Genomic DNA, 57671 nt, shown 5'->3' with positions numbered 1-57671 from the left:
GAAAGGGCGGAGGTCACCGGACCCGGGACCGCCATCACAGGTCGGCCGAGGGCATCGGCCTGCGCCAGGACGGCCCGGGCGCCGCTGCGGAGGGCGGCCTCCACGAGCACGCATCCGCCGGTCATCGCCGCCAGGTAGGCCCCGTTGACGGCGATGCGGCTTCGGTACGGTGCGCTGCCGGGCGGCCAGGCGCTGATGAGAAAGACCCGCTCGAACAGCGCTGAATTGCCCTGCGGGTGGGGACGGTCGAGTCCAGCGGGATTGATCGCGACGGCCAGGTGGCCAGCCGTCAGTGCGCCGCGAAGCGCTGCGGCGTCGACGCCGTACCCACCGGTGTTGAGGATGGTCCACCCGTTCTCGGCGAGGCCGTGGCCGAGTTCTGCGGCGACATGCTGCCCGTAGCTGGTGGCCGCGCGGGCTCCGATTACCGCAACAGACTGGTGCAGCGTTTCTACGAGGGGCTGTGCGCCGCGAACCCACAGGCACGGCGGTGGGGCGGGCAGCCGGACATCGTCGTCGGTGGCGTCGCGATGCTGGTTCAGGTCCTCCAGCGCCGTGGGCCACTCCGCGTCCTGCGGGATGACGATCCGCGCACCGATCCGTTCGGTGTCGACAACGATCCTGGTGGCGACCTGCCGCAGACCGGCTGCACCCAACTGTTCGGCAGCTGCGGAACGTGCCTCAGCCTGCGGCAGGTGGCCGGTGATCAACCGGTGGAGGACCGCTTCCGGGCCCTCATCGTGAATCATCGTGTAGACGAGTCGGTCACCGACAATGGTCAGCCGGGCCAGGACAGCGCGGGCGATTCTTGGGTCGTCGATGGTGCTCATGTCAGCTTCTGTCTCCTTCCGGGTCACGGGATGCAGGGCTGGCGGCGCCAGACCATCCGTCCCCTGGGAAGTTGTTGGGCCTGGGCGCGGCACGTCGCCGCGCCCAGGCGCAGTCATCTCGGGATTGCCGGGGGTACGGCCGGCGGAGGTCTGGGTCGAGGGGCGCAGCATCGTCAGAGGCGGCAGGCGAATCAGCGCGAGCTCAACCTACGGAAGCGGGTGCCCTTCGAGGGCGCTCGGTCGCGGGAGTGTCGCGGCGACGCCCCTATACGGCTATCGGCGCGAGTGGCACGGTCGCCCTGCGCGAACTGGTCGGCGTCAGTGGCCCCCGAGCGAGCCGAGACCGGTCGCGGAGATGACGACCAGGGCAACGACGTGGAGGCTGACCAGGGCAAGGACGTGGACCGCGGGATGCAATCCACGGCGCAGACAACGCCGCAGGAAGCCGCTCTTGGTCTCGGGGGCGACGTGCTTGGGCATCAGCAGATTCCTCTCAGCTGGCCGCGCTTGCGGGCGAAACGCGACTGGGAAGGTCGGGGTCACGGACACCTGCGTCCGCAGCGGGACGGTCCGTAGTTCGGTTCGTTGACGGGCGGGCGGCGATCCAGCTCCGGAGCTGGCTCCCGTGGCACTCGGAGACACGGGAGGGCCCGGCTCTCCTGTCCGTTCACGAGTGCTCGCTGGCGGCGTCGACGGCCGCTGATATGCGCCGAGCCAGTCCCGCGTACTTGGCCATCTCCGCTTCCGCGACAGCAGCCGTACGGTCGAGTCCTTCGGCGGTGGGTGTGACGTCGATCGTCTCGACCGGTGCAGTGGATGCCGCGGAATCGCTCGGCTCGGCCTGAAGCACGGCCGCCCACCGGTCGTAGGCGAGCCAGAGGGCGTCCGCGATGGTGGCCACCTCGTCCAGCGAACAGACCAGCCTCGTCGTCGGGGCAGTGCCGTCGGTCGCCCGGGCAGTCGTGTCGCGGTCGGGCTCGACATCCCGGCGGCGCACCCGAGGTCGGGTGCCGTCGAGCTCCGGCACGCCGTCACGGTCGGCGTTGTAGATGAGCGTCTGGTTGCCCGCGCGCTTGGCGGTGAACATGGCAGCGTCGGCCTGGGCTAGGGCGTACCGGGCGTTACCACCGCCGCTAAGGGCGATGCCGACGCTGACCCGAAGTTGCATCCGCCGTCCTGCGACGATCGCTGGTCTAACGAGGGCCACGCGGATCGCGTCGCGCAGGGCCGTGGCGTCCGCGCGAGGCACGAGGATCATGAATTCATCGCCTCCGGTACGAGCAACCTGCGCCCCAGCGCTGACGGAGGCGGCGGCGTGGAGCAGGCGGACAGCGATGGCCTTCAGGTATTGATCGCCTGCGGCGTGTCCGCCATCGGCGTTGACTGCGTGGAGGCCGTCGGCGTCGGCGAAGGCGATGGTCAGCGGTGCAGCCACCGCGCTGGCGGCGGCAATGGCCCGCTCAGCGAGGGTCCGGTTGGGTAGTCCAGTGAGCGGGTCTGTTTGGGCCGCCAGGCGTTCTCGCCGCAGCTGCTCCTCAAGAGCGGCGCCAGCGGCAACTCGACGATCCAGTTCTTCCTCGCGGGCATGGGCCGCAGCGAGTCTCCGTTGTTGTCGGAGGAGCCGGGTCGTCGCGATGATGCCAACCGGAATCCAGCTCTGCATGGCGATGACGGCGATGAGCACCGCCACCGCGAGATGGCCGTACGCCGCCAGGAAGGCAACTGGCGCGGTCGCGAGGATCGCGACGATGGTGATCGTGGCCGTCGTGCGAAGCAGATCACCTCTGTCGGTGGATCGCGCATCGGATTTAGACATGGATGGGCTCCTTCATGGAGGAGCTCCGAGGGCGGGCCGCTGTCATAGGCGAGGCCCGCCCCCGGGCCTTGGGGTGGGTACCGGCCCTTGGTGGGCCTCGCCTGAGGAAGGCCAGCTCAGAAGAGCCGCCGCTCAGGGTGCCGCGCGGCGTGCCCGCACCTGCGGCCGCTGCTGCAGGTGCGAGAGCATTGGGCAGTCTCGTGACCGGATGTCGGCCACCGCTGTCAGTCGAGGTCGTCGAGGTCGATGTCCTCGTCGCTGACTTGGGCACCTTCGCGGCGCAGGTCGTACTCGTCGAAGTCCAGGTCCCCGCCACACAGGTTGGCGCGCAGTTCGTCCTCAGCGCGGTCGTAGGCGTCCTCCTCGTCGGTCGCGCGTACCCGGACGGTGACCGGGACGAGTAGCTCGACGCTGTATTCCACGGGAAGGGTGGTGATCCCCAGCCGTTCCAGGGCGTAGTTCGTGCCCGACAGGCAGATCTCACGGTTGTTGACGGCACGGGCCGCCCTGCGACGTACGTCATTGCTGAACTCGTCGCGAGCGTGTTGCCTGGCGATGGCCTCAGCCGCGGCGGCCTCGGCAGTCGTCCTGGCGGTAGCGACTGCCGCGGTGAGTAGGTGGTGGGCCGTCTCGTCGGTGGGCGTGGCGGGCATCGGCCCGTAGCCGGCGGCGAGGAGGGTCGCGACCCTGCTCAGCCACGCCGGTGTGTCGCCAGATCCATTCGTTGCCTGCCAGGCCGCAGCAAGCATCTCCTCGACGACGGCGGTGTGGATCATCAGGTCGGTGGCGGCCGGTCCGCTCTCCGGATCTGCAGCAGCCGAGGGTGCCGGGTTCTGGGCGTCGAGCAGCTCGACGGTGTCGGTCATGATCGTGTTACCTCCTCTGGCTGAGACAAAGAACGCCGCCCCTGTTGGGACGGCGACGAATCGTTCGGTTGGTCGGGGACGGCGATCGCGGTCACTCGTTGGTAACGGAGACGACCTCCACCTCGTCAGCGCTGAAGAGTGGCCGGCGGGGCAGCCGGGGCAACTCCTCGCTGAGTTCGCTGACGGCCAAGCGGACTGCCTCGTCGTCGTCGACCGCAGAGATGCAGAAGGTGATCGGCACGCGAAGGGTGACCACGTGGTCCGAGGGGATCGGCGGCAGGCCCCAATCGGCCAACGCCTCGCTGAGGCTCTCCTCGAAGTCGGGGTTCTCGCCGAGAGTGCCGAGCCCGGCTGTGCGTACGCCGAGTTGCAGCCGGCGCAGGCCGGTGCGGTGCTCGGCGGCCTCGTGGCGTGCGCGGTTGGCCCGTGCTCGGGCCTGAAGCAGATCCTCGATCAACCGGGCGTGACAGATGCTGCGGTCATCGCCGTTGGTGTGGTCGTGTTCGCAAGCGGCGACGGATCCGTCGCTGGCAGGGCTGCTGGCTGCGGCGAGGAAGGCGGTCAGCAGGTTATCGGGCATCGACTCGCCGGTAACCTCCCGCCAGGCCTGGGCGGCCGTGCAGCTGAGCCGCCCGATGTCCCCGGAGAACGCTTCGGTCATGGGTGCCTTCCCTTCGTCGACGCCCACGCTGGCGTACGGGCAGGAATGGAGGTAGAGGTCGGTGTCTCCGGCCAGGACGGCACCGGACGACGGAACACGGCGACAGCCTGGCCACCGGCTGCATTGGTAGTAGCGACCGCATGGACGTCGTTGTCGAACAGGTCCCGCTCCAGGGCTGCGAGATCGATGTAGCGCCGGGGCATTCCGAGGCGTTCCAGCGCCGCGGCCCAGCCGCGCTCGGCCAGGTGCTTCTCGGCGTAGTCCGAGCGGTTGGGGAAGAGGCCAACGAGGTCGGCAGTGAAAATCGCCGGCAGCTCATCGGCGGGTACGTCTGCATCGACGCCGCCACTCGCCGCGAGCCAGTCGCCGACCGCAGCCAATGGCAGCTGATGGGTTGAGGCGACCCGACGCATCGCGCACAGCACCGGCAGCGGCAGTCGGTGTGAGTCGCGGCCGTACCGGCCAAAGCCGTGCGCGTCGATGACCACCACCTCCGCTGCGGCCCTGACCGGAAGCACCCTTGCGATGCTCGTCTGGGCTGCGGCGAGGTCGCCGTCGAGGAGGACGGCTGCGGACGAGGTCAAGTCGTCGGCAGGCGCGATACGTACGGCCCCCTCCTGGCTCATCACCGACTGGACGACCGTGTCCTCGATCTCCGCCCGGGCATCGGCGAGCGCGACGAGCACCCATCGGGCAAGGTTGGACATGGCCTGCACCGCCATCCGCTGGTGCCGGGCCGACGCTCCGTCGAGTACGAGATCAGGGGTGACCACGGTGGCGCGGACCGTGCACCAGGCCACCGGAAGTTCGCCGGAATAGACCAGGTACGCGGGGGTTTTCTCGTCGATTACCCCAGCGGTCCGAGCCTCTATCGAGGCACCCAGCACCGCAGCCTGCGCCGGCGGCAGTGTGTCGACCTTCAGTGGTGGTGAGGTGCGGTACCGGTCCGCCAGGGCGACCCCGACCAGACTTCCGGCGTTGACGCTACGCAGTCGTTGGAATGCTCGGACAGCGTCCGCGACGGTGCTTCGCCTCATGCTCTCCCCCGGTAAAGCAAGGTGCCGAGGCGGCTGCCGGCAGCCAGCCTGACGCCAGGTCGTGGTGAGAGATCGCTGGACCGACGCGCAGTGAGCTCGTCGATGAGCGCCGTCGTCGGCCTCATCACCACAGCTCCGTTGCGGCGTGGGCGTCCACGAGCAGCGAGAACTGCCGGTCGGTGAGTCCGACCGGTTCCGCGTGACGACCGGCGCCGGTGAAGATGACCGGCCCGCACAGGTAGGGCGCGTCCCACGGGCCGAGGTATGGACGTCCGGTGGTCTCAAGGGCCATCTCAGTGGCCGTCCAGTTGGGGATGCCCCTGCCCTGCTGGTCGTCCTCGAGCCACATGACGGTGCATTCATCGAGCTGGACTCGGTAGGCGGCGCCGGTGGTGATGCGTGGGCCGAGCGGCAGCCCGCCGCCATCGGCAGGGGCCTCCAGGACGGTAAGCCGTCCGGACGGGCCGACCATCAGGTAGGTGGCCTCTTGTGCCGGGGCGGGCGCCGACTTACGGATGTCGAGTGGCGGCCGCATCGCGGTGATGGTCATCTTCTTTCTCCTCTGCTGTCGTGGGGTCGGTGACCCCGGGGCACGAAAACGGCCGGTCAGGCGAGTGCCCGGTCCGGCCGGGAGGTACGGCGGTTGGCAAGTCAGCCGGACCGATTGGCTGGGCGAGGGTCTCCCGTCGCTGTACCGGTCCGAGTCGCTTGCGGCTTGTCGTTGGTTCTGCTGGGATGCCAGGCCCGGGAGGTTGCGCCGCAGGCTGGACGGTTGCTAGGCGAGGGGCCAGGCGGCCATGGCGACAAGTTGCTCGTTCGGGCGCAGCCGGTCGACGTGGTCGTTGGCAGCGTGCAGATAGTCGAGCTGGTCGGTTAGCCGACCCGATCTGGGCGTGAGCCAGTTGGCGTCGGCGGCCAGGGCATCACCGGGCACGGCGGAGAGCGCCGCGAGGGTGCGGTAAGTGTTGAGGCCGGCCTGGAGGGCCTCGATGTCCGAGGTGGGAATCGGTTGCTGCCGGTAGGCGGCGTTGTAGGTGGTCATCGCGAGCACCCGAGGTTGGGCGAGGTAGGCCTGTTGGGCCCGGCTGAGCGGCCAGTGGGCCGGGGCGTCGCGGTGACGGTCGACGAAGACCGAGAACGGTTGGGCGTCGCGTGTGCCGTCGACGACGTCTCGCCATCGGTGCCACAGCCAGACAGCACTGGTGGCGGCGCGGGCACGCATGCCGGCCAGGTCAAGGAGACGGACCGGGCCGCCGGCGGCGTGGCCCTGGTAGCGGTGCAGGAGTTGGCGGGTCAGTCGGTGACGGGCGGCGAAGTGGCCAACAGGGCCGGCGGGATGGAGCTGTTGTGCAACGAGGTGGGTCGCCGCGAGGTCGGGCATGGACTGGGGTGTGGCGTTGGTGGGCAGGCAGACCACGATGGTGCGCACGACAGGGTGTGCGGGCATGGGCTCTTCCAGGCAGGGTACGGGGACACGGCCGAGGTGCGATCGCGTGAGAGCGCGCGGGAAGGCGACAGCGTCGACGGACAGGGAGGTGGGGTGCGGGGATCGCGGGGCTGGCGCCGGTTGAAGCTGCGGCGGGCGGGGATCCCGAGCGTGATGACGCGAGCGCGTCGAGGCGATACTGCCTGTACGGCAGGGCTGGCGCGGTGGTGCCTGTGTGGTGCGGGTGGGCGTGGGCGCCAGGGAGGAGGTGTCGCGGCCGACCGGCCAAAATGGCGGGTGGGCGGGTGCGGCTCCTGCCGTGACGAGCCAAGGCCCGAGGTGGTGCAGTGATGGGGGGTTCTATAGAAGAGAGTTCACGATATCCTGCCGACCCAACAGCAAATGATCATTGTTGGATCGCCTCAATGGTCAACTGTTGAGCACAAGTGTTGGGCCCTTCGATGACCGGCATCCATGGGATAGTCAATGGCGTTGGGCACCGCCCAACGCGTGGCCCTCGGTTGGGACCTACGCATGTTGAAGCCGACTGAACGAGGACTAAGTCGATCCCGCCGTTTTCCAGGTCCAGCGCGTAGTAAAGGGTCACGCCATAAACCTCGTCGGCAATCACCCACCCGAACGGTACACCCCCATCCATGACGGCGGCGATCATCTGCCGGGCCGGGGCCGGCTTCGTCGCGAACCCGACCTCGTCCGGCACGCTGGCAGCAAAGAGGTGGTCGGGCTGCTCGAACCAGGCCGTGTGCGGAAGGTAGAGCCGACGGTCGATCAGCGCCCGCCCGCGTGGACCTGGCCGTTCACCACCCGTCCCGCAATGCAGGTGTACTGCCGCTGAACCCCGACCGAGCACACGGCTTTCTTCAGAGCCCCCGGCTCGTCGGTGACCAGCACCGCCTGGGAATGGCCGAGCTGCTTGATCAGCCAGTCGCGTATACCGTCGCGGGCGCCGTCGGCGTCCCACACCGCTGTGCGCAGCAGCCGCTGCATCGCCTGCGGATCACCGTGGCCTGCCCGCTCCGCCAAGGACGAGCACATCTTGCGCCCGCCCGTCGAAACAGTCACCCGACGAAACCCATCGCGGTCGCAAGTGGTTACCCACGAACGAACCTGTCAGCTAGACACACCACCACTTCGTCCAGGATGGCCCGCCACCCAGAGGTCGACGTGTGGCACGCGGCCACCGCAAGACCTTTGGCCGTCCTCACAAACCATCGATGATCAAAGCGGTGGCCGTCTTCGTACCCGCGCCATATTTAAGAAGCCAAGTGACGTAGGAGTATTAGGCACTGCCCTTCTTGTTTCTTTTGAGGATTTTGTCCCACCAGAGCACCCGGTCGCCGGAGTTCTGGGGCACGAGGATCTGAGCGAGGGCCACGACGGTGGTGCACAACGCCGCGAACAAAGTGTAGGCGAGCAGCGCCTGCCAGGGAACGCCGACCAACCCGCCAAGCAGGGTACCGAGGGCCGTCAAACCGGCCATGCCGAGGATTCTCATAGGCACGACGATGGGCGAGGAGCAGTGCGCGAATGATGCATGCGGCCGATGCAAGTCGATGCGTTTCCGAGACTCCCACGCACATTCGGCCGAGGGGTCGAGTGCACGTTGATCTGCTATGTTCCGGCTATGTCACGTGTCGGCGAAAGCTACGCGGATCTGTCGGTGGCGATGACGTTGGTCACCGGCGGTAAGCCGGACGACCCCAAGGCCATCTTGCCGGCCTTGTCCGGATCACGGCGTTTCGCTATCGTACGGGATGCTCTTTCCGGGCTCGACCAGCTCACCCCCGCCGATGTCGACACGGCCGTGGTTCGCCTCCGGCGGGAGCTGCGCAAGCGGTTGCCCGCCTCGGCCGCCGACATTCCGGAAACGCTGGGCATCAAGTTTGAGCACGCACGGGTGCTCTTCTGCGTTCTTGGCAACATGACGATCAGCGAGGCGGTCAACGAGCTCCAACTGGGGATCGCCAAGAGCACCGCCAGCCGTTGGATGCAAGACGCCGCCTCGGCCCTAGTCGCGTGGATCAGTCGCTACGACGGACACCTTGCGCAGATCTCCGACCAGGCCGAGCTAGTTGGCTATTTGCAGCGGCTTCGTGACTACTGCTCCGAGCTGCCACCCTGGTTCCCGGACGACCTACGGTTCGCCGACATCCTGCAAGAAGTCACGGTCATCCCGCCTCTCGCCGACAACGCCCCTGATGGCCCAACGGCGAACCCCGGGCTGTCCGGGCTGGACCGTGAGACGACCGTCAATGGACCTCGTCGTTTAGCCTGGACGGCCGTTCTACAAGAGTTCCAACGCTTGGTCCTGGTCGGCGAGGCCGGCTCGGGCAAGAGCTGGGCGGTGAAGGGACGCGCCCTCGCTCTCGCCGAGGCCCGGCTTTCCGGCGAGACGGGGACGGCAATTCCGATATTGGTCCAGGCGGCGCAGCTTGAGGAGCTGCTGGAGCAGAGCCTGCCGCCGGGCGATAGCGACTCGCTGGCCGAGCGGATCGCCGCCGCCGTCCCGGGCGAGATCCTCGCCGACTCGGCCTACGTCCCGATGCTTGTCGAGCTACTTCGCGCGCAGGTGGCGATCGAAATCCTGGTCGATGGGTACGACGAGATCCGCCACGAACGCCCGCGACTTGCCCGCAACCTCGAGGAAATCATCCGACTGCTGCACCCTCGCCAGGGTCGGCTTGTACTGACCTCTCGCCCGGCTACGCTGCCACAGCATCAGTTCGCCAAACTCGCTGCGGTCTGCGAACTTCAGCCCTTCGCCGAACGCGAGCAGCGACAGTTCATCCGCTGCTGGTTCTCGACCCAGTCGGAGAAGGGCAGCGAGGTACTACGCTGGGTGACCGGTCACAATCCGGAGATTCTTCGAAAGCCGCTGTTGATCGCGCTCTTCTGCGCGGTGGCCGGCACCGAGGAACGGCCGCTGCCGCAGAGCGAGCACGACCTGTGGTCCCGGGCGCTGCGCCGACTTGCCAGCGAGGAGGACCGTTACGCCGAACTGCATCAGAGCAGCGAGATCGTCCGGCTAAGGCTACGCGCGCTGGAGGCAGCCGCGGGATTGTTCCGCACGGATGCCGGCCTGCTCGACAACCTGCGGGTTAGCCAGGTAACAGATGGACTGCGATCGCTTGCCGAGTGGGCGGATCTTGAACGCATCACCGCACACCACACCGTGATAGATGACCTGGTAGCGACGGGGATCGTTCGCCGGGTCGCCGGCCGGCACGAGGATGAGCTGTCGTTCCTGCACAGCTCGATTCGCGACTACCTGCTGGCTCACGAACTCGTCCGGGCCGGCAACTGGCAACAATACGTCCGGTTCCTTTGGTCACAACCCGAGTGGGCACCGGTCATCAGCCACATCGGCGCGCTATCTGATCGACCCGACGACGTCATCCTCGACCTCGAGACGTTCTTCCACGACGACCCGCTGAACGCCGCCCGATTCACCGCAGGCCAGATCGTCGTTGCCGCCGGCGATCGTGTGGGCACAATTCGCCGCGGCGCTGTTCGGGACGAGCTGCTGATCCTGCTCGGATCCGGCGATCCGATCGACCGCACCCGCAGCGTCCAACTACTGGCCGCGCTTCAAGACGACGAGACGTCGGCGATGGTGCGCCGGCTGGTCGACCCGGCGGTACCGACGCACGTGGTCACAGCGGCGCTGCGGACCATAGCCGGTGGCACGTCTGCCGCGTCTCGGGCCACACTGCTGGAATGCATCGGGTCCGACGAGTTCACCATCCCTGAACGCAAGGCCGCGGTGGACGCGCTGGCCGACACGGGTACGTCCGAGGCGCTGCGCGACCTGACGGCCCTAGCCGAGGACGAGGACGCCAATCCGTCCATCCGCGCGGCCGCCGCTTACTCCGCGCTCCGGCTATTTGACTCGACCGACGCCGCCCGCAGCCTGCTGGCCAGCACCGACGAGGCGTCGGAGGCGGCGCGCCGGCTGCTCGCCGAGCGGCTGGCCCAGGCGGAGCGAGCCGGGTCGTTTCCGCCAGGGCGGTTCGAGCAACTGTTTCCGGTCCAGGATCCTTACTGCAGAGCGATCCTGTTGAAATCGTCCTCGATGCAGACTTTGGCGCCGGCACTGATGGCAGCATTGCCGGCCAACCCGCGAGCCGAATGGCTCGCGGAGATGATCGAGGTGATCCGGCGCCGCCTCGGCGCCGACCCGCTGCTGGCCACCTGCGCGCGCTTCATGCTCGATCCGGCCCAATCACCCAGGAGTAGATTCCGCTTGGCAGTACTCGTTGAGAAAGCCCCGGAGAACTCGGCATCCGCGCTCTGGCACGCACTGACCAGTCAGGTCAGCACCGAGGACGAGATCGAGATCGCGCTATTCCTGCATCGCGAGCTTCGCGTGCTCCCAGAAGAAATCTGCGTCGAACTCCATCGGGCTATCGACGCCGACGAGCTGAGCCCGACCATTCGAAAGAAGATCCAAGACCTCGTAAACCCGACCGCCACGGCCAAGGCGTTGCCGGAAAGGACCGCGTTGCCGGCGACGGACGATGCGGATCCGCAGCTAGGAATCGACGAAGCCCTCCGGATCGAGGCTCCCTTGATCAGCATATATGCATACGTCCGATTCCTACGCCGGACCATTCCCGACGAGGGGTCTATCCGGGCCGAAGTGGCCTCGTTGACCCACGCGGTCTCCTGCCAGGTCGCCACCAGCTGGATTGACGCACAGCCGGCCGTAGCGCCACGGGTCGACGACCGCCTCTCCGCGTCTTCCCATCCGGAAGCCCGCGTCGAGCTGGCGCGGCTTCGCTCGCGCTGGCCGGGACGGCACGGGGAGGTCGCCTACAGTGCGCACACCTTTAGCCCTCAAGTGCTGGATGCCCGAGCCGAGGCGGCCCTGCTGACCGACGAACTCGACGAGGCGGCGACGCTCGCACTGGCCTCCGTCGGCGCGCGAGTGTCCGAACAGCTCGCGCCGACTCCGCTCGCCGGCACGGTGCTATTCGCCGCCGGCGCCGGACTCGGTCGTACGTACAGCACACTTAAGCAGGTTCAGGGTTATCTTCCCCGAGGACAGGACACTGCGGCTGACATCGCCGTCCTCCGAGCTTGGCTCCATGCGGCCACGCTGAACCTCAGGTCTGTGGCCCAGACGATCGAAGCTCTGCCGAGGCATGTAATCCGTACCGACGCCGAGATCGCCGGATTGCGGATGGCCACCGGGCTGGCCGGTCCAGAGGCATATGCGCACGTCATCTCGTGGTCGGGTTGCCTGCGATCAGCCGCGCTGCTAGCCGCTGTCGGCAAATTCCTCCCGCCACCGGGCCAGGACGAGAGAACCGGGACCGGGCCGCTCCGAGAACGACTCAAGGCCGCAGGAGATGTCGCCACCCTTCGCGCAGAGAACCTGGCTCGTGATTGGCCGGAAATCTTCGCCGCCTCACCGGCCCGGCTCGGAACTCCGAAGTGGACGGAAGTGCTGTTGAATGCGGCCCTCAAGGAGCTGAATGGCGGGCGCCCCGAAGTCGCTGCGGCGATCTACGAAGCAATAGTGGGAGAACGGCCGAGCAATCCTGCCCTCGTGAATAACCTGGGATTCTGCCAGGTACAACTGGACACGCAGACCGCGCTGTCAACTTTGGAACGAGCGGCGGGTCTCTTTATGCAGCCGTACGGGGTCAATGTCGCCAATCGCATGCTGTTACACCTGATGCACGGCAATCCCCTTGAAGCCGATCGCATCGGCGACGATTACTGGCGGAACGGAAAGATGGATGTCGTAACGGGCTACCTCTGGAACATCGACGAACCGTCTCGACTTGAGCGCAACGTCGACATCAAGCTCTACATCGCCGAGCTCGGTCGCCGGTCAGCGCTACAGCTGCACGACTACGATAAGGTTGACGTCTGGGCGAGCCGGATCACGCTGCACAGCAAGTCTACAGAGCAGGACGTGGACGACGTTGACTGACAACCTGCTGCCATCCCCCGCCGAGGTCCGATGCCGGATCTCACTGGATCTGGCGATGCAGATCCGCATGCTGGCCGCCGACGCCGGCGCCGTCAACCTCGACGAGGCGAAGCTGGCCGAGCAGGCCAGCCAGGTCCGCGATCAAGATGTCGTCGGCCGGTTGCACGAGGTGCTACCGCGGGCAGAGATCGACCGTGATTCCAGCGACCACGGCATTGCCATCGAGAGTCTGACGGCGCGGCTACCGTTCGTGTTCGCGATCTGGGTCTACCAGTCGGCACTTACCGCCGACGCGCTCCGTCCGATGATCATCCGTTTCGCCGAGGGTCAGCGCCCCCGTCAAGAGAGTACGGGGTAGGGCCGATCCGGCAAGAGGTCTAGCGGCACCTCCGCTCTCGCAAGCATCCGGTACACCGAATCCCGCCGGTCACCGGTCAGCCGTTGCACGTACTCCAGCCCATCGAGGTGGTCCAGCTCGTGCTGGACCACGCGAGCCAGCATCTCGTCGGCCTCGATCACCGTGCGGGTGCCATCCAGCAGATCCGCCCGTACGGTGATCTGCTTCGGACGATCCACCTCGACCCGACTGCCCGGCACCTGCAACGACAGACAGCCCTCCATTCGGCTGTCCCATCCAGCGGACGCCAGCACGACCGGGTTCAGAAGGACCTGCGGGGCCGAGTCTCGAAGGTTGTGCACGAAGAGCCGGATCGGCGCACCCACCTGATTTGCCGCCAGGCCGATGCCGTTCGCAACCACCATCGTCCGAATCATCCGATCGGCCAGCGGCCTGAGAAGGTCTCCATCCCCGTCGTACCGCATTGCTGGAGCGTGCAGCACGGGGGTACCGACGGGAACGACACCCATCTTGCCGAGGCTGGATGTAGCGTCCTCGGGCCAGAGTTCCGTGGGCGGCATGGTGGTCTCTGCCAGCGGCGCCGACGCCGGACGATGGAGCAGTTCACGCCCGTGGCCCTGCCTGGAGCTACGGGAGTGAAAGCGCCGGCCACAGGCGCAAGTCTCCGCGTATTCCAGCAGTTGAGCCGTCCCCGAAAAGATCCAGTATCGGTTGACCGGCCGGCAGGGCTGGCGCCCTGACAGCTCCGGACAGATCGCGTGGGATCGCTGGGACGGTGATGTCTGTCGTCTCGGACGAGCCATACCTCAAAGGTTATCCGTTCGCTCGTCCGCGCAGTTCGTAGAGCGGATCCTCGGACGGGCGTGGTGGGCCGGGATTGAGTGGGCCAGGTTCGTCCTCGATGGTGGGTAGGTAGGCCAGGCTCAGCCGGTGTCCCCCATTGCCCACGAGCCGCCATACCGGTCCGGCCGGGCTGTGTCCGTTGATCCGGTCCCGGGCGCAGGTGGCGATGGTGAGTGTGGCCAAGGCGTCGGCGACACGGTGATCGTGACGGGCGGCGTCGGCGAGCTTGGTGTGGAAGTTGCGCTCGCGTTCCCTACTCGGCAGGGAGAACAGCAGAATGTGGCCGGGTCCGCCGTCCATCCGTAGGCGCCGGTACGGGTCCAGCTTCTCGCGTAGGCGTGGGTGGTCTTCGGTGGCACGGTCGTACTCGAGCCAGAAGCCGACGCTGCTGCGGCCGTTGGTCCAGACACCGTGTGCGTCGGGGCGTACCCGTTGGCCGAAGACGGCGGCTGTCTGCTGCTCGGACCACCAGCGGGTCAGCCGTACCTCGGGATGACCGCGCCCGTGGGCAAGGAGGTCGATGAAGAACTGGTTGGTCTCGATGGTGTGTTGCCGGATCCGGTTGGACAGCACCGAGTCCGCGGCGAGTGCGACGGCTTTCGGGGTGGGCGGGGTGTCACCGCGGGCGAGGGCCACGAAGCGGGCGGAGAGCCGGCCGGGCACCCAGTACACCTGAGCAGGTTGGCCGGGGTGGGAGCGCAGGACACGGTCGATGAAGTCGAGCCGTCGCAGGGTGTAGAGGCGATGGGCGCAGGTGACCGGCGAGTCGAACAGGACTGAGGTGATCTGGTCGGTGGTGAGGGAGGTGTGGTCGGAGAGCAGGAAGGCGATCACCCGATCGCGAGGGCGGAGGCGGGCCGAGACGTCGGAGAGCGTGGTCGTGGAGCGACGGAGGGTGGATCGGGATCGGGGGGTCACGGCGCACCCCCCGATTGAAGGATGTCCCCCCGGTGGGACTGTCGGGACGGCTGATCATGACTCATGTACGTCTCCTAGCTGCGCTGTTGGGTCAGCAGCGACGGATTGCGGGCTGTTCGCAGCGACCATGTCCGGGCCGGACCGCCGACCAGGGTGCGAACCCACTCCGGTGTATGGAGCGGAATGTTCCGGCGTCAGTCGCTGCGACGGGATGTCTTGCCTCGATCGCTGCCGGCGAGGCGCTTGGCGAGCTGCTCGATGGCGGTCGGGTCTGTCGCGTTGCCGCTGGCAGCGGCACAGGCTGCCCGGATGTGTGTGGCGGCGCCGACCACGGGGCGGGGTGCCCGGGTGTGCAGGGTGAACGCTGCGGTCTCCCGATTGCCGATGACCAGCCGCGCGGCGGCCTGGTAGGCGTCCAGATGGCTCAGATCGTGTTCGGACAGTTCGGGGAACATGTGCCGGGCCATCTGGTGCGCATCCTCGGGCGCCACGTTGAAGGTGATCTTGTTGCGGGCGTTCGCGCTCAGGGCGAGCTGGGTGGGTCGTGGCAGTTGAGCGAGGTCCTGGTGGGCCAGCACCAGGCTCATGCGGTAGCCGCGGGCTTCGGCGAGCATGTCGTCCACCGAGCCGGGCAGATTCAGGAAGTTGTGGCACTCGTCGACGAATACGGTGCAGTCGCGTCGTTTGTCTTCCGGCAGGCTCGCGCGGGCGGTGGCGGCCTGCCAGGCGCGAGCCAACACGAAGGAGCCCATCAACCGCGAGGTGTCCTCGCCGAGTTGCCCCTTGGGGAGGCGGGCGAGCAGGATGCCGCCGTTGTCGAGCAGTTCCCCCATGTCGAATGACGAGCGGGGCGTGCCAAGGGTGCGGCGTGGGAAGTCCCGCAGCAGGAACGCTCTCAGCCGGGCCATGACAGGTCCGATGACCTGCGCTCGCACCGGCGGCGGCATGGACTCGTACCAACTCCAGTAGCCGAGCAGGCCTTCTGGATCGTCGAGGCCGTCGGTGAAGGCCATCCGGAACTGACGGTCGTTGAGCAGCGGTGGCACTAGCGCGAGCGTGGCGTGTGCCTTGCGCATCAGGGTGAGGCAGGCGACTCGCAGGGTGTCGTCGATGCGAGGTCCCCAGTGTCTTTGGAAGATCTTGCTGAAGATGGAGACGACGTTGTCGACGGCGAGGTCGTGGTCGTCTCCCGAGAGCGGGTTGAAGTAGCCGCCCTGGTCCTGTTCGGGATCGATGAGGACGACCCGGTCGGAGACATTCTCCGGCAGCCGGTCCAGGACGTCGGTGACGAGGTCTCCCTTGGGATCGATGACCACGACACCGCGGTGGGCGGCCACGTCGTCGAGGATCATGTTGACCAGGAAGGTCGACTTGCCGACGCCGGTGGAGCCGAGGACGTGTAGGTGCTGGCGGGCGTCGACGACGGGCAGCCCTACGGCGTGACCGCCGATCTCGGCGTGTCCGAGTTGTTTGACACCGCGTCCGCCGGCGGGGACCTCGACCGGCGCTGGCATGGGCTTCGCGCGAGCGCGTCGGAGGCCGGGTACGGCCAGGTCGGTAGGTAGGGCCGCGAGGGCGGCGAGTTCACCGGCTCCGAGCAGGTACCCGGAACGCAGTGGTCGAGCGGACAGCACTGCGGCGGGCTGCGTGAGCCGGACGCGGCGCAGTCGTTGGCGGGCGGTGTAGACGCCGTAGGCGGAGGCGACGCCGTGGGCGAGGGTCTTCAGTCGGGCTCGCAGATTCTCTTCTGCCACCTTCCGGGGGTTGGTGTGGGCGACGCCGTAGCGGATCGAGGTCTCCCACAGCTGCCCAACTGCGAGTTTGTCCACTGCGGCGCGGGCGTCGCGATCGCGTTCCGGATCTGTCGGTACCGACCGGGTGGCGGCGACCCGAGTGGCCGCGGAGGCCCGCCCGGGCCCGGGCACGATCAGTTCGAGCAGTCCGCAGATCCAGGCTGTGGGGTCGAGTAGCCCTCGTGCGGGCTGGCCGGTGCGGAGCGCCCCGGTACCGGCGCGGAGCCGACGGATCTGCCGGGGTGTGGCTGGGCGGGTGAGTACCTGCACGCAGGCGTACTCGGGATCCTGCAGCCCGGACAGCGCGGAGATCAGTGGTCGCAGGGGGTCGCTGTCGTGGTCGGTGACGATCGGGTACCAGGCGGCGAGGGTGGGGACCAAGGCGCCGCCTTCGTCGAGAGTCGCAAGGGGTATCGGTGCGGTGGCGTCATTGACGGCGGCGGTGGCGCCCGGCCAGGCGCCGGTGACGGCGGCGAGGACCGGTCCGGTGGGCACTGTGCCGGGCAACCAGATGTTGATGGTCAACTGCCGGCCGGCCCATCGGTATTCGAAAGCGACGTGTGGGGTGCCGTGGATCAGGCGTCGCCATCCGGCGGGGCGGAGGATCTCTGCGCAGGTCGCCCACCAGCGTGCGGCGCTGTCTGGATCGACTTCCGGTGGTGGGGTGATGACGACCTGGTGGGCGTGACGCAGTAGCCGCCGGTGCCGCCACACGTGCAGTTGCCCTCGGGCGATCAGAACGACGAGCCCGAGGACGGCGGCGACGATGGCGAGCCACGGACGGTCGGTCACCCACCGGAGTACGTTCACGATGGCGTCCGCGATCGGGGTGGACGGCACCGGCGGAGGCACGAAGGGCGACGGCGGCGGTGTGGATGGGGCGAGCGCTGTCACGGTGTCTGCCTGTCGAAGTCGCCCGTGACGCAGAGTTCGTGTTCGCGTTCGGAGGACACGGCGTGGGCGCCTACCCGGTTGGCACCTGCCAGGAGGAGGCTCTCCCCGCGTTGCGCTGACAGCAGCATCCGCGCCTCTCCCCCGGTCAGGTTGAAGCTGTCGGCGACGGCGGCGATGGCCTGCGGGGCTTGGCGCATGAGGAGCTGGGTCGCGGAGTTCGCGACGACGGCCTGTCCGAGTTCGGAACCCAGCAGGTCTGCGGCGTCCTGTGTCACCACGGACACCCCGGCCCGCCGTTTGCGGGCGGCCTTTGCCAGCCGGTTGAGGAATCGGACGCCTTCGCCGTCGCGCAGCAGGGTCCAGGCCTCGTCGACGATGACGAGGCGGCGTGGGTCGGCGGTCGGACCGTCGGCGGTTGGGGCGTCGACTGTGCGCCAGATCGCGTCGAGGGCGAGGAGCATCCCGGGTGCGCGGAGTTCGTCGGCGAGCTGTCGGGTGGACCAGACCACCAGGTGCCCGGTGGGGCCGGTGGTGGTGGGTCCGTCGAAGAGGTGGTTGAAGCTGCCGGTGGTCCAGGGTGAGAGGCGGGCGGAAAGGGTGAGCGCCGGTGGTGTGGCGTCGGCCTCCAGTGCCGCGGCGACGTCGCGTAGCAGCGGAGCCGGGCGAGCCCAGGTGGTCGGGTCGTTGGTGATGCCGGCGGCAAGGTACGCGGTGTTGACTGCCCGGTCGAGGGCGCCCCGCTCGGTGGGTGCCATCGCGCTGTCGTGGCCGCTGGCACCGAGTAGGACGTTGATCAGTGTGTGCACGAACAGGGCTCGCCGGTTGCGGGCGTCGGGTCGGTTGTCGTCGACGGCGATGTCCAACGGGTTGAGCCGGAAGTCGGGTGCGCCGAGTTGGATGACGGTGCCGCCGACCGCTTCGGCGAGCCGCAGGTATTCGTCTTCGGGGTCGATGACGTTGACCTGCACTCCGTCGTAGAGCGAGCGCAGGGTTTCGAGCTTGATGAAGTACGACTTACCGGCGCCTGATCGGGCGAGTACGACGCTGTTGTGGTTGTCGGCGGCCCAGCGGTCGTGCCAGATGATGCCGTTGGTGGCGGTGTTGACCCCGTAGAGCACCCCGGAGGCGCTGGGCGGGTCGCCGGGCAACGGGGCGGGCAGATCCGCGGAGGCCAGGGGCATCGCTGCGGCGAGGGCGTCGGTGTCGAAGACCCGCCGCATGCCGATGCTGTCTACGCCCACCGGCAGGGTCGACGTCCAGGCCGGTAGTTGCCGCCAGGTGGCTGGGACGGTGTCGAGCATGACCGAGGCGGCGGTGGCCCGTACGTGGGCGACGGACTCGGTCAACTCGTCCAGGTTGAGGGCGTGCACGGTGACGTAGTGGCCGACCCGGAACAGGCGGCTCGCGCCGCGGGCGACCCGGTCTGCCAGCTCGGCGGCGTCTGCGGCGGCAGCCTCGGTGCTGGGGTCGTCGAGGCGTCCGTGTTGGGCGTCGGCGCGCCGGGAGGATTCCAGTCGGGCGCGTTGGCGGCGCAGCCGGGATGCGGCGACCTGCGGGGCGAGCGGTTCGATGTGGATGACGACGTCGGCACGGCCGGGCCAGCCGGTCAGTGGGAGCAGCCAGCCGGCGCCGACCTCCGCCGGGTAGCCGTTGACGATCAACGTCGAGGCGTACCCCTCGCCGATCTTGAGGTATCGGGGGGTGACTTCCACGCTGGCCGGGCCGATCAGGGTGGCGAGGGTGTCGGCCTCCGCCGACGGGGGGATCGCCGGGCGGGCAGGCCGACGAGGATGAAGCAGTCGCAGCAGGTTCACGACGGCTCCTCGGTGGTGATGGGCTCGTCAGGTAGTGCCCGTTCGCCGGGCACGGGCAGGGTGTAGGGGTCGACGGCTGCGGCCAGCACCGCGCAGACGGCCGGGCCATCCAGTACGCGGGTGGTGGCGCCCAGGCTCTGCAAGGCGCCAGCGGTGTGCTCGGCGGCGCGCAATACGTCCTGGTCGCGGCGGGCGCCGGTTGCGGTATGGACGATGGTGACGGTGCGCCACAGTGGCTGCCGCTCGTCTTCCAGATCGAGGAGGAATTCGGCGTAGTCCGCTGCGGCGTCGGCGAGCGCGGCGTTGGGCAGCAGGTCCGCGGCGTCGGCGATGCGCTGCGCGTGCCCGGCCAGGTCGACGCGTTGGGTGGAGACCACGATCTGCACCGGGGCTGTCAGGCTGTTGAGCCACCGCGCGTAGGCGCCGACCAGGGCGGCCTGCTCCGCTGGGGTGCGGAGTCCGAGGTTGACGGTGCTGACGGCGACCAGCGCGGCGCTGGTACCGCCGAGGTCGACCACTCCGTTGGTGGCGATCGACCGCGCCGGTAGGCGCAGTGGCGTCGGCGGGGTCAGCTCCCCCTCTGCGCTGCTGGGGACCGGCGCCCACCGCGGCGTCTTGAGCACCCCGCCGGGTGCGGGAACCTGCCGTCGTGGGGTGCGGGAGCCGCGAACCGCGGCGAGCAGCCAGGCGTCCAGGCTCAATCCGTCGCGGCGGCCCAACGCGAGGACGGTTGCGGTGCCGAGTAATGGGACGAGACCGCCGAGCAGGACCGGCATCGGCAGAACATCGAGCAGAGTCCGAAACAGCAGGTAGGCGATGGCCACGGCGGTGGCCAGGATGGCGACCTGCCGGGTGGTCAGGTTGAACAGCAGGCGATCGGGGGTTTCGACGTCGGCGGGGATCCTGGCACGAAGATCGACATCAGACATGGGGTCTCCTCAGGCAATGGGTTGGGTCTGGGGCGTGGGGTGTCAGGCAGGCAAGCCGTTACCGGTGCTGTTGCGTCGGGCCGACGGTCGGGAGGATGGAGTCGGCGGCAGAGGGCTGGTGGCTTGCGATCGCGCTGCCGCTGACGCGCGGGCGGTGCGCGGGCCGTATGCCGTCGTCGACGGCCAGCCCGTACCGCTCGGGGTGTGTGCTGACGCCGGACCTGGCCCGATCGATGACGGCGTTGCTCCGGACCCGTGCGGTGGCCGACTCGTCCCGCGCATGCCCTGGTCCGGCGAGTCCGTCGGCCAGCCGGTGCCGGAGTCGGTGTAGGCCCACCACCGACGCCAGCGGGGCATGCGTTGGGGCATCGCGGTGGCCGGGGTCCGCCCGGACGGAACCTGCGGTAGAGCACGCTCCGCAGGGGCCGGTGCCGCCGTCGGCGCGGTTCTGCGCGGAACCGGTCCCGGCCGTGGTCCGCCGCCAGTCGGTCTCGGCAACGATGGGCTGGTCCCCGGTCCCCCGGGGCCAGTCTGGCGGGCGGCCACCCGCCCCGCCGACAGGCTGGCCTGTCGACCACCGCGCCACAGGCCCCCGGTCAGGGCCCGACTGACCTGCTGGACGATCGCGACGCGGATGAACGCGCCGACGACGTTGTTGGACTGACCCCCGGTGACATAGCGGCGCATCAGGGCGGGGATCTTCACCACTGCCAACAGCAGGCAGCAGATGATGAACAGGTTGAACGTGCCGGTTGGGTCGTTGGGCAGGCCGAGGGCGGGCAGGTTCGCCGTCGGACTGAGGAAGACGGTCAGCGCGGTGTGCAGGGCGAGGGCTTGGGCGATGACGGTGGCCAGGGCACCGATGAAGGCCCGCCACCACAGCTTCGCCGCGGGTTCCGTCCACGGTGTGGCGTGACAGGCCAATGCCACCGGTGCGATGCCGACGAGGATCACCAGCAGGCCGAGTCGCAGGATCCAGCCAACCATGATCATTGCGACGAGAGTGGCGATGGCGATCCCGATGATCAGTGTGAGAAGCGCGTTGGCGGGGTTGGTGAGGGCGTCAACGACGGTGCGTTTCATCTGGGCGAGGGAGCCGTCGGTGGCCACGGAGTCACTGGTGAGCGCCTGGGTGAGCGCGTTGCCCAGTTCGATGAGCCCCTTCGACAGCGGCGTCGCGAAGTTGGCTGCGATGAAGCCGATGACCAGGCGCGGCGCCAGCTCACCGACGCCGTAGCGTGCCTGCACGCTGTCTCGACCCATGATCACGATGCCGCAGGCGATGATCGCCAGCACGAAGCAGGTGTTCACGATCATCAGGGCTCGGGCGCTGATCGTCTGGACCTGCGGCAGCCCAGTGACGTCGGGTACGACGAGGAACGCCGAGGACAGCAACGACCACAGGGCGTCGATGATGTCCGCGACCCGCTGTGCCAGCCAGGTGAGGATCTCGTCCAGCAGGGTTCCGACTCCGACGATGTCCCAGAACATCGGGGTCAGGTTCCCAGGATGCCGCGAAGGATGGTCAGCAGCACCGGGGCCAGCACGGCGAGCGCGTAGCCCGTCGCTGCGCCCTTGAGTGCGCCCTTGGCCTTCTCCACCTGCCCGGGGTCGCCGCCGGCCATCAGGTACAGCGCCCCACCGTAGGTGAGGAACAGGGTGGCGACGCCGACGAGGATGCCGACGATCCAGACGACCAGGTTGTTGATGACGGTCGGGAGGTTGTTGACGGCGAGCAGGTCCGGCGCTCCGGCGATGGCCTGCGCGGTCAGGCCGAGCAGGACACTGGCGTTGGTCGTAGTGGATAGGGACAGTCGGTTCAGGATGCGGCGCATCGGTGGTCACCTCCCGCCCCACCTCTCGGTGGGGCGTGCTCGAAAGCGGTTGGGAGGCGCCGCCCGTACGAGCGGGGACCGTGGAAGCACTGCTCCTTCCACACCGGGTTCGGTTTCGTGGTGAGCACGGACCTGGAGCCGGACCGAGTCACCACCCGTACCGGGCGGCGCCCGAGACCGCTCGCGCACCCCGGCTGGCGTGTCGGAGGGGTGATCGGTCTCGTGACCGCCAAGAGCCCGTGTTGGGCCCGATTTCCCGGGGCTGACCGGCCAACGCTGGCCAACCGTCGCCCAACGGATCGCCTGGTCACTGGCCGGGCCACGCCCGCAGGGACGTGCGGCGAACCGGCTTGGCCGGACGGGTACGCAGCCTGACGTGGGCCAGTTCCCCGGCGCGGATGGCGTCGACCAGCCTCGACTCAGCCCGGTCGCGCCAGTGCGAGGCCAACTGTCCCGCGATGCCCCACCGGGCCGCCGCCGCTTGCACCGATGCGCCTTCCAGCCGCGTCTCGGCGATGATGTTGGCGTCGTCGGCGTCGATCACCCCGATCGCCACCGCGCGGGCCAGAACGAACTCCGGGTGATCCCACGGCTGCAGTGGAGTACGCGGCCCCGGCGGCTCACTGTCGAAGGGTTCGGTGGTGACGTCGGCGTATCGCACTTTCAGGCCCGCCCGCCCGGCAGCGTCGAGCATGCGCGGGAGGATCCGCGGCTGGTCGACGTCCACCCTGCGCATCAGGCGGTCCCAGAAGGTCCCCAGAATCTCCGCGTCGATATCGTCGCTGTCGCCCCGGTAACCCCGCGCCAGCCCGCCGGCCAAGGCCCGCAGGCCGGGCATCGCGAGGCCGACCGACCCCAACCCCCAGCCGGGGCCGTCTTGGCGCGACCGGACGACCAGTTCCCGCCAAATCAGGTCGCGGACCCCTCGCGAGGTATCCCGGTCGAGGAGGAACCGCTTCAACTCGTTCAGAGACATCGGGCGGTCCGGGCAGCCGGCGAACCGGCAGCCGTCGAACTGGAGAGTCGTAGGCGGGTGGACGAGCAGGTCGAAAGCGCGCTGGGCGGAGTCCAGCGGAGACTCGGGCCACTCGGAGAAGGAAGGCATCGCAATACTCCCGGTGTGTGGCGGGCTGCCGCCGGCGGCGGTAGCTCTCGATGCACATCCACACACGCGCACCCAACGCGACCTGGAGTTCGCCGATGCGCCACGGCTTCAGAAATCGGCGCCCGCACGCTTGTTGTCCGCAGGCCAGAACGCCGGGACGCCTGTTGGCCAACAGGACGTCGTACTTCGCGGGACCCCCTACGGAGATCACCAACAGGTCCTGTTTCGGCAGTTCAATAGTGCTGTTGGCTGGCGTTGGGTAGAAACTTTGCCAACGGGGTGCGTCCGGCTTTTCGTCTGCCCGTCCGCCGCGAGGTGGCACCGTACGGACCGAGTTGGCACCGTCCGGCTCGAGGCGGTCCAGTGTCGTAGGCGAGTATCGGATCTGTGGAGATCGTGGAGCAGTTCGTGCTGGGCAAGTCCGGCGATCCGCAAGTCTGCGAGGACTCAATCGTGGTGACCGCCGAGCATGTGGCGGTCATTGACGGCGCTACGGATGTGAGTGGCCGGCGCTACGGGAGCGCGGCGGGTGGATGGTGGGCTATGGCGGCTTGCCGGGACGTCCTGCAGCAGCTGCCGCACGACGTTGACTCGCATCGGGCGGTTGCGGCCATGACCTCGGAACTGGCGACCCGCCTCGACTCTGGGCTGACAGCAGCCGAGCGGCCGAGCGCGGCGGTCACCGTCTTTTCGCGAGCGCGTCGGGAGATCTGGCAGATCGGTGACGTCGGATTCTCCTATCGCGGACTCCCCGCGTCGGTCGGGCAGCCACGCAAACGTGTCGACCGCGTCGCTGCGTCGTTCCGGGCTGCGGTTCTCGCTGCGGAGGCCGCTGCCGGGACAATCAGCATGGATCGGGTGGTGGAAGCGGACCCAGGGCGGCTCGCGGCGCGAGCTCTGACCGGGCGGCAGGGTGCCATGCGCAACACCGTCGGGCCATATGGGTACGCCGCGATCGATGGGCGGCCCGTTCCTCCGTCGTTGGTGGTAGTGCATCCGGTGCCCGACGGCATCGACGAACTGGTGATTGCCAGCGACGGATATCCGGTCATCGGCGAGACACTGGCCACGTCCGAGTCAGAGCTTGCCTTGCTCCTGGCGAAAGACCCCTGGTGCGTAGCGGAGCTCGCCGGTACCAAGGCGATCTTGCCGGGACAAGTGAGCTTCGATGACCGGGCCTACCTACGTATTCGCCTCTGATCCAGCCGGGATCAGGTCGAACAACGGCAACCAGACCCGTCGCCGAAAGTGCCGCTTAGACCCGGACAAGCAACCTCGATCTTGTCCGGGCGCACCTGGAACGACCGCAGCTCAGCGCTCACCACCAGATGCCACCTCTCTACCCGGACGGGACACCACCACTGAGATCGGCGCGGCCCCCGCAGACTCTCTGCCGCGACAATCTCCTCGCCGTGGCGAGACGTCCAGTCCAGCGCCCGGGGTCCCACGGATCTTGGTCATTCACGTACCGTGGTCCTACCTCGCCGTGGCGGGCGAATTACGGAAAGCGTTGACGAGCAGGAGGCCGGGGGCGGATGCAGCACGGCAGCAGGCGTGAACGCCCCGAACTGGCAAGTCTGGACTTCCTGGGCGACGATTCCGTCCTGCGCGAGCAGGCCGATCGTGCGCTGCGCGAGACGGGACGTGAGCTGCGAGCCGCGGACTGCTCCGCGGCGGACCACTCCGGCTCCGTCCGCGTGGTGGTCGACGCCCAACGAGAGGTCTCGGCTGTCACGATCGCTCGGGACTGGCGCAGCCGGCTCGGCCCCAGCGGGTTCGCCGATGCGCTCTTCGAGGCGTACGCCGCCGCCGTGCAGGCTGCCCTAGAAGCGGCGGCGCTCCTTCATCTGCAGACGCAGGAGAGAGATCCTGCAGCGTCGGATCAGGAGCCGCTCGACAGGAGCCCCGATCGGGACGTCGACGAGTACACGTGGCTGCGCGACACCTGGCGAACACTGTCCGACCTCGACGCGGATTTGGACGCTGCGGCGCGGCGGACGACGCGGACGGACGAGTCGGGCATGTCGAGCCCAAACGGCTGCCTGAGATTGCGCATCCGCGGAGGCGGCATCATCGGCATCACCGGCGACGTCAGGCGGATCGCACGGGCAGACGCGGGTCAGTTGCAGTTCGAGGCCCGTTCCCTCTTCCGCGCGTTCGAGCTGGCCCGCGCCGGACGGACTGGATCGTGAGGTAGTGAGATGGCTGACCTGAACGTCATCACCGATTCGCTACGCGATGAGGGAGGTAAGTGGCTGACGCTGTCGGACCGTGTCGCTGCCATCAAGGTCGCTGCGGAGCAGCTGCATCTCGACCCGTCGGCCTTCTTCATCGGTGACGCGAACGTCCTCGTCCACTCGCTGGCGTACAAGGACTTCCACACCTTCATGGTCGCCATCTTGAGTGGAGCGGTGACCGAATTCGAACAGGTCGGCGAGGCCCTGCGTCGCATCGCCGACGAGTACGACCGGGCCGACGAGGTCATCTCACTGGACCTCAACGAAATCTTCAGGGCCTAGCGGCCCACCGCGCGACGTTCGGAGAGGGCACGGAGCACCCCATGCAGCCAGGCACCACTGATCTCGAGTACGGGGAACCGTTCAACAAGGCGTTCGACCACATCCGCTCCGGCGTCGACGAGGCGATCGCCAGGTTCAATGAGATCGTCGAGCAGGTACAGCAGTGGAGGTGGCTCCTCGGACCCGCAGCACTCTTGTGGATCAAGCACAGCCTGGACAGCACCAAGACGGCACTGAACGTCGTCCTCGACCGCGTCGAGCAGGCCCTGGAGCATCAACTGCCGGTGCTCTCGCTGATCGAGGTCAGCTTCCGCTGGGTCAACGACGTGAAGACCCCGGTCTCCGAGCTTTCGTCCGCCACCACCGACCCGGCGAACGAGAACCTGCCCAAGTGGACCGGCGACGCCGCGAGTGCTTACAACGCGAAGGCGCTCAAGCAGAAGGCCGCGGTCGACGAGTCCGTCGTCAAGTCGGAGTTCATCAGCCAGTGGTTGTTCACGATCGCCAAGGCGAATGTCGACTACGCCGTCGAACTCGCGAAGATCGTGACGGGGCTGGTCGGCAAGCTGGCGCAGGCGGCGTCCGAGGGGGTGACCGTCATCGACCTACCGTGGGCCATCTCCACCCTCGCCGAGTCGGTCGGGGACCTGGTCGCCGCTGGCTTGGACGTTCTGCTCACCATCGGCCAGCGTTTCGTCGACGCGTTGGGCAACGTCCGGGACATCGCGACGCAGGTCGGCGATCATTCGAAGCTGCCCGGGGGGCGGTGGCCGGAGGCCGTCCGGGGATGACCGACGGGGGCATCACACCGTGGGTACGGCCGCCTGGGTCGCCTTAAGCAACGTCAGCGCCTTCGGCGCAAGCGTCTCGGTGGCGGCGTAAGAAGTACCGCCGACGGCCAACCAGACCTTCACCACCAGGTTGCCCGTGCGCGCGCGGACCATGTACTCGGCATACTTGAAGCCGGGCTCGGAGCGCCTGGTGAAGGCTTCCGCTTCGTCGCCCACACCGGTGATGACGCCGGCGGGAGTCATCACCGTCACCTGCGCCGTGGCCCGGTAGAGCAGCCGAGCCTCCTGCTCGCTGGCTGGCGTGGACGCCTCCACCCGCAGATTCGCCTGATGCCCGTCCTCCGTTCGCATCTCGAACAGACACGACGCACCCGGCTGCCCCAGCGGCGGCTTCGGATCGGTGCGGGCTACCGTCAGGGACAGCTCCGCCAACGGCCGAAGATCAGTACGCTTGCACAGCTCCAGATCCTGAGCGCGATAGGTGGGGCCGGCCGAGGCGGTGGGCGCGGTGGAGGCAACGCTGCTCGTGGCCGGCCCGGCCGTCGGCGCACCCGCAGGAGCCGAGGCACCGTCACAGGCGGCAGCGGCGAGCACCGCAACGAGCGCCACGACAAGACGAGAAACACTGGCCGGCACAGACACGTCTCGAACATACCGGCTGCGCAGGTGGCAGACTGCCCGAGCGACGAGCCACTATGGTGCCGGGTATGCCCGCAGCAGAGACCCCGGAGCACATCGCCCGGACCCGCATAGTCACCGCCCGGGCGGTCCTGCAGGGCCAAGCTGATCTTCGGACGTACCCTTATCGTCTCTTGGCCGTGGTCTCCCACCACGGCGTCAGCGGCGACAAGGTCAGCGAAGCGGTCGCTGCCGCCGAGGTCCTCGGCCAGTTCGGCTGGGACCTCGTCAACATCTCGGAATTCGCCTCCAACAAGATCGTCTACGCCTTCCTGCGGCGACGGTGACGATGAGGCGGACGCTACCCCTGCGGACGGCCGTTGATCCGCTCGACGGGCGGGAGCCGCCGCACGGGTTCGTCACCGATGGAGTAGACCTCCAGGCAGCACAGATAGCCCTCACCATCGACGAGTAGCACGATGCCGGCGGAGAACTCGTCGTCGCTGATGTCAGCCGAGACCGGTGCACCGGACAACACCCTGGCCGGCGCTGCGACGCGGTCCACAGCAAGGTTGACGGTCACACAGCCGCACCCGCACCGACCCTCGACTGCGGCGAACGGCAACTGCGCACGCAACTCGTCGCGCCCAGGGAACGGCACGGACAACAGCCGCGCGATGACGTCCCGCTCGATGTCGCTGAGCGAGCGAGGCATGTCATTGCCGGTCATAGCGCCGCCTGATGGGGCAGGCCGGCATGGAACCGCAGCAGCCGGACCTTGTCCTCGCCCAGGATCGGACGAGCACGCTCGATCAGCGTGTCGAGTTCGGCGGCACGATCGCGGGATGGACCGTGATAGGTCGTGGCGGCCTGCCGATTGAGCCACGCGGTGAGGTCCGCCCGCGCGCTGCCGCGCAACCGGTCGTCGGAATCGTCGATCAGCCGTAGGTTGGTGACCAGCCGCTGCCAGGCGTTCCCCGCGACCAGTAACCGGTAGCCCGCGAACCGGATATGCGGCGCGTTGCCCGGCCTGAGTAGGGCCTCGAGCATCTCCGGGTCCAGGGCGGGGAGGTCGTGGCGCAGGGCCGCCACCACCTGGCGGGTCACTGCGCCAGAGTCGTCGCGCAGCAGCGGCACCAGTTCGGCCGACCGGGTCACGCCGAGGCGACGCAGCGCCCGGACCGCCTCGACCCGACCACGCGAACGTGGATGCGCCAGCCACCGTCGAACCAGGCCCGCATCCTCGACGCCGCCGGTCTCGCCCAGCCCGGCGATCACCCCCGGCGCCGGCGCCTCCCGCCGAGCACGCAGGCGATAGAACTCTGCCGGATCCGCACCGCCGCGGCGGAGCGCGGCCTGAGCGATCGCCCGCACCAACGGATGCCGATCAGGCAACGCCGCCTCAGCAGCGCCCAGATCACCGACCGCAGTCACAGCCTGCAGCGCCTCAGCCCGAACCAGCGCAGTACGGCTAACCAGCAACCCCCGCAATTCAGCCGGGCCCGACGCGGCCTGAACGGCACCACGGGCGCACAGAGACCGGATCGGCAGGTCGTCGTCCTTCATCGCCGCCGTGATCAACCGGCGCACACTCAACAGACCACCGGCCGTCGCTGCCCGGTACGCCGCCCGCCGGGTCCGACGATCCCGCGCCGCCAGCAACGGCTCCAAACCGTCCAGTGGCAGGTCCCGCAGGACACCGTCGACGCGCTCGGCCAACCAGGCACCCTCAGCGCGACCCCGCAGGGCGAACGCCATCTCCGTGAGCTGGGTCAACGACCCCCGCGATGACACCAGCCAACCATCCACCGCCGCCCTTGCCCGCTGGCGCACCTCGGCCACCCAGTCCGCGCTGCGAAGCGCCAGCACCGCCACCGCAGCCGGGTGCGCGTGACCAGCCAGGTGAACGACCGCCGCTTCGCGCATCCGCCCGTCACGGTGGCAGCCGGCTACGACCAGGCGCAGTAACTCCACCTCACCGTCAGCCAGGTCCGCCGCGAGTCTCCGCGACCAGCGCGGCGCCGACCACCACCGCTCCCGCAGCGCTTCATCCACCGGCAACCACCACCGCGAATCAGCGGAACCGAGCGCATCCAGAGTCGCGTCCTGCAGGCCGGGCTCCCCGTCGCGGGCCACCGTCAGCAACACGGCAGAGAACTCTGCAGGGCTGACGCTTCGATCGGCGCCGCCGGCCGCAGCCCGCAGCCACTCGGTGGCCGGCAGGTCAGGCAGGTAGTCACGTTCAGGCAACTCGCTCGAGCCGGCAGACAAGGCTCGCAGCCACCGCCGCAGCACTGTGCCCAGCGACATCGCGCCCCCGTCCCCTACCGCCGACCACCATGATCGCAGCCATTCTGTCGCCCATGAGCCGACAGGGCGAGCGCATTCACCCGCAGCCTCGCGGCGACTCCGCAGCGGGTGGCGACCAACCGTCAGACATCGCCCAGACCAACTAAATGATCTTCGCGGTACGGAGAAGGCGGCCAGCCGCCGTTGGACCGAAACTCGTCGTCGTTGGGTGACGGCGCCCCCGCTGTTGGGCTGACCTGGCGGCACGTCGCTATCCCTGTTCTCCGGATGAGTCTGCCGCGATCATTTGTCGGGCACGACCCCAGGGACGACCGCTGCCGTCAACGTGCGGAGCGCTGGTCGATGGCGAGCCTCAGCGCAACACGCCGTCCGTGCCGTCGTCGTCCGCGCCCCATACGTCGTCGTCTTCCCTGAGCCAGGTGCCGTGTTGGGACTCTTCGTTGCCGTCGTCAGCCCCGCCGTTCGTCCCAGTCAGGCCGCCCCGGACGCCACCGCCGGCAGCACGCGCGCCCGAGCTGCCGGACCCACCCCGGCCACCCGCGCCGACCATGCCAGGCGCCATCGCCGCACCGCCCCTGCTGGACGGACCATTGGCACCGCGTCCGGCCCCACCGGTACCAGCCGCGCCACCCATCATCGGGGGCATGCCGAGGCTGACCGGGCGGCCCAGGGAACCACCGCCCGGAATGGGGACGCCGGCCCCGCCCAGGCCTGCCGTGCCACCAAGACCACCGCCCCCAGCGCCCAGGCCAGTCGCGCTGGGCACGCCACCGCCGGCACCGAACCCGGAGTTCACGCCGGTGAGGGTCCCCCCTGCGCCTGCCCCGGCCAAGCCGCTGCTGTACTCGCCGGCCAGAACGCCGTCACCGAGGTCGTTACCGACGCCCGAGGACGCGCCGCTGCCGGTTGGGGTGTTGGCGTCGTAGCCGCCGGTGCCGGAGGAGAGATCCGGGTGGCTGGCCGAGCCGAAGCCTGCCCCGCCGGAGCTGACGTGGCCGGTTCCCAGAGAAGGTTCACTGCCGAGACCGCCGGTTGAAGGCCCTCCACCGAGGCTGGCCGCCTGGCCGGCACCGCCGGTGCCCGTCGGACCTTCCAGGTCCACCCCGCTCGGGCCGCTGCCTGTGCGCTTCTCCGACAGAGCACCTCCGGGGGTCTCCCGCTCCCGGGCTGCGTAGTCGTTGCTGACCTGGTCGTAGGCTTTGCGCGCGTCCTCGGTGTTGTTGTTGAAGAATTCGCCGATCCGGTCGTTGAGCTGGCCGAGCTTCTCCATCGGCCAACTACCCGCGAAGTCGGCCCGGATGCTCGCCTCGAACAGCCCTGTCTCGATGACGATGGCACCATTGCGGGCCGCCGCCAGGTCGCCCACGCACCCCTGTGGGACCGGCATCGCGTTCTGCGCACGCTCCAGATCCTGCGCCGCGGTTTGCAGGACGGTCACGATGCTGTGCTGACCGCTGCCCGACTCCCGGGCGCCGTCCACAATCGTTTCGGCCTGCTTGATCAGCCCTTCCATGTGCGTGCGGAACGCGTCATACGCCGGGCCCTTCCAGCTCTCGCCGAGATCGTGGACGTCGGCGTCCACCAGCCGCTTCACCTCCTCGACGTTGCCCAGCAGCGCCTGCCAGCCCAATGCAGCGCTGGTGATATCGGCCGGCCGGCCTGCGACCAGCACCTGCCGCGCCATGTCCTCCCAGCTCAGAGCGCTCACGTCAGACCCCTTCCGCGCTGGCGCCCGCACTGGGGCCGCCGGCCTTTAAGGCCCGCTGCATCTCCTGCGCTGACATCTTGTTCGCGTATTCGGCGGTGTCGTACTTGCGCTTGACCTCGCGCAGCGCATCGGCCGCCCGGTACATGTCGTCGGAGAGCTTCGTCAGCGACTCCGAGGTCGTCCGGTGCAGAGCATTGTGCGCCGCGGCCAGGCTCAGCCCTTTGGGAAAGCCGCCCAGCGCGCCGCCCGGGCTGGCCAGCGCCGCTTCGCCGCCGAGCAGGTCCTTGATCTCCTCCATGTCGACGGCGAGCCGGCGCAAGTAGCTTGCATGCCGCTCGATGTTGTCGGCGGCCGCTTCCAGACGGTCCGCCTCCCACTCGGTAACGTCGCGCTGACCGGGCCCACCCACGAGCTGCGACGGCGCCGATCCTGCGCCGGCGCGGACGTCATCCTGGCGGAACCCAACGGACGGCCCGTGCGCAGCCACCGTGGCAATAGGCCGCAACGGGCTGCCCGCCGGCATCGCATCAGCGACGCCGGGCGGCACCCGCATCCAGGCCTCCACCTGCGGTGGGCTGTTGCCCTCGTCGCTCATCTCCGTCCTCCCCGTTGATCGGTCAGTGATGTATCAGCGCTGGTGCGGGCCGCCCAAGCCCTGGGGCGGTGCGGTCCCGGGCTGCCCCGATCCACCGGGCTGACCCGGTAGCGCCGCGGGCGGAGGGAATGGGGGTACGGGCTGCGGCCTTGGCTGATGTGGATGAGGATGCTGCGCATCCGACCGCGGGGGCGGCGGGACGGCCGGGTGGCCGTACCCGGGCGGCGGGAACTCCGGACCACCCACCAGCGCTCTGCCCGGTCCGGGTCCGACCGGCGGCGCGGTGCGACGGCGCCGACGGCGGGCGACGACTACGGCCAGCACCACCGCGCCGATGACGACGGTCAGGCACAGCACGCCCGCGACCATGATGCCGGTCTTGTTCTTAACCTTGATGGCGACAGCCGGCCCTTCAGTCTGCCCGCCTGTGGGGGAGGCCGTCGCTCCGTCCGGCTGCGCGCCGGCAGCCAGCAGCGGGTTGACGTCTACGGCTGACACCGGCCGCTGCAGCGCCGCAAGCACGTCCACCGCGCCGAAGCCGAACTCCGGATCCCGACCCGGCACCCCCACGTCCCGGGCCGTACGGATCAGGCGATTGATCACGTTCGCCGCGTCCAGGTCCGGGTAGCGTGATCGCACCAGGGCGACCACCCCGGCCGTGATGGCGGTCGCCTGACTAGTGCCCGAGGCAACGGCGTAACCGTTGCCCTCGACCACCGTCGGCACGGGAGCGATGATGTCGTCACCCGGGGCGGCGAGGGCCACCTCGGAGCCGCCGACCGAGTAGCGGGAGAGGTCGCCCGACCTGGTTGTCGCATTGACCGCAATCACGCCGGGCGCGTTCGCCGGAGAGTTGACCGTCCGCCCGCCCTCACCGGTTGCGGCGACCAGCACGACGTTCTTGGTCAGGGCGTACTGGACCGCCTCGACGATCCGGATGCTGGCGGGCTGCTCGAAGCCGATGGACAGGCTGATCACGTCGGCTCCGGCATCGGTGGCCCAGCGGATGCCCCGCGCCACCTCAGCGTCGTTGCCGTCGCCCTCGCTGCCACTCAGCGCGATCGGCAGGACCTTCGCCTCCGGTGCGATCCCCAGCTGCCGGTTCCGGTCGCCGCCCCGCCCGACGATCAGGCCAGCCATCGACGTGCCGTGTCCCGCCTCCTTATCCCGGTCGATCTGGCCTTGCGGAGATCCCGCTGGGGCGGCACCGGGGCGGCCGGTCAGTTGGCCGGCGAGCGCCGGGTGCGTCGCGTCGACACCGCTGTCGATGACAGCGATCGTCACCCCACGTCCCTTGGTGATCTCGTGGGCCTGCGGAATCTGCAGCGCGTCGATATACCACTGCAGACCGCGCACCGTGTCGGCCGCCGACGCTGGGGTTGGCACGCCCACCACCCCGGACCCGACCACCGCGCCGACCATAGACACGGCGACCGCGAACTTCAGCCCCGATCGACGACCCTTACCCGTACGCACGGCACTCCCCGAACCTCGTCGACTAGCTACGCGTTGCGGCTCCGGTCCGGCTCGAGCCGGACCGGAGCCGCACGTCTGATGTTCTCAGCCTCGCACCTTGGTTGGCCTTGCTCATCTCGGTGGAGACGTCGTTGCGCGGCCAGCACCGACGGCGCCGCCGATCTCATTCAAAATTTTGCCAACGTCCCGGACGGCGGGGCAGTCGCTGCTTCGATCTCAGACACCAGTTCATGCCCTTCCGTCTCTTGTGGCGCTGGATCCGCGAGGCGGCGCTCCTCCACCGCATGGCCGCCAACCAAACGGCCGCGTTGCAGGTGAGACGCTAGCGCAACGCGTCAAGATCCCGCCACCCTGTGTTACCAGCTGAGCCGGCGCGACACCTCGTGCAGGTGATCCGACGGTCGCCATCCACGCCAGACTCGTCGGCAACCCGCCGCACAGTCCGACACCACCGCCGGACCGGAGGTTGGCCAACCGTTGGCCAACGGTTGGGTAGCCAACGCGCTGCTCCCCCAGCAAAACCCACCGTCACGACCGCTCTTGGTGGTTGTGAGCACGGGCCAGCCGGTGTGGAAGCCACCCACCGATGACCAGATCCTCCGCGACACCCGAGAATCCCAGCGGGCCGGACCCATCGTCCCGAGACGGCAGACCTGACCCATACGCCGACAGCTCCACCTTCGGCCACCACCGCGACTTCCTTCACGTCGACGTCATCGTCGGTGGCTCGCCGATCTGGATCTCGGTGTGGCGCAGCGGCGCCCTTGGCGAGATCAGCGAGTCCACGTTTCGCCGCCTGCTGGCGCGTCGGATCATCGCCGTCTACAGCCGGCGCGGCGCGACCGTGGTCGACTTCGATGGCGACCCGACCGTGGGCGACGAGTGCATTGCCGCGGGCCGCGCCTACCGCCCGGTCACCCATGCTGCGGGCCTGGCCGGTCTCGACACCGTGGAGCAGGTCGGCCTGGTCGTACTGCGCTGGCCGCGACCTCAGCCGCTCGCGCGACCCAGGCCGGTCGACAGTGTGGTGGCCGACCTCTTCCAGGCCCTCCGGCCGGTCATCACCCCGGACGGCTTCGCGGTCCTCATCGTCGAGCAGCGTCCGACCCAACCGGCGCCCACCGAGGTCGTGCACCTGGCCGGGCGTGTCCCCGGGGCTCACGCGGGTGGGATGAACTACCTCCAGCACGTCCTCGCGATAACCTCACCGGTAGGCCTCACGGCAGACAACGCAGACTCCGAACCGTCGGCGCCCAGTCGGCACGGCTCGCCGACTGCCCTGCACCTGCTGGCCTTCGTCGTACGAGCAGGCCGCCGTGACTGACCAGCCGGAGACTGCCGCCCACCACCGCCCGTCGCGTCGCCGCCCAGCCCGTCCGCGGGTACGGCCGATCAGCTACCGACAGGCGTGCGCCTACATCAGCGCCCACCACCAGCAGCTCGAACGACCGCAGGGACACACATTTTCCCTCGGACTGACCAACCAGGCCGGCAACCTGATCGGAGTCGCAATGGTCGGCCGTCCCGACGCCCGCCACCACGACGACGGCCTGACCGCCGAAGTCACCCGCCTGGCGACCGACGGGCCACGCAACGCGTGCTCGATCCTGCTTGCCGCCGCATGGCGAGTCGCTCGACGCATGGGCTACCAGCGCATGATCACCTACATCCGCATCGACAGGCCCGCCGCCGGCCTACGGGCCGCGGGTTGGAAGGTCATCGCCGAAGCCCTTCCCACACGCGGGCGGAATCGGCCCAGCCGGCACCGCGCGCCGCGCGCCACCGGTGACGCAACCCGCACTCGCTGGCAGGTCACCACTGAGGACTGGCGTACCCGAGCCGAAGCCGCTGACCGCGTCCCCCGGCGGGCCAGAGATGGACAGGGCACATGGTGACCGGCCACAGCGCAGCCACGCGTGCACCGGCGGGTCGGTTGCTCAACCACCGCGACGGGCTCATCGGCACCCTGCGGCCGGTCCTCGACGAATACTCGACCTGGAGCGTCACCCCATGCCAATAGACGCAGGAAAGATGCTCGCTGGCCTGCCCACTCCCTGGCGCGGCTTCCTGGAGGACTGGCATCGGTCATTGCGGTCCGGGAACTATCCGGAGACGACCCGCTACAACTATCTGCTCGCCGCGGCACAGCTGGCCCGCTACCTGCAGGATCGTGCGGAGTCCGCACCTGAGACGTCGGAGGCAGCACACGATCCCACTGCCGTGGCCCGGGCTCATGTAGAAAAGTTCCAGGCGTGGATGGTGGAGACACGCTCACCCGCAACCGCCCTGAACAAGCACAAAGCTCTGCAGCAGTTCTTCAAATGGCTCGCGCTCGACGAGGAGGAAATCGATCGATCGCCGATGGAGCGCGTTCGGCAGCCCAAGACGCCGCAGAAGCTGATCCCGATCATGCGGGACGACGACACGCGACGCATCCTGGACACGTGTCGCGGCAGAGCGTTCGTCGACCGCCGAGACGAGGCGATCATCCGCCTGCTGTACAACACGGGTGCGCGGCTGTCCGAGGTCGCCAACCTTCATGTTGACGATGTCAGCCTCGCCGACACGGACACCGTCCGCTACCACGGCAAGGGCGCCAAGGACCGCCGGGTACGGCTGGGACCCAAGACCGCTCGGGCCATGAGCCGCTACCTCCGAACGCGGTCCCAGCACAAAGGGTCACTCCTTGCCGAGCTTTGGCTAGCGGACCGAGGCACACGGGCACTTGCGGCCAACGGCATCAAGCTCATGCTGAAACGTCGCGGCCGGCGCGCTGGCGTCGCGAACGTCCACGCCCACCGTTGGCGTCACAACTTCGCCCACGAGTGGAAGCGCGCCGGCGGCGACACGGGCGACCTGATGCTGTTGCTCGGTTGGACCTCAGACGACATGCCCCGGCACTACGGAGCAAGCGCAGCCGCCGAACGCGCCCAGGAAAGCCAATCCCGTGTCGGGATCGGTGAGCGTGTCTGAACCCGACGAACCGACAGCCGGGTCGACAGGGCTGACACCGGAGCAGCGCCGACGCCGGGCACGCATAGCGGCCCACGCATCCTGGGCCAAAACGACCGACCGCCGCGCTCGCACGACAGCGGGGACGCAGGGCTTCCTCGATCGCTTCGAGCGACAGGTCGACCCCGAGGGCCTGCTCGATCCAGATGTACGCGCCGAGATGGCACGACACGCCAGGACGGCGTACATGTTGCAGCTGGCGGAACTGTCCCGAAAGTCCCGCCGTCGGCGTACAGATCCGAGTCCATAGGCAGGTACGCCGTGACGTACAAGGATCGGCATGGCAAAGGGCTCCTGCGGCTCGCCGGCGAAGCCAGTCCACCACGACGGTCCCTTCAACAGAGACAATCCCACCAACAAACAGGGGTCTGCTGTCACCGGATTCGTCAGTCGGCCGGCGTGGATGCCACCGGCAGCGCGGCCGGCGCCGCCGGAATGGCAACTGACGGTAGGGCAAACATGGCTGACGGGCTGGGTCCAACCACGGCGAGGGGACGTCGATGAGACTGCTGGAGACGATGATGCCGCAGGTAGCGGCGCTGATCGGCGTGGTGGTCGGCACTGTCGGCACGATCATTGCCACGACAGTGGCCGAGCGGGCTCGGTGGCGGCGCAGTCAAATGGTGCGATGGGACGAGCGGCGGCTGGACGCCTACGCCGATTTCACCCGTGCCGTGAAGGAGATCCACTTGCTGGCGCTGGGAATGCTCAGCGCCCACCGGCCCGGCGCCCGTACCCCCGCACTTGACCGCGAGGAGGGGTTGGTGCGGTTGGCTCAGGCGGATGTGCGGCACACGCTGACATGGGAGGCGGTTCTGCTGCTCGGTGATGAGGTCACCGTAGGGGCAGCCTCCGCATGGCGTCACGAGGTGCGGGCCTTGGAGCAGGCCGCGCGTTCCTTACCGGACCCGCCCGACAACCTTACGGAACTGGTTCGGCAGGCCGATGAGACTCGTGACGGCTTCTACCGTGCCGCGCGAGGCAGCCTCGGTGTCCGCGGCGGCATCGTCGACCAGGTACGGCGGCCAGCCGGCAATCGTGTACCGGCCATTCGCCTCTGACGTAGGTCCATAACACGAGCAATTGGCGGCGGCGGCGGTGGGTGGCGTCGCGCTCAGTGAGCACCGGCTTTGCCCTATGGGCCGCCGCATTCGCTGACCCACCGTCGGCAGGCCGGTGGGTGATGTGCGGTTCGTGTCAGTCGTGGCGTCGGGGTGCGGGTGGGTGACCGCGGTTCGGATCGTGTTTTCGGAGGGAGTCCTCGCTTTCGTTGGCGAGTCGTTGTAGTAGCCATTCGGTTGCCGCGTGCACCTCGGTGGCGGCACCGAGCGGGGTCTCGACCGGCGGACAGGTCTGGGCGTCGACCTGGTGGCCGCCGCAGCCGGTGGGGTCGGAGTCGCAGCTGAGGAAAATCGTGGTGTGCACCTGCCATGGCGGTCCGGGTCGGTGGTAGGGCATGCTGCCTGCCGGGGCGCAGAGGACATCTACCCAGATCTGATTCGATCCCCCTTCGCCCGCCAGTATCGTGACCGGGAACTCCGGTTCGGGCCCGAGCCGCTGATAGCGGAAGCGGTTCAGGGTTACGCCCCAAAGCTGGGCGTCGGATCGTGCACCCAGCCGCTGTCCAAGCCGGAAGAGGGTCTCGTCGGCAGACTGCAGAAGCTGACGAACGCGGTCGTGTTCCGTCCGATCCGCCAGGGCGGGGAACAGCCAGCCGACCTCGCCCAGCGGCAGCGGAATATCCCGAGAGGTCACGACTCAGTCTGTGTTGCCGAACCACGCGACGTCCACCCGTTACCTGTAGGCCGCCGCGCGCGGTCAGCGGCATGAGCGGGCACCTGATCAAGCGATGCTGGCAACAAGCTGACAGTACGGCTGGAGTTGAGACAAGGTGCCTCACAATGCCAACAGCGATGTCAGGGGTGGCAGCCTTGTGCTGCCGGTAGGGGCAGGTTTGATCTGATGTCGGCGTCGACGCCATTCGAGAACGGCCACGACCAGCGGAGATTTCGCCGTGGCTGTCGTCAGCGATAACGCACGATTGCGGCCTTGCCTGTCCTTAGTAAGCTGTGGTCCGACACTAATGTCGGAAAGGGATCCGTATGCCGGTTTGCAATGTGCGCCCCTTTCCGGTATCTCGATACCAGCTCGCGGCCACTCGGCCCGCCACCAACGTCAGACCGAAGGCATAAATGGACGACAAAGAGGATGTCGAGCTAACGCCGATCAATGAGAGAGTTGATCCATACTCGTTCAAGCTGGTTATTGGCGCAAGCACCACGGGCGCCGGCGCTGGGGCACTCGGTCTTGTGGCGAACGTGGGTCAGTTCGCCTCCCTCACCCTCGACATCGCGCTCGTTTGCGTCGGCGCCGTTTCGGCAGTCTTGTGCGTCGTGGGCCTTCTGCGAAAGGGGTTCACTGACTCTAGGCGGCGAGTGACTTTTGTGGTGACGATATTGTTGATCTCGGGCGCAGCTATAGGGGTCGGGATAAAACAAAAGTTCGGAAGCGACCTCGACTCTCTGCCGGCGAGTGACGCACAAGTCGAACCTGAACAGGTGAGGAGCCCCATTGCCGACGGGCAGTTTCTGGAACCGCATGAACCCTTGCCGGCCTGCGCTTTGGCAAAGATTTACATCGAGGGCGGTGTCCCGAAGACCGGATGGGTATACGTCGTGGGACACCGGGACCACGGGACCAGTCGCATATATTTCGTTACGGTCGAGAGAGCTTCAAATGACAGGTGGGCCAGCAGAGTTCCCACTGGCAGCAACGCGGCGGAAGTGTGGCTCCTTGCCATGGCGGCCGACTGGGTCAACTACCTCCCAGAGTTGGCGCCGTCAGCTCAGTCAACTCGATGGTCCTCCGAGGATTTGCCGCCGGGTTCTACGTCGCTTGACCACGCAACGTTTCCGCTGGCCGCCGGTTGTTAGCATTTGCGGCTGCTCGATCGAGTGTCACCAATCGGTAGTTCCGGATTATCCGCTTCCCTAATTATGCAGCTTCTATTTTGAGTGAAATGCCTAATCCTGTGTATTCATCTCAACGTGATCGAGTGCACTGACATCGGCTACAGCGCGCGGCGCCAGGCGCTACCAACGCGCGACAGCGGCAGATGAGGACAGTGCAGAGCGAGCGCTCGACCAGCTAGAGGGCGGAGATGGAGGTGGGGGCTCGTTCTTGCCGAGCTAGCGCGCGTATCACGTTCAGGGAACCGTGTCGCCAGGCCGCGAGGCTGCACAGCAGCTGGATTGTCGCTTCAGTCGCTGTCTGCGGCATCGGTGGGGTCGGCAAGCCGAGGCTGACTGCCAGGTCGTCGGTGTGCACGACCAGCTCCATGACCCGGGTCAGCAGGAAGTCGTCGACCTTTAGGCCCCAGTTGCCGAGGTCCACGATGCGGTCGGGCGGCTGGGCTGTCACCATGGCACCCAGGTCGGTCAATGCCGCATCGACCGCGTCCGCCAGCTCCCTGGGGTTCGTCGCTGCAGCTGTCTGCTCACTGCGGCGCCGGATGTCGATGTTGTCGGCACTGTCCACGCCTGAGGTCACCCAGGCGTTGCCGGTGAAGTGCTCCAGCACCGAGATCGCCGAGCCTCCCGGCGGCGCGGCGAGGAACGTCACGGTCTGAGTGACCTGGTTGGCCAGATGACGGGCGAGGCCACCGGTGGAGAAGTCCGGCAGTGCGCTGGGCGAGGACCATCGCTCGGCCAGTATCGGATTGCGCAACAGGGCCAGGGCAGTCGCGGCGGCGTCCAGGAACGCGGGTCGGATCATCGAGTGCAGGTTATGCGCGCACAGGAACCCTTGTCATCCCCCGCACGAGCCAGCGAGGAGCGGCTCCCCGTTTCGAATCGGTGATCACCGGCAGATCTGAACGCCGAGCCGCGCGTCGCTGGCACGCCATCCGTTACGCGACGTCGCCAATCGGAGCGTCCGCCGGTCCTCCACGCATCACGAATGCCGATCAGGCGATCAGTGGGAGCTCCAGCCACCCCGATGCAGCTCTGCACGACAAGACGTACCGGAATCTGCACCGGAGCCAGTGCGCCGAACCCAGCCTGACTCGACTTGGGTCTGCCGATCAACGACGAAAGCAACGCGGTCGGCCAAGCCGGCGCTCGGCCCGGCCGACCGCGTTGCCCACGTCTACACCCCTTCCCCGATGCCCAGTTGCACCTGGATCTCCTGGGCGCGTTCGGCCGCCGCGCTGGCGCCGTAGTGCCGGGGCATGTCCTCAGAGGTCCAGCCCAACAGCAGCATCAGGTCGCCCGTGTTCCCGCCGGCACGCTTCCACTCGTGGGCGAAGTTGTGCCGCCAGCGGTGGGCGTGCACGTTCGCAACGCCGGCGGCGAGGCCCAACCGCTTGAGACGAATCTTGATGCCGTTGGCCGCCAACCTCCGGCCGCCGCGGTCGGCGAGCCACAGATCCGGCAGCTCCGAACCCTTGTGCTTGCCGCGCGCCCGGAGGTAGCGGCTGATGGCCCGGGCCGTCTTCGGCCCGAATCGAACCCGGCGGTCCTTGGCACCCTTGCCGTGGTAGTGCACCGACTCCGTGTTCAGGTCGACGTCGTCGAGCAGCAGGTTGCCGACCTCCGACAGCCGCGCCCCGGTGTTGTAGTACAGACGAATGATCGCCTCGTCGCGCAGGTGCGGAAAGGTTCTGCCCTTGCAGGCGTCGAGGAGCTTCTTCGTGTCCTCGTCCCGGATGATCGGGATCAATTTCTGTGGCGTCTTGGGCTGGCGGACCCGGTCCATTGGAGATCGGTCGATGTCCTCCTCGGCCAGCAACCACTTGAAAAACTGCTGCAGACCTTTGTGCTTGTTCAGCGCAGTCGACGCGGACCGGGTCTCGATCATCCACGCCTGGAAAGCCTCCGCGTGCCCCCGCGTCACCTCGGTGGGGTCCTCCGCGGCGTCGGCGGCATCAGGGTCCGGCGAGTGCTCGGCCAGGTAGCGGGCCAACTGCGCCGCGGCGAGGAGGTAGTTGTACCGGGTCGTCTCCGGGTAGTTACCCGCTCGCAGCGTCCGGTCCCAGTCGCGCAGGTATCCCGCCCAGATCGAGGACAGGTCGGTCGTGAGCTTGGTGAGGTCCAGTAGAGCCATGTCGGTCACCCGTCGAGTCAAGGGGTCGATAAGCGGCGTGCTCGACCTCGACGAACCACCGTGAACACGAAAAAGAGGGCTTCCACAGGCTCTGACCTGTGGAAACCCTCTCGCTGTCGGGACGGCCGGATTCGAACCGACGACCCCTTGACCCCCAGTCAAGTGCGCTACCAAGCTGCGCCACGTCCCGCCCTCGCGTGGTTTCCCACTGCGACAGCCGGTACAGCTTAGCGCAGCAGCCGCGACCCTTTCGCACAGGCCCCACCCGCGCCACGCAGCGACCGGGCCGCCGTGAGCGACCACCCCCACACCCCCTAAAGCGTCCTAGGAGGGTGGGTGCGAGAAATGCCGGATGGGCAGCTCGCCCATCCGGCATTCTTCGAGCAGAACGGCAGACGCGTCAGCCGTGTGCCTTGCCTCGACCGCCCGGGCCGAGCTTCTTCCTCGGGCGGACCGAGATCTCGATCGGGCTGCCCTCGTACCCGAATTCCTCGCGGAGCTTGCGCTCGACGAAGCGCTGGTACCCGGCGTCCAGCGGGCCGGTCGTGAACAGCACGAACCGTGGCGGTGCCACGCCGGCCTGCGTCGCGAACAGGATCCGCGGCGCCCGTCCACCACGCACGGGGTGCGGGGTGGCCTGCACCAGCGCGGTCAGCCACTGGTTGAGGTGCGCGGTCGGCACCCGGGTTTCCCAGCTGGCCAGGGCCTTGTTCAGGGCCGGGGCCAGCTTGTCCACCGCACGGCCGGTCATCGCGGACAGGTTCAGGCGGATCGCCCAGGGGATGCGGCGCAGCTCCCGGTCGATTTCCTTGTCCAGGTAGTACCGGCGGTCGGCGTCGACCAGGTCCCACTTGTTGAACGCGATGACCAGCGCCCGGCCGGCCTCGGTGACCATCGTCAGGATCCGCTGGTCCTGCTCGCTGATCGGCTCGCTGGCGTCCAGCAGCACGACGGCCACCTCGGCGGCCTCGATCGCGCCGGCGGTGCGGAGGCTGGCGTAGTACTCGGTGCCGCTGGCCTTACCGACCCGCTTCCGAAGGCCGGCAGTGTCGACCAGCTGCCAGGTCTGACCGCCGATGTCGACCAGGCTGTCCACCGGGTCCACAGTGGTGCCCGCTACCGAGTCGACGACCGCCCGATCCTCGCCGGAGAACCGGTTGAGCAGGCTGGACTTGCCCACGTTCGGCCGGCCGACCAGCGCCACCCGGCGCGGCCCACGCGGACGGTTCTCCACGATCGTCGGCGCTTCCGGCAGCGCGGCGAGGATGGCGTCCAGCAGGTCACCGGAGCCACGCCCGTGCAGCGCGGACACCGGGAACGGCTCACCGAGACCAAGGGACCACAGCGAGGTGGCCTCCATCTCGATGGAGTTGTTGTCGGCCTTGTTGGCCACCAGGATCACCGGCTTGGCGCTACGCCGCAGCATCTTCACGGCAGCCTCGTCCACGTCGGTGGAGCCCACCATCGCGTCGACCACGAAGAGGACCACGTCGGCGGTGACGACCGCCGTCTCGGCCTGCGCCGCGATGGCCGCGGCGCGGTCCTTCGCGTCCGGCTCCCAACCGCCGGTGTCCACCACTGTGAACGCCCGGCCGTTCCACTGCGCGTCGTACGGCACCCGGTCCCGGGTCACGCCCGGGACGTCCTCGACGACCGCCTGCCGGCGGCCGATGATCCGGTTGACCAGAGTGGACTTACCCACGTTGGGGCGACCGACCACGGCCACCACCGGCTGCGGGCCACTCGGTTCCTCGACGGCGACGTCGGGCTCCCGCAGCTCGACCCACCCACCTGAATCGCTACTCATGCCGCTCCTCCGCTGCGCTCCGAAGCGTCATGGGAAACAACCACACCCCGCTCGGTGAGCATCTCGCGCAGTCGCGTCACGACCTCGTCGATGCCCAGCTCCGTGGTGTCGAGCACCACGGCGTCGGGTGCCTGCGCCAACGGGTTGACCTTGCGGGTCGAGTCGAGCCGGTCCCGTCGGGCCAGGTCGGCGGCGGTGGCCGCCACGTCCGCGGCGTCCTCGGCGCTACGCCGGGCGGCGCGGGCCGCTTCGGAGGCGGTCAGGAAGACCTTCAGGTCGGCGTCCGGTGCCACGACCGAGCCGATGTCCCGGCCCTCGACCACCATCCGACCAGCGTTGGCGATCATCTCGCGTTGCCGGGCGACGAGCAGCTCACGGACGGCCGGCACGGCGGCGACGGCGGAGACCGCCCCGGTTACCTCGGCGCCCCGGATGTCGGCGTCGACGCCGACCCCGTCGACGGTCACGGCGTACCCCTGGGGGTCGGTGCCGATGCGCAGGTCGACCTCGCCGGCGACCTTGGCCACCGACGCGGCGTCGGTGAGGTCCACGCCGGAGCGCAGCACGGCCCACGTGATCGCCCGGTACATCGCCCCGGTGTCCAGGTAGCGCGCACCGATGCCGGCGGCGAGGCGCCGCGACACGGTCGACTTACCCGAACCGGACGGCCCGTCCACAGCGACCACACATCGCTCGGCCCGTACGTTTTCCTCCACCGTGTCCTCCTCAGCCCGTACCTCACGGATCGCCCGGTGATTCGGCGCCGCAAGCGGTTCGTCAATCGTCATCAATCATGCCCGGGTCCTTCGGCGGACCCGCACGCGACGCCACCGGAGGCGACCCACGCCACCTCCAGCGGCCGTCGTCCGGCCGTCGGTGGAGCCTACCGGCAGCCGTACCCCGGAACCGGGGGTCAGTCACCCACCGCGCTGAACAGGGCGGCGACCTCCGCGTTGGTCAGCCGCCGGATCCGCCCGGTGCGCAGTTCACCGAGCCGGATCGGACCGATCGAGGTACGCACCAGCCGGGTCACCGGGTGTCCGACCTCCTCCATCAGCCGTCGGACGATGTGCTTGCGCCCCTCGTGCAGGCTCAGCTCCACCTGGGCGGTTTTACCCAGCGTGTCCACCACCTTGAACGAGTCGACCTTGACCGGCCCGTCCTCCAGCTCGACGCCGGCCAACAGCCGCTTGCTCAGGTTGCGCGGGATCGGCCCGACCACCTCGGCGAGGTAGGTCTTCAGCACCTCGTACGAGGGGTGCATGAGCTTGTGCGCGAGGGTGCCGTCGTTGGTGAGCAGCAGCAGGCCCTCACTGTCCGCGTCGAGGCGCCCCACGTGGTAGACCCGCTGCTCCACCCGGTTGCCGATGAACTCGGCCAGCTCGTTGCGCCCCTTGTCGTCCGCCATGGAGGTCACCACGCCCCGCGGCTTGTTCATCGCCACGTAGACCAGCCGGACGTCGACCTGGAGGCGCTCGCCGTCCACGTGGATCACGGCGGTGGCCGGGTCGACCTTGTCGCCGAGCTTGGCGACCCGCCCGTCCACTGTCACCCGGCGGCGGAAGATCAGATCTTCGCAGGCACGCCGGGAACCCACGCCGGCGGCGGCGAGCACCTTCTGCAGGCGCTCCGCCCCCTCGAAGACGGGGGCGTCGGGTTTGGGGGCACGGTTATCGGGTCGCATCAGCAAGCTCTTCTACGTCGTCGGGCAGGAAGGGTGCGAGGGGCGGCAGCTCGTGAACGGTGTTCAGCCCGAGCTTCTCCAGGAACAGCGTGGTGGTCTTGTACAGGAACGCCCCGCTGTCCGTTTCGGTGCCACACTCCTCGACGAGGCCGCGAGTGACCAGCGTACGGATGACCCCGTCGCAGTTCACACCCCGGATGGCTGAGATTCGCGAACGGGTCACCGGCTGCTTGTAGGCGACCACGGCGAGCGTCTCCAACGCCGCCTGGGTCAGCCGTACGGACTGCCCGTCCAGAACGAACCGCTCGACGTACGTAGCGTATTCCGGCCGGGTGTAGAGCCGCCACCCGCCGGCCGCCCGGCGCAGCTCGAACCCGTGCCCGGCGGCGGTGTACCCGGCGGCGATGTCGTCGAGCATCGGGCCGATCCGCTCGGCCGGTTGCTCCAGCACCTGGGCCAGCACCAGCTCGCTGACCGGCTCGTCGACCACCAGCAGGATCGCCTCCAGGGCGCCGCGCAGCTCGGCGTCGGGCAGCTCCGGTGCGGGCTCCGGCGCGGCCGTCACCCGCCGTCGCCCGGATGCCTGCCGAGGGGGTACGTCCCGAGCCCCGCCCGCCTCCCGTGCCGCGACCGGATCCGGGGCGATCTGGCCCGCCCCGGGCGGCGTGGCCGGCTCGGCGGCGATGTCGGTCACATCGGGTGCCGGGGCGGCCGAGGCGCACGTCGGGGCTGCGGTGGCCTCGGGCGCGGTGGCCTCAAGGGCAGGGACCTCGGAACCGGCGGGCTCGAGGTCAGCGGGCGCGAGGTCAGCAGACTCGGAACCGCCAGCCTCAAGGGCAGGGGCCTCGGAACCGGTGGCTTCCGGGTCGGCAGCCTCGGAGACGGTGGGCTCAGGGTCAGGGGCCTCGGGGGCGCCTGCCGAGGGCGCGGGCTGCCGGGGGCGTTCCCACGGGGGGACCCAGGCGGCGGCCTGGTCGGCCAGCGAGTCCCGGCGTTGCTCGTCACTCATCCCGCTCATCCTCCGTGGTTCCCGTCCCGTCCGGCCCGCCGGCCTCCCCCACCGGCGCGGGCGACTCCGACCTCACCGGGTCGGTCGGCTCCGACGCCACCGGCTCGGGCACCTCCGAACCCACCGGGTCGCGGCCCTCCGGGAGCGCCGCCGGTGGCTCCGGGTCGGCCGGGGTGCCGGCGTACTCGTCGACGTGCAGTTCGGTGTCCCCGTCGGCCGGGCCGGTCCAGCGCACCGTCAGCTCCTCCAGGGCCTGCTCCTGGACGAAGGACACCAGACCCTCCCGGTACAGCTCCAGCAGCGCCAGGAACCGCGCCACCACCTCCAGGGTCGCCTCGCAGTCGGCGCAGAGCAGCGAGAACGTGGCAGTGCCGGCCCGGCGCAGCCGGGCGGTGAGGATCGCGGCGTGTTCGCGGACACTGACCCGGACCATGTGCACGTGGGCGATGGACACCTCGGGCACCGGCTTCGGGGTCATCGCCTTCACTGCCAGTTTCAGCAGTCGTTGCGGGCCGATGCCGAGCACCAGGTCGGGCAGCGCCTCCGCGTAGCGGGGTTCCAGGCTGACCGCTCGCGGGTACCGCCGGCCGCCGACGGCCTCCAGCTCGGCGATGTGCGCCGCCGCCTCCTTGTACGCCTTGTACTGCAACAGCCGGGCGAAGAGCAGGTCCCGGGCCTCCAGCAGGGCGAGGTCCGCCTCGTCCTCCACCTCGGCGGAGGGCAGCAGCCGGGCCGCCTTCAGGTCGAGCAGGGTCGCGGCGATGAGGAGGAACTCGCTGGCCTCGTCCAGGTCCCAGTCGTCGCCCATGGCCCGGATGTAGGCGATGAACTCGTCGGTGACCGTGTGCAGGGCCACCTCGGTGACGTCGAGCTTGTGCTTGCCGATCAGTTGCAGCAGCAGGTCGAACGGGCCGGTGAAGTTGGCCAGCCGCACTGTGAACCCGGAGGCGGCGGGGTCGGCGGGCGGCACACCGTCGACCACTGCCGCTGCGGCGGCCTCGGGCGGGTCAACTGGTGGCGCGGTCACCGGACGACCGTAGTCCACGAGAGCGGCACCGGGCGTTCCGGCTACCGCTCCGACTGGGCGGCGATCACCTCGCGGGCCAGCTGACGGTAGTTACGTGCCCCGGAGGACGCCGGGTCCATCGTCGTGATGGGAGCACCGGCCACGGTGGACTCCGGGAACTTCACCGTCTTGGTGATGACCGTCTGGTAGACCTTGTCGCCGAACGCCTCGACCACCCGCTGCAACACCTGACGGCAGTGCGTGGTGCGGCTGTCGTACATGGTGGCGAGGATGCCTTCCAGCTCCAGGTCGAAGTTGAGCCGCTCGCGCACCTTGTCGATGGTGTCCAGCAGCAGTGCCACACCGCGCAGGCTGAAGAACTCGCATTCGAGGGGGATGAGCACACCGTGCGCGACGGTCAACGCGTTGATCGCCAGCAGGCCGAGTGACGGCTGGCAGTCGATCAGGATGTAGTCGTACTCCTTGCGCACCGAGCGCAGGACCCGGGCGAGGGCCATCTCCCGGGCCACCTCGTTGACGAGCTGGATCTCGGCGGCGGAGAGGTCGATGTTGGCCGGCAGCAGGTGCAGGCCCGCCACGTCGGTCTTGATCAGGACGTCCTCGGCGGTCACGTCGTCCTGCATGAGCAGGTTGTAGACGGAGAGGTCGAGGTTGTGCGGGTTGACACCCAACCCGACCGAGAGGGCGCCCTGCGGGTCGAAGTCGACGAGCAGCACCTTGCGGCCGTACTCCGCGAGGGCCGCGCCCAGGTTGATCGTGGTGGTGGTCTTGCCGACGCCGCCCTTCTGGTTGGCCATCGCGATGATGCGCGCGGGGCCGTGCCGGTCGGTGGGCATCGGCTCGGGGATGGGCTTGCGCATCGTGTAGGCAGCCGGATCCGCAGGACCCAGATCCGCGCCGAGCGTGGCCTGCTGCTCGCGGAGCTCCGACGTCCAGGTCTCGGCACGGTCACCATTGCCAGCCATGTGCTCGTTGCCCCCTCCCGACGACCCACCCGGCGTCGGAGCCGTCCGACGTCCTTCGCGGCGCCGCTGCGCACCCCGGTCGTGTCGCCCCAGGAGGTCCGCGCCGATGCCGACTGTACGCCACCGACCAGCAGGGGGTTCGGCACCGGCCCGGCGTGTCGGCACCGACCGCTACCGGGTTCAGCCTCGGGCGCGCGGGTGGGCGGTGGCGTACACCTCGCGCAGCCGCTCCACGGTGACCAACGTGTAGACCTGGGTGGTGGTCACCGACGCGTGGCCGAGCAACTCCTGGACCACCCGGACGTCGGCGCCGCCGTCGAGCAGGTGGGTGGCGTACGAGTGGCGCAGGGTGTGCGGGGACACGGCGGCGGGCCCGTCGACGGGCAGCCCGGCCCGGTCGGCGGCCTGCCGCAGGATGCCCCAGGCGCCCTGGCGCGACAGTGCGCCACCACGGGCGTTGAGGAAGACCGCCGGGGTGCCCCGGCCGGCGGCGGCGAGCAGGGGCCGGGCCCGGACCAGGTAGGCGCGGACCGCGTCGACGGCGTACCCGCCGATCGGCACCAACCGCACCCGGCCGCCCTTGCCGCGCAGCAGCACGGTGCCCTCGTCGGTGTCGAGGTCGTCCACGGCGGCGCCGACCGCCTCGGAGATCCGCGCGCCGGTGCCGTACAGGAACTCCAGCAGCGCCCGGTCCCGCAGCGCGCGGGGGGCGTCCTCGCCGGTCGCGGTGGTGGGGCCGGCGAGGTCCAACAGCCGGACCACGTCGTCGACCGGCAGGGCCCGGGGCAGCCGGCGGGGTGGGGTGGGCGGGCGGACGTCGCGGCTGGGGTCGGCGCCGGCCAGCCCCTCGCGTATCGCGAAGCGGTGCAGGCCGCGGACGGCGCTGGCCGCGCGGGCGGCGGACGAGACAGCGAGGGGCGGGTGGGCGTCGTCGCCCGCGCGCAGCCGCGCGAGGTGCGACTCGACCAGGCCGGCGTCGACCGACGCGAGGTCGGCGACGCCGGCGTCGGCGAGGGTCGCCAGGTAGCGGTCCAGATCCCGGCGGTACGAGGTGAGCGTGTTCGCGGAAAGGCCACGTTCGACGGTGAGGTGGTCGAGGTAGCCGCGCACGGCACGACGCAGCGCCGGCGTGGGCTGGGCGCCCACGCCGGCGGAGTCCGCGTCGCCGGTCAGCGTGCCGCCGTTCAGGCCAGCACGTCGGCCAGCGGGAGCACGTCCATGCCGTGCGACTCGGCGACCGGGCCGTAGGTGACCCGACCGTCGTGGGTGTTCAGGCCCAGCGCCAGCGCCGGGTCGTTGCGCAGCGCCTGCCGCCACCCCTGGTTGGCCAACTCCAGGGCGTACGGGAGGGTGACGTTGGTCAGCGCGTAGGTGCTGGTGTTCGGCACCGCGCCGGGCATGTTCGCCACGCAGTAGAAGATCGACTCGTGCACCTTGTAGACCGGGTCGGCGTGCGTGGTGGGGCGCGAGTCCTCGAAGCAACCGCCCTGGTCGATGGCGATGTCGACGAGCACGCTGCCCGGCTTCATCCGGGAGACCAGCTCGTTGCTGATCAGCTTCGGGGCCTTCGCGCCGGGCACCAGCACCGCGCCGATGACCAGGTCGGCGTCGAGCACCGCCCGCTCGACCTCGTAGGCGTTGGAGGCGATGGTCTGCAGGTGACCGCGGTAGATGGCGTCGGCCTGCCGCAGCCGGGCGACGTTCTTGTCCAGCAGCAGCACCTCGGACTGCAGGCCCAGCGCGATGGCGGCGGCGTTCAGGCCGGAGACGCCGGCGCCGATGACGACGGTCTTGGCGGCGTACACGCCGGAGACACCGCCGGGCAGCACACCCCGGCCTCCGCCGGTACGCATCATGTAGAACGCGCCGACCTGCGGGGCGAGCCGGCCGGCGACCTCGGACATCGGGGCGAGCAGCGGCAACGACCGGTCGGGCAGCTCCACCGTCTCGTACGCGATGCCGGTGACCTTGCGGTCGACGAGCGCGTCGGTGCACTCCTTGGAGGCGGCCAGGTGCAGGTAGGTGAAGAGCACCTGCCCCTCGCGCATGCGGTGGTACTCCTCGGCGACCGGCTCCTTGACCTTGAGCACCAGCTCGGCGGTCTGCCACACCTCGTCGGCGGTGTCCAGGATCTTCGCGCCCGCGGCGGCGAACTCCTCGTCGGTGATGCTGGAGCCCTCACCGGCGCCGGCCTCGACGAAGACCTGGTGGCCGTTGCGGGTGAACTCGTTGACGCCCGCTGGCGTGATCGCCACGCGGTACTCGTGGTTCTTGACCTCGCGTGGGATTCCGACCTTCACGATGCAGACACCTCTCTTCGGGGCTGCTCTCCCCCGACTGCTCGGTGCCGCAGCGGCCCCTTTGCCACCGCGGTCCACCGGTCCCGCCGGCGGCAGTCTAGGCGCGCCCCGCGCCGCCGAGAGCCAGCACAGTGACATCCGGTGCCCGAGTGTCCTGACGATCTGTCAGGCCACCGGCCCGGGCTCCGCGGCGGATGGCCGCCTCAGCCGTCAGGACAGTGTTGGGCCATCATCGTCCCATCTGTCGGGTGGCGCTGCGGACAGCGGGCAAGTGGATCACTAGTGTGTCCGCCCATGACCACTCCTCCTTACCAGCCCGGGTACCCCCAGCCGGGGTACCCGCAGGGCGTCTCCGACAAGAGCAAGATCATCGCGGGCATCCTCGGTATCCTGCTGGGCACCTTCGGTGCCGGTCGGTTCTACACCGGACACACCAAGATCGCTGTTCTCCAGCTCGTCGTGAGCGTGGTGACCTGCGGCTTCGGCGCCCTCTGGGGCGTCATCGACGGAATCCTCATCCTGGTCAACGGCGGCACCGACGCACAGGGCCGTCCGCTGCGCGACTCCTGAACCAGACCGACAGCGAACCGGGGCCCCGCGGCTGACCGCGGGGCCCCTGTCGTCGTACTCCCACACCGGTGCGAACCGGCGGCGCTGCTCAGCGGGGCAGCGGCGCGTCCGCCCGACGCAACGTCGACCACCCGGTGTCCCGGGAGCGGGCCGCGGCGAGCAGCCCGGCCACCGCGGACGCGTTGGTGATCTCCCCGGCCAGGACCATCGCGACGGCCTCGTCCAGGTCGATCCGGACGACCTGGAGGTCGGCCTCCTCGTCGTGGCGCTCGTGGCGCTCGTCGGCCGGCACGTCGGCGATGTCGCGGGCCAGGAACACCCGCACCACCTCGTTGGTGAACCCGGGCGAGCTGTGCAGGTCGACCAGCACGTCGACCCGCCCGGCGGTGAGGTCGGCCTCCTCGGCCAGCTCCCGCAACGCGGCGGCCGGCAACTCCTCACCGGAGACGTCCATCAGCCCGGCCGGCAGCTCCCACAGGTGCCGCCCGACCGGGTGCCGGTACTGGCGGATCAGCACCACCTGACCGGCGTCGTCGAGCGCCACCACGGCCACCGCGCCGACGTGCCGCACCAGGTCACGCACCCCGGTCCCGCCGCCGGGCATGGTCACCTCCTCGGTGACCACGTCGAAGATCCGCCCCCGGTACCGCTCCTGCCGGGACCGCACCTCGTAGCGGTGCTCCAGCCCGCTCACGCCGGCCCCCCGCTGGTCGGCTCGCTGACCTCGTTCACGAGGCCGAAGCGGCCTTCGTCGCGGCGCCGTTGCGGGCGGCCTTACGCGCCGACGGGGCGTCCGCCGCCGCGTCCAGGTCGACCGGCAACTGGTCGGCCTGCGAGTACGCCACAGCGGCCTTGACGAACGACGCGAACAGCGGGTGCGGGCGGGTCGGGCGGCTCTTCAGCTCCGGGTGCGCCTGGGTGGCCACGAAGAACGGGTGCAGGCTGCGGTCCAACTCCACGAACTCGACCAACCGGCCGTCCGGGGAGGTGCCGGAGATGTGCAGACCCGCCTTCGTCAGCGCGTCCCGGTAGGCGTTGTTCACCTCGTAGCGGTGCCGGTGCCGCTCGCTGATCTCGGTGCTGCCGTACGCCTCGGCGACGAGCGACCCCTCGGTCAGCGTCGCCGGGTACGCCCCCAGCCGCATGGTGCCGCCCAGGTCGCCCTTGCCGGCGACGATGTCCTCCTGGTCGGCCATCGTGGCGATCACCGGGTGCGCGGCCTGCTCGTCGAACTCCGCCGAGTTCGCGCCGTCCAGGCCGGCGAGGTGACGGGCCACCTCGATGGTCATGCACTGCAGGCCCAGGCAGAGGCCGAGCAGCGGGATGCCGTTCTCCCGGGCGTACCGGGCGGCGCCGATCTTGCCCTCGATGCCGCGGACGCCGAAGCCACCGGGGATGAGCACACCGTCGACGCCGGCCAGGGCCGCAGCCGCGCCGGCCGGAGTGACGCACTCGTCGCTGGGCACCCACTTGAGCTGCACCCGGGCCCGGTGACCGAAGCCGGCCGCGCGGATCGCCTCGCTCACCGACAGGTACGCGTCCGGCAGGTCGACGTACTTGCCGACCACCGCGACGGTGACCGTGTGCCGGGGCCTGTGCACCCGCTCCAGCAGGTCGTCCCAGCTGGCCCAGTCCACGTCCCGGAACGACAGGCCGAGCCGGCGCACCACGTACGCGTCGAGCCCCTCGCGGTGCAGCACCTTCGGGATGTCGTAGATGCTCGGGGCGTCCGGGGCGGCGACGACCGCCTCGCGGTCGACGTCGCAGTAGAGCGACAGCTTCTCCTTGAGCTTCTCCGGGATCTCCCGGTCGCAGCGCAACACGATGGCGTCCGGCTGGATACCGATGTTGCGCAGCTGCGCCACCGAGTGCTGGGTCGGCTTGGTCTTCAGCTCACCCGACGGCGCCAGGTACGGCACCAGGGAGACGTGCAGGTAGAAGCAGTTGTCCCGGCCGAGGTCGTGGCGGACCTGACGGATCGCCTCCAGAAACGGCAGCGACTCGATGTCGCCGACGGTGCCACCGACCTCGGTGATCACCACGTCGGGGAGCTGACCGTCCTCGTCCGGGTCGGCCATCGCCAGGATCCGCGACTTGATCTCGTTGGTGATGTGCGGGATGACCTGGACGGTATCGCCGAGGTACTCGCCGCGCCGCTCCTTGGCGATCACGTCGGAGTAGATTTGACCGGTGGTGACGTTCGCCTTGCCGGACAACGCCCGGTCGAGGAAGCGCTCGTAGTGCCCGACGTCGAGGTCGGTCTCCGCGCCGTCCTCGGTGACGAAGACCTCACCGTGCTGGAACGGGTTCATCGTCCCCGGGTCGACGTTCAGGTAGGGGTCGAGCTTCTGCATCACCACGCGCAGCCCGCGCGCGGTCAGCAGGTTGCCGAGGCTGGAGGCGGTGAGGCCCTTACCCAGCGAGGAGGCGACGCCCCCGGTGACGAAAATGTGCCTGGTCGTCCGTGCTGATGGGGCCAAGGCCTGCTCCCGTGTCGTCTGTCGCGGTCATGCAGACCGCCGTGCTTGATCAGCAAAGTGATCACGCGATCCACGGGATTCGACGGTAACACCTCCCGGGCGGGTACTCGCAGGCCGCACCCCAGCTGCGACACCTGCGGGTCATCCGGTGCTCAGGAAGCGGCAACCTCGGTCGATGACCGGGTGGCCTGCCGGGGCGCCACTGCGGACCCGTCCGCGGTCGGCTCCACCGGGCCGTCAGGGCCGCCTGCGGTCGGGGCGTCCGGGGCCGGGGCCGGGGGTGCGCTCACCGGCGGGCCGCTGATCGGCCGGGGATGGGCCGCGCCCAACGGCCCACCGCCGGTCGGGATGTCACCCCCACCGGTCGGGCCGACCCCGCCGGAGCCCGAGTCGTCGTCGGCGCCACTCTCGCGGAACCGACCCGGAACCGGGCGGGTGCGGTCCGCGGCGTGCCCGAGCACCCGCAGCGACGCCAGGACCGCCATCGGCACCACCACCGCGGCGGCGGCACCCATCACGTCCAACGCCGCGCCGTCGAGCAGACCACCGAGCACCGCGGCGACCACCGTCCCGGCCAACGCGGCCCGGACCGCCGGGTAGATGCCGAACAGCCGCATCAGCCCACCCCACGGCTGCAACAGGGCGAACCACACCAGCAACCCGCCGGTCAACGCCAGCACCGTCAGCGGGCTGTTGACCAACGTCTCGAAGTTCTCCGTGCTGGACCGGTGCACGGTGAACCCGCCGGTGCCGTCACCGAGCGCGGAGAGGAACCGCCCCAGGCTGCCCCGCTCCGCCGGCGGGCGACGCAGGTCCACCACCCCGAAACCGATACCCACCGCCAGGGCGGCCATCGCGGCCCATGCCAACCGGCTGACCGTCAACCAGCCACCGGCGCTGATCACCGCGGCGACGCTCACCCCGGCGGTGAGGGCGATCGCCCCGACCGGATCGGCGCCCAGGTACGGGCTGCCGACCACCACCACGGCGAGACCACCCACGGCCACCGTCACCGCCGGACGCCAACCCCTGGGCACCCGTTGGGCGAGCCACCCCCCGGCGAGCAACGCCCCGGCCAGGAACACTCCCAGCCCCACAGTGCTCAGCCCGGAATACCGGCCGCCCTGCAACGCGGAGTAGCCGACCACGCCGTTGAGCTGCAGGCGGGCCCCGGTGAGCACGTCCAGCCCGACGACCAGTGCGGTGAGGCCGGCCACCGCGCCGAGCGGGCCGAGGGTGCCCGCGTACCCGGGGGCGAACCGCACCGCGGCGGTGCCCGCCGCCACCAGCAGCGCGGTGACCCCGGCGAAGATCCACCCGGGGTGCTCGCCCTGCCACCACGGCACCGCGTCGGCCAGCAACGCCGCCGGCACCGTCAACGCCACGGCGACGAGCAGCAGCTCCACCACCGCCACGATCCGCCCCGACACGGGGTTCGGGCCGGTCGGGCCGGCGTGCGGGCGGGCCCGGCGCAGCAACGGCAGGATCCCGAGCGCCAGCAGCACCTGCACCACGGCCAGCACCGCGAAGAACGCCCCGGAGACGTCGCGCTGGGCGGCGGCCTCCCGATCGGCGTCGGCCGGCGCGTCGATCGCCTCGGCCAGGTCGGCGGGACGACCACCGGTGCTGACCGCCGGACGGCCCAGGAAGAGCCGCTCCGGCATCGGCCGGCCCAACGCGGCGAGGGCGGTCGGCGCGAGGTCGACCAGTTGCAGGTAGCCGTCGCGGCCGGTGCTGGCCGAGGTGAGCCACCCCCGCTCCCAGCCTGGCCCGTCGGCGACCGCCACGTGCAACCGCGACGGCTGGGCGGTGTCGGAGATCCCCGCGAGCAGCACCAACGACCGCGGTGGCCGGGCCGCGAGCACCCGGGCCAGCTGCGCGTCCGCCGCCTTGGCCTCCTCGGCGCGGGTCGCCGGGTCGGCCCCCTCGACAGTGCCCAGGTCGACGATGCTCAGCACGCAGGCGCCGAGCAGTGGCCGCGGGTCGGCGGGCAACGCCGGGGCGTACCTGTCGACGCGGCCGAACGGTCGGGCGGCGGCCACCGCCGCACCCGGACCCACGGCGACCGAGCAGCGCACCGACTCCGACAGCGAGCCGGGCAGGGCGCCCCACGGCAGACGCTGCTGGTTGTGCTGGACCACGCTCTCCTGATCGGGCAGGTTCGCGCCGATGCCGTCCGGTTGTTCGACAGTCACCCCCGCCGTCGGGCAGCCCTCCGGTGAGCGGCTGCCGTTCCACGCGGCGAAGCTGCCCGCTCCCACTGTCAGCCAACCGTCCACCGGGCAGGTGGGTCGGTGTGCGGAGCGCACCGACAGTGAGCCGATCGACCCCTCCTGGGCCATCCGCCACAACGTCGGGGTGTGCTGCGGGTCCACGTCCTCCCAACGCAGGCCCGCGACCCCGGCCAGCACCACGAAGTCGGCGGTGCGTCGCGGGCTGTCCTGCGGCGGGCGGGCGGCGAGCGCGGCGACGCCCAACGACACCACGAGGAGGGTCAGCAGGGCGGGGGTGATTCGGCGCAGCATCACCGGTGTCCCGTTCTGGGGGCGTCGGAGCCCGGGGTGGCTGCCGGGCCGGCGTGGTCCGCGGCCAGCTCGGCGTAGAGGGCGGCCAGCACGGCCACGGTGTCGGTCTCGGTCGGCCACGTCGCCGCCCGCTGCGCGCCCCGCCGGCCCAGCTCGGCCCGGGCCGCCGGGTCGTCCAGCAGCGCCCGCACCGCCGCGTCGACCGCGTCGACGTCCCCCGCCGGGATCAGCGTGGCGGCGTCGCCGACCAGGTCCGGCAGCCCACCGACAGCGGTCGCGACCAGCGGTACGCCGGCGCGCAGCGCCTCCTGGGCGAAGAGTTGCCGGGCCTCCCAGTCGCTGGTCACCACCGCCAGGTCGGCGCCGGCGAGCAGGTCGGCCACGTCGGTGCGGTGCCCCAGCAGGGTCACCGGGGCGCGGGCCGCGGAGGTCCGCGCGGCCAACGGCAGGTAGGCCGGTCCGCTGCCGGCGATCACCACGACCGGCGGCGGGGTGCGCGTACGCCACCGGGCCGCCGCGTCGATCAGCACGTCGTAGCGCTTCTGCGGGTGCAGCCGACCCACCGAGAGGATCAACGGTTGGTCCGGGCGGACCCCGAACTCGGCGCGGACCGCCGCCGCGCGTCGGCTCGGCGCGGGCAGCGTCGGCGCGGCGACCGGGGCGAGCCGGGCGTCGGCGGCGCCCAGCGCGGCGGCCCGCCGCACCAGGTCCTCGGAGGCGCCCAGCGCCACCCGCGCGCCCCGGGCCACCACCCGTTCCACGAGCCGGGACACCCCGCCGCGCAGGCCACCCGCGAGCACCGCGTTGTGCCAGGTGACGATCAGCGGTGCGGTGGGACGGGCCAGGACGGCGACCAACCCGGCGCGCAGACCGTGGGCGTGCACCACGTCGACCCGGCAGGTGGTGAGCACCCGACGCAGGGTGAGCACCGCCCGGGCGTCGGCGGGCGTCGGGCTGGCCGGGATCTCCACCGGTTCGAAACGCGCACCGACCCCGGTGAAGTCGAACTGCTCCTGGGTCGCCGCCGGCCCGCAGACCAGGACGGTGGCGCCGCCGGCGACGAGGCCACGCGCCACCGACCGCACGTGCTGGCCGACCCCGCCGGTGCTGGACGCGAGCACCAACGCGACAGTGCCCGACCATCCGGCGGACAGAGCTGGCTCACTCATCGCGCAGCCGTCTCCTTCCCATCGCCCCGCTCCGGGGAGACCGCACCGGCCGTCGGACCGCCGCCCCGGGGTCCACGTCGACGCAGACGCCGCAGCACCCCGGCGAGCAGTGGCGCTACGTCCCGCCGGTCGACGAACCAGACCACGGCGAGGAACACCGCCCCAACCAGAACCCCGGACAGCATGCCCTGACCGAGTGCCGCCGCCATCGTCGGGGTGCCGCCGTCCGACGAGTCGAGCCAGCGGCTGAGCCCCCATCCGGCGAGCGCGGCGAGCACACCGGCCAGCACACCGGCGCCCGAGGCCCGCGCCGCACCGGCCAGCGCCGCCCGGCCGGCGCTGCGCTGCACCGCCAGGAGCAGCAACGCCCCCAGCACCAGCATCCCCACCGAGTTGGCGGACGTGACCGCGAACACCCGGTCCCGCAGCGGCAGCAGCGCGCCGAACAGCACGACGACGGCCGGCACCACCAGGAAGCCCACAGCGGTGGCCGCCGTCGCCGCCCGGGTCTCCCCCCGGGCGTACAGGGCCCGGGTGAGCACCGCGAAGAGCCCGTAACCGACCAGCCCGGGGGCGTACCCGACGATCGCGGCGGCGGCAGTGGGCGCGGTGGACGCCGGGAAGAAGAAATGCCCGACCGGTCCGGCGGTGCCGATCAACGCGGCGGAGCCGAGGAAGCTGAACAGCAGCACCCCCCGCACGGCCGGCGCCAGCGTCGCCCGGTAGGTGCCCTCGTCACCGGCGGCCCGCGCCGCCGCCAGCGTCGGGTACGCAGCGACCGCCAACGGCACCGCCAGCACCGCCCACGGCAACAGGTAGACGGTCTGCGCCAGGTTGTAGACGCCCGGGTTGCTCCGCGCGCCGGCGGTGACCTGGTTCAGGCTGACGATCAGGGCGATCTGCTGGGTGGTGACGG

The 57671-nt window shown here is 69.5% G+C and carries 54 protein-coding genes and 1 tRNA gene (2 of these 55 cut by a window edge); 13 read left to right on the top strand and 42 right to left on the bottom strand.

What is annotated here, in order from left to right:
* The 11 genes from O7631_RS17385 to O7631_RS17335 all read right to left on the bottom strand — a co-directional run.
* On the bottom strand, positions 1–1001 hold the 5' portion of the coding sequence (locus tag O7631_RS17385) for a DNA-processing protein DprA (protein WP_278145138.1). It extends 115 nt beyond the left edge of the window; 1001 of the gene's 1116 nt are visible here — the first part of the coding sequence; the start codon lies at positions 999–1001; its stop codon lies beyond the left edge, outside the window.
* 147 nt (positions 1002–1148) lie between these two features.
* A complete protein-coding gene (locus O7631_RS17380) occupies positions 1149–1310 on the bottom strand; it encodes a hypothetical protein (protein ID WP_167944793.1) in 162 nt (53 codons plus the stop codon).
* 187 nt (positions 1311–1497) lie between these two features.
* Positions 1498–2646, bottom strand: coding sequence for a GGDEF domain-containing protein (locus O7631_RS17375; RefSeq protein ID WP_278145137.1), 1149 nt, complete (start codon positions 2644–2646; stop codon positions 1498–1500).
* A 224-nt stretch (positions 2647–2870) separates the two neighbouring features.
* Positions 2871–3512 carry a hypothetical protein gene (locus O7631_RS17370; protein ID WP_278145136.1) on the bottom strand — a complete coding sequence of 214 codons (642 nt, stop codon included), beginning with the start codon at positions 3510–3512 and terminating at the stop codon, positions 2871–2873.
* Between the two features lie 91 nt (positions 3513–3603).
* On the bottom strand, positions 3604–4173 hold the full coding sequence (locus tag O7631_RS17365) for a hypothetical protein (protein ID WP_278145135.1): 570 nt from the start codon (positions 4171–4173) through the stop codon (positions 3604–3606).
* On the bottom strand, positions 4170–5060 hold the full coding sequence (locus tag O7631_RS17360; RefSeq protein WP_278145134.1) for a hypothetical protein: 891 nt from the start codon (positions 5058–5060) through the stop codon (positions 4170–4172). Before O7631_RS17360 ends, O7631_RS17365 begins: the two co-directional genes overlap by 4 nt.
* 274 nt (positions 5061–5334) lie before the next feature.
* Complete coding sequence (locus O7631_RS17355) at positions 5335–5760, bottom strand: hypothetical protein (RefSeq protein WP_278145133.1); 426 nt, start codon at positions 5758–5760, stop codon at positions 5335–5337.
* Between the two features lie 225 nt (positions 5761–5985).
* Positions 5986–6657 carry a hypothetical protein gene (locus tag O7631_RS17350; protein ID WP_278145132.1) on the bottom strand — a complete coding sequence of 224 codons (672 nt, stop codon included), beginning with the start codon at positions 6655–6657 and terminating at the stop codon, positions 5986–5988.
* A gap of 385 nt (positions 6658–7042) precedes the next feature.
* Positions 7043–7507: a transposase gene (locus tag O7631_RS17345; protein WP_278145131.1), complete on the bottom strand. Its 465-nt coding sequence runs from the start codon at positions 7505–7507 to the stop codon at positions 7043–7045.
* On the bottom strand, positions 7426–7719 hold the full coding sequence (locus O7631_RS17340; RefSeq protein ID WP_278145130.1) for a transposase: 294 nt from the start codon (positions 7717–7719) through the stop codon (positions 7426–7428). Before O7631_RS17340 ends, O7631_RS17345 begins: the two co-directional genes overlap by 82 nt.
* 217 nt (positions 7720–7936) lie before the next feature.
* Entirely contained in the window at positions 7937–8152 is a 216-nt protein-coding gene (locus tag O7631_RS17335) for a hypothetical protein (protein WP_278145129.1), read from the bottom strand.
* A 129-nt stretch (positions 8153–8281) separates the two neighbouring features.
* Here O7631_RS17335 and O7631_RS17330 point away from each other — a divergent pair, with 129 nt between their 5' ends.
* Complete coding sequence (locus O7631_RS17330; protein ID WP_278145128.1) at positions 8282–12598, top strand: NACHT domain-containing protein; 4317 nt, start codon at positions 8282–8284, stop codon at positions 12596–12598.
* Complete coding sequence (locus O7631_RS17325; protein WP_278145127.1) at positions 12591–12956, top strand: hypothetical protein; 366 nt, start codon at positions 12591–12593, stop codon at positions 12954–12956. The genes O7631_RS17330 and O7631_RS17325 overlap by 8 nt, the downstream gene beginning before the upstream one ends.
* Here the strand turns inward: O7631_RS17325 and def are convergent.
* From def to O7631_RS17285, 8 genes are all read right to left on the bottom strand, one after another.
* The gene (gene def / locus O7631_RS17320; RefSeq protein WP_278145126.1) at positions 12938–13465 is read right to left on the bottom strand and encodes a peptide deformylase; all 528 of its coding nucleotides are present in this window, start codon (positions 13463–13465) and stop codon (positions 12938–12940) included. The genes O7631_RS17325 and def overlap by 19 nt on opposite strands.
* Positions 13466–13769: 304 nt before the next feature.
* On the bottom strand, positions 13770–14717 hold the full coding sequence (locus O7631_RS17315; RefSeq protein WP_278145125.1) for a replication-relaxation family protein: 948 nt from the start codon (positions 14715–14717) through the stop codon (positions 13770–13772).
* Between the two features lie 194 nt (positions 14718–14911).
* Positions 14912–17404 carry a DUF87 domain-containing protein gene (locus O7631_RS17310; RefSeq protein WP_278145124.1) on the bottom strand — a complete coding sequence of 831 codons (2493 nt, stop codon included), beginning with the start codon at positions 17402–17404 and terminating at the stop codon, positions 14912–14914.
* A complete protein-coding gene (locus O7631_RS17305; protein WP_278147963.1) occupies positions 17401–19170 on the bottom strand; it encodes a conjugal transfer protein TraC in 1770 nt (589 codons plus the stop codon). The genes O7631_RS17310 and O7631_RS17305 overlap by 4 nt, the downstream gene beginning before the upstream one ends.
* Positions 19171–19214: 44 nt before the next feature.
* On the bottom strand, positions 19215–20147 hold the full coding sequence (locus tag O7631_RS17300; RefSeq protein WP_278145123.1) for a PrgI family protein: 933 nt from the start codon (positions 20145–20147) through the stop codon (positions 19215–19217).
* 42 nt (positions 20148–20189) lie between these two features.
* A complete protein-coding gene (locus tag O7631_RS17295) occupies positions 20190–21638 on the bottom strand; it encodes a hypothetical protein (protein ID WP_278145122.1) in 1449 nt (482 codons plus the stop codon).
* A gap of 5 nt (positions 21639–21643) precedes the next feature.
* Positions 21644–21982 (bottom strand): pilin, encoded by a 339-nt coding sequence (locus O7631_RS17290; RefSeq protein ID WP_278145121.1) that lies wholly within the window; start codon positions 21980–21982, stop codon positions 21644–21646.
* A 307-nt stretch (positions 21983–22289) separates the two neighbouring features.
* Positions 22290–22943, bottom strand: a complete 654-nt coding sequence (locus tag O7631_RS17285) for a hypothetical protein (RefSeq protein WP_278145120.1) — start codon at positions 22941–22943, stop codon at positions 22290–22292.
* 531 nt (positions 22944–23474) lie between these two features.
* Between O7631_RS17285 and O7631_RS17280 the strand changes: the two genes are divergently transcribed.
* The 4 genes from O7631_RS17280 (at position 23475) to O7631_RS17265 (ending at position 26397) form a co-directional block, all read left to right on the top strand.
* A complete protein-coding gene (locus O7631_RS17280; RefSeq protein WP_278145119.1) occupies positions 23475–24287 on the top strand; it encodes a hypothetical protein in 813 nt (270 codons plus the stop codon).
* 335 nt (positions 24288–24622) lie between these two features.
* Positions 24623–25279, top strand: coding sequence for a YbaB/EbfC family nucleoid-associated protein (locus tag O7631_RS17275; protein ID WP_278145118.1), 657 nt, complete (start codon positions 24623–24625; stop codon positions 25277–25279).
* A 9-nt stretch (positions 25280–25288) separates the two neighbouring features.
* Complete coding sequence (locus O7631_RS17270; protein ID WP_278145117.1) at positions 25289–25606, top strand: hypothetical protein; 318 nt, start codon at positions 25289–25291, stop codon at positions 25604–25606.
* A 41-nt stretch (positions 25607–25647) separates the two neighbouring features.
* Positions 25648–26397, top strand: a complete 750-nt coding sequence (locus O7631_RS17265) for a hypothetical protein (RefSeq protein ID WP_278145116.1) — start codon at positions 25648–25650, stop codon at positions 26395–26397.
* A gap of 12 nt (positions 26398–26409) precedes the next feature.
* Here O7631_RS17265 and O7631_RS17260 read toward each other — a convergent pair whose 3' ends face one another.
* Positions 26410–27006 (bottom strand): hypothetical protein, encoded by a 597-nt coding sequence (locus tag O7631_RS17260; protein ID WP_278145115.1) that lies wholly within the window; start codon positions 27004–27006, stop codon positions 26410–26412.
* Between the two features lie 209 nt (positions 27007–27215).
* On the opposite strand from O7631_RS17260, the gene O7631_RS17255 reads away from it, so the two are divergent.
* The gene (locus O7631_RS17255) at positions 27216–27362 is read left to right on the top strand and encodes a hypothetical protein (RefSeq protein WP_278145114.1); all 147 of its coding nucleotides are present in this window, start codon (positions 27216–27218) and stop codon (positions 27360–27362) included.
* Between the two features lie 14 nt (positions 27363–27376).
* Here the strand turns inward: O7631_RS17255 and O7631_RS17250 are convergent, their stop codons facing one another.
* From O7631_RS17250 to O7631_RS17230, 5 genes are all read right to left on the bottom strand, one after another.
* Positions 27377–27745, bottom strand: coding sequence for a hypothetical protein (locus tag O7631_RS17250; protein WP_278145113.1), 369 nt, complete (start codon positions 27743–27745; stop codon positions 27377–27379).
* Positions 27742–29325 carry a hypothetical protein gene (locus O7631_RS17245; protein WP_278145112.1) on the bottom strand — a complete coding sequence of 528 codons (1584 nt, stop codon included), beginning with the start codon at positions 29323–29325 and terminating at the stop codon, positions 27742–27744. Before O7631_RS17245 ends, O7631_RS17250 begins: the two co-directional genes overlap by 4 nt.
* 352 nt (positions 29326–29677) lie before the next feature.
* Positions 29678–31033 (bottom strand): hypothetical protein, encoded by a 1356-nt coding sequence (locus O7631_RS17240; RefSeq protein WP_278145111.1) that lies wholly within the window; start codon positions 31031–31033, stop codon positions 29678–29680.
* A gap of 1 nt (position 31034) precedes the next feature.
* Entirely contained in the window at positions 31035–31628 is a 594-nt protein-coding gene (locus O7631_RS17235; protein WP_278145110.1) for a hypothetical protein, read from the bottom strand.
* 33 nt (positions 31629–31661) lie between these two features.
* A complete protein-coding gene (locus tag O7631_RS17230; RefSeq protein WP_278145109.1) occupies positions 31662–33014 on the bottom strand; it encodes a S8 family serine peptidase in 1353 nt (450 codons plus the stop codon).
* Between the two features lie 676 nt (positions 33015–33690).
* On the opposite strand from O7631_RS17230, the gene O7631_RS17225 reads away from it, so the two are divergent.
* From O7631_RS17225 to O7631_RS17210, 4 genes are all read left to right on the top strand, one after another.
* The gene (locus O7631_RS17225) at positions 33691–34428 is read left to right on the top strand and encodes a hypothetical protein (RefSeq protein WP_278145108.1); all 738 of its coding nucleotides are present in this window, start codon (positions 33691–33693) and stop codon (positions 34426–34428) included.
* Positions 34421–34999, top strand: a complete 579-nt coding sequence (locus O7631_RS17220) for an XF1762 family protein (RefSeq protein WP_347403511.1) — start codon at positions 34421–34423, stop codon at positions 34997–34999. The genes O7631_RS17225 and O7631_RS17220 overlap by 8 nt, the downstream gene beginning before the upstream one ends.
* A gap of 115 nt (positions 35000–35114) precedes the next feature.
* Entirely contained in the window at positions 35115–36077 is a 963-nt protein-coding gene (locus O7631_RS17215) for a tyrosine-type recombinase/integrase (protein ID WP_278145106.1), read from the top strand.
* 539 nt (positions 36078–36616) lie between these two features.
* The gene (locus O7631_RS17210; RefSeq protein ID WP_278145105.1) at positions 36617–37177 is read left to right on the top strand and encodes a hypothetical protein; all 561 of its coding nucleotides are present in this window, start codon (positions 36617–36619) and stop codon (positions 37175–37177) included.
* 136 nt (positions 37178–37313) lie between these two features.
* On the opposite strand, the gene O7631_RS17205 is transcribed toward O7631_RS17210, so the two are convergent.
* Positions 37314–37871, bottom strand: a complete 558-nt coding sequence (locus tag O7631_RS17205; protein WP_278145104.1) for a hypothetical protein — start codon at positions 37869–37871, stop codon at positions 37314–37316.
* 437 nt (positions 37872–38308) lie between these two features.
* Here O7631_RS17205 and O7631_RS17200 point away from each other — a divergent pair, with 437 nt between their 5' ends.
* The gene (locus O7631_RS17200; protein WP_278145103.1) at positions 38309–39049 is read left to right on the top strand and encodes a hypothetical protein; all 741 of its coding nucleotides are present in this window, start codon (positions 38309–38311) and stop codon (positions 39047–39049) included.
* Positions 39050–39263: 214 nt separating this feature from the next.
* Here the strand turns inward: O7631_RS17200 and O7631_RS17195 are convergent, their stop codons facing one another.
* From O7631_RS17195 to ald, 11 genes are all read right to left on the bottom strand, one after another.
* Positions 39264–39890 (bottom strand): maleylpyruvate isomerase N-terminal domain-containing protein, encoded by a 627-nt coding sequence (locus tag O7631_RS17195; RefSeq protein ID WP_278145102.1) that lies wholly within the window; start codon positions 39888–39890, stop codon positions 39264–39266.
* Positions 39891–40262: 372 nt separating this feature from the next.
* Positions 40263–41219, bottom strand: coding sequence for a tyrosine-type recombinase/integrase (locus O7631_RS17190; protein ID WP_278145101.1), 957 nt, complete (start codon positions 41217–41219; stop codon positions 40263–40265).
* A 116-nt stretch (positions 41220–41335) separates the two neighbouring features.
* Positions 41336–41409, bottom strand: a tRNA-Pro gene (locus tag O7631_RS17185).
* 210 nt (positions 41410–41619) lie between these two features.
* Entirely contained in the window at positions 41620–43026 is a 1407-nt protein-coding gene (der, locus tag O7631_RS17180) for a ribosome biogenesis GTPase Der (RefSeq protein ID WP_278145100.1), read from the bottom strand.
* The gene (cmk, locus tag O7631_RS17175) at positions 43023–43742 is read right to left on the bottom strand and encodes a (d)CMP kinase (protein WP_278145099.1); all 720 of its coding nucleotides are present in this window, start codon (positions 43740–43742) and stop codon (positions 43023–43025) included. Before cmk ends, der begins: the two co-directional genes overlap by 4 nt.
* A gap of 197 nt (positions 43743–43939) precedes the next feature.
* Complete coding sequence (locus O7631_RS17170) at positions 43940–44710, bottom strand: pseudouridine synthase (RefSeq protein ID WP_269679797.1); 771 nt, start codon at positions 44708–44710, stop codon at positions 43940–43942.
* Positions 44697–45719, bottom strand: coding sequence for an SMC-Scp complex subunit ScpB (gene scpB / locus O7631_RS17165; protein ID WP_278145098.1), 1023 nt, complete (start codon positions 45717–45719; stop codon positions 44697–44699). Before scpB ends, O7631_RS17170 begins: the two co-directional genes overlap by 14 nt.
* The gene (locus tag O7631_RS17160; RefSeq protein WP_278145097.1) at positions 45712–46764 is read right to left on the bottom strand and encodes a segregation/condensation protein A; all 1053 of its coding nucleotides are present in this window, start codon (positions 46762–46764) and stop codon (positions 45712–45714) included. The genes scpB and O7631_RS17160 overlap by 8 nt, the downstream gene beginning before the upstream one ends.
* A gap of 23 nt (positions 46765–46787) precedes the next feature.
* Positions 46788–47711: a ParA family protein gene (locus O7631_RS17155; RefSeq protein ID WP_088990243.1), complete on the bottom strand. Its 924-nt coding sequence runs from the start codon at positions 47709–47711 to the stop codon at positions 46788–46790.
* Positions 47712–47891: 180 nt separating this feature from the next.
* The gene (locus O7631_RS17150; RefSeq protein WP_278145096.1) at positions 47892–48857 is read right to left on the bottom strand and encodes a site-specific tyrosine recombinase XerD; all 966 of its coding nucleotides are present in this window, start codon (positions 48855–48857) and stop codon (positions 47892–47894) included.
* Between the two features lie 38 nt (positions 48858–48895).
* A complete protein-coding gene (gene ald / locus O7631_RS17145; protein WP_269679801.1) occupies positions 48896–50011 on the bottom strand; it encodes an alanine dehydrogenase in 1116 nt (371 codons plus the stop codon).
* Between the two features lie 294 nt (positions 50012–50305).
* On the opposite strand from ald, the gene O7631_RS17140 reads away from it, so the two are divergent.
* Positions 50306–50581 carry a TM2 domain-containing protein gene (locus tag O7631_RS17140; RefSeq protein ID WP_088990245.1) on the top strand — a complete coding sequence of 92 codons (276 nt, stop codon included), beginning with the start codon at positions 50306–50308 and terminating at the stop codon, positions 50579–50581.
* A gap of 88 nt (positions 50582–50669) precedes the next feature.
* On the opposite strand, the gene O7631_RS17135 is transcribed toward O7631_RS17140, so the two are convergent.
* The 5 genes from O7631_RS17135 to O7631_RS17115 form a co-directional block, all read right to left on the bottom strand.
* Positions 50670–51275, bottom strand: a complete 606-nt coding sequence (locus tag O7631_RS17135; RefSeq protein ID WP_278145095.1) for an NUDIX hydrolase — start codon at positions 51273–51275, stop codon at positions 50670–50672.
* A gap of 34 nt (positions 51276–51309) precedes the next feature.
* Positions 51310–53061 (bottom strand): CTP synthase, encoded by a 1752-nt coding sequence (locus O7631_RS17130; protein ID WP_278145094.1) that lies wholly within the window; start codon positions 53059–53061, stop codon positions 51310–51312.
* A gap of 152 nt (positions 53062–53213) precedes the next feature.
* Positions 53214–55586, bottom strand: coding sequence for a hypothetical protein (locus tag O7631_RS17125; RefSeq protein WP_278145093.1), 2373 nt, complete (start codon positions 55584–55586; stop codon positions 53214–53216).
* Complete coding sequence (locus O7631_RS17120; protein ID WP_278145092.1) at positions 55586–56755, bottom strand: glycosyltransferase family 4 protein; 1170 nt, start codon at positions 56753–56755, stop codon at positions 55586–55588. Before O7631_RS17120 ends, O7631_RS17125 begins: the two co-directional genes overlap by 1 nt.
* Positions 56752–57671 carry the 3' portion of a lipid II flippase MurJ gene (locus tag O7631_RS17115; protein ID WP_278147962.1) on the bottom strand. The gene runs 769 nt beyond the window's last position, so the window shows 920 of its 1689 coding nt (coding positions 770–1689); its start codon lies off the right edge, out of view — the gene reads right to left on this strand; the stop codon is at positions 56752–56754. Before O7631_RS17115 ends, O7631_RS17120 begins: the two co-directional genes overlap by 4 nt.

This window comes from Micromonospora sp. WMMD967 (assembly GCF_029626165.1).
Lineage (GTDB): Bacteria > Actinomycetota > Actinomycetes > Mycobacteriales > Micromonosporaceae > Micromonospora > Micromonospora taraxaci.
The sequence above is the reverse complement of the archived record's forward strand: the minus strand, read 5'-3'. Positions and strand labels throughout refer to the sequence as shown.

Coding starts and splice junctions, on each gene's coding strand:
- O7631_RS17380 (WP_167944793.1), bottom strand. CDS start 1,310: ATGCCCAAGCACGTCGCCCCCGAGACCAAGAGCGGCTTCCTGCGGCGT.
- O7631_RS17375 (WP_278145137.1), bottom strand. CDS start 2,646: ATGTCTAAATCCGATGCGCGATCCACCGACAGAGGTGATCTGCTTCGC.
- O7631_RS17370 (WP_278145136.1), bottom strand. CDS start 3,512: ATGACCGACACCGTCGAGCTGCTCGACGCCCAGAACCCGGCACCCTCG.
- O7631_RS17365 (WP_278145135.1), bottom strand. CDS start 4,173: ATGACCGAAGCGTTCTCCGGGGACATCGGGCGGCTCAGCTGCACGGCC.
- O7631_RS17355 (WP_278145133.1), bottom strand. CDS start 5,760: ATGACCATCACCGCGATGCGGCCGCCACTCGACATCCGTAAGTCGGCG.
- O7631_RS17350 (WP_278145132.1), bottom strand. CDS start 6,657: ATGCCCGCACACCCTGTCGTGCGCACCATCGTGGTCTGCCTGCCCACC.
- O7631_RS17335 (WP_278145129.1), bottom strand. CDS start 8,152: ATGAGAATCCTCGGCATGGCCGGTTTGACGGCCCTCGGTACCCTGCTT.
- O7631_RS17330 (WP_278145128.1), top strand. CDS start 8,282: ATGTCACGTGTCGGCGAAAGCTACGCGGATCTGTCGGTGGCGATGACG.
- def (WP_278145126.1), bottom strand. CDS start 13,465: ATGGGTGTCGTTCCCGTCGGTACCCCCGTGCTGCACGCTCCAGCAATG.
- O7631_RS17300 (WP_278145123.1), bottom strand. CDS start 20,147: ATGTCTGATGTCGATCTTCGTGCCAGGATCCCCGCCGACGTCGAAACC.
- O7631_RS17295 (WP_278145122.1), bottom strand. CDS start 21,638: ATGTTCTGGGACATCGTCGGAGTCGGAACCCTGCTGGACGAGATCCTC.
- O7631_RS17290 (WP_278145121.1), bottom strand. CDS start 21,982: ATGCGCCGCATCCTGAACCGACTGTCCCTATCCACTACGACCAACGCC.
- O7631_RS17275 (WP_278145118.1), top strand. CDS start 24,623: ATGCAGCACGGCAGCAGGCGTGAACGCCCCGAACTGGCAAGTCTGGAC.
- O7631_RS17270 (WP_278145117.1), top strand. CDS start 25,289: ATGGCTGACCTGAACGTCATCACCGATTCGCTACGCGATGAGGGAGGT.
- O7631_RS17265 (WP_278145116.1), top strand. CDS start 25,648: ATGCAGCCAGGCACCACTGATCTCGAGTACGGGGAACCGTTCAACAAG.
- O7631_RS17250 (WP_278145113.1), bottom strand. CDS start 27,745: ATGACCGGCAATGACATGCCTCGCTCGCTCAGCGACATCGAGCGGGAC.
- O7631_RS17245 (WP_278145112.1), bottom strand. CDS start 29,325: ATGTCGCTGGGCACAGTGCTGCGGCGGTGGCTGCGAGCCTTGTCTGCC.
- O7631_RS17235 (WP_278145110.1), bottom strand. CDS start 31,628: ATGAGCGACGAGGGCAACAGCCCACCGCAGGTGGAGGCCTGGATGCGG.
- O7631_RS17225 (WP_278145108.1), top strand. CDS start 33,691: ATGACCAGATCCTCCGCGACACCCGAGAATCCCAGCGGGCCGGACCCA.
- O7631_RS17215 (WP_278145106.1), top strand. CDS start 35,115: ATGCCAATAGACGCAGGAAAGATGCTCGCTGGCCTGCCCACTCCCTGG.
- O7631_RS17210 (WP_278145105.1), top strand. CDS start 36,617: ATGAGACTGCTGGAGACGATGATGCCGCAGGTAGCGGCGCTGATCGGC.
- O7631_RS17200 (WP_278145103.1), top strand. CDS start 38,309: ATGGACGACAAAGAGGATGTCGAGCTAACGCCGATCAATGAGAGAGTT.
- O7631_RS17195 (WP_278145102.1), bottom strand. CDS start 39,890: ATGATCCGACCCGCGTTCCTGGACGCCGCCGCGACTGCCCTGGCCCTG.
- O7631_RS17190 (WP_278145101.1), bottom strand. CDS start 41,219: ATGGCTCTACTGGACCTCACCAAGCTCACGACCGACCTGTCCTCGATC.
- der (WP_278145100.1), bottom strand. CDS start 43,026: ATGAGTAGCGATTCAGGTGGGTGGGTCGAGCTGCGGGAGCCCGACGTC.
- O7631_RS17170 (WP_269679797.1), bottom strand. CDS start 44,710: ATGCGACCCGATAACCGTGCCCCCAAACCCGACGCCCCCGTCTTCGAG.
- scpB (WP_278145098.1), bottom strand. CDS start 45,719: ATGAGTGACGAGCAACGCCGGGACTCGCTGGCCGACCAGGCCGCCGCC.
- O7631_RS17155 (WP_088990243.1), bottom strand. CDS start 47,711: ATGGCTGGCAATGGTGACCGTGCCGAGACCTGGACGTCGGAGCTCCGC.
- O7631_RS17140 (WP_088990245.1), top strand. CDS start 50,306: ATGACCACTCCTCCTTACCAGCCCGGGTACCCCCAGCCGGGGTACCCG.
- O7631_RS17125 (WP_278145093.1), bottom strand. CDS start 55,586: ATGCTGCGCCGAATCACCCCCGCCCTGCTGACCCTCCTCGTGGTGTCG.
- O7631_RS17120 (WP_278145092.1), bottom strand. CDS start 56,755: ATGAGTGAGCCAGCTCTGTCCGCCGGATGGTCGGGCACTGTCGCGTTG.